55 protein-coding genes, 2 tRNA genes and 1 riboswitch (1 of these 58 running past the window's edge) are annotated in these 57,671 nt (G+C 36.7%); of the genes, 42 read left to right on the top strand and 15 right to left on the bottom strand.

What is annotated here, in order from left to right:
- A protein-coding gene (locus FD31_RS06760) for an RES family NAD+ phosphorylase (protein ID WP_057892007.1) crosses the window boundary here: on the top strand, positions 1 to 199 show its final stretch. The gene continues 929 nt to the left of window position 1, outside the view; the window shows 199 of its 1,128 coding nt (coding positions 930-1,128); the start codon falls outside the window, past its left edge; the stop codon is at positions 197 to 199.
- Between the two features lie 99 nt (positions 200 to 298).
- Here FD31_RS06760 and budA read toward each other — a convergent pair whose 3' ends face one another.
- Together budA and alsS are read right to left on the bottom strand one after the other, a co-directional pair.
- On the bottom strand, positions 299 to 1,009 hold the full coding sequence (budA, locus tag FD31_RS06755) for an acetolactate decarboxylase (protein WP_057892006.1): 711 nt from the start codon (positions 1,007 to 1,009) through the stop codon (positions 299 to 301).
- Positions 1,010 to 1,027: 18 nt separating this feature from the next.
- Positions 1,028 to 2,707, bottom strand: a complete 1,680-nt coding sequence (gene alsS, locus FD31_RS06750) for an acetolactate synthase AlsS (RefSeq protein WP_057892005.1) — start codon at positions 2,705 to 2,707, stop codon at positions 1,028 to 1,030.
- A gap of 108 nt (positions 2,708 to 2,815) precedes the next feature.
- Here alsS and FD31_RS06745 point away from each other — a divergent pair, with 108 nt between their 5' ends.
- Positions 2,816 to 3,247, top strand: a complete 432-nt coding sequence (locus tag FD31_RS06745) for a MarR family winged helix-turn-helix transcriptional regulator (RefSeq protein WP_057892004.1) — start codon at positions 2,816 to 2,818, stop codon at positions 3,245 to 3,247.
- 162 nt (positions 3,248 to 3,409) lie between these two features.
- Here the strand turns inward: FD31_RS06745 and FD31_RS06740 are convergent, their stop codons facing one another.
- Both FD31_RS06740 and FD31_RS14105 read right to left on the bottom strand, forming a co-directional pair.
- Entirely contained in the window at positions 3,410 to 4,030 is a 621-nt protein-coding gene (locus FD31_RS06740) for a metal-dependent transcriptional regulator (RefSeq protein WP_147007312.1), read from the bottom strand.
- Positions 4,031 to 4,139: 109 nt separating this feature from the next.
- A complete protein-coding gene (locus tag FD31_RS14105; RefSeq protein WP_157049150.1) occupies positions 4,140 to 4,301 on the bottom strand; it encodes a hypothetical protein in 162 nt (53 codons plus the stop codon).
- A gap of 416 nt (positions 4,302 to 4,717) precedes the next feature.
- Here FD31_RS14105 and FD31_RS06735 point away from each other — a divergent pair, with 416 nt between their 5' ends.
- The 3 genes from FD31_RS06735 (at position 4,718) to FD31_RS06725 (ending at position 8,086) form a co-directional block, all read left to right on the top strand.
- The gene (locus FD31_RS06735) at positions 4,718 to 5,158 is read left to right on the top strand and encodes a universal stress protein (RefSeq protein ID WP_057892002.1); all 441 of its coding nucleotides are present in this window, start codon (positions 4,718 to 4,720) and stop codon (positions 5,156 to 5,158) included.
- Between the two features lie 22 nt (positions 5,159 to 5,180).
- Positions 5,181 to 6,824: an Nramp family divalent metal transporter gene (locus FD31_RS06730; protein ID WP_057892001.1), complete on the top strand. Its 1,644-nt coding sequence runs from the start codon at positions 5,181 to 5,183 to the stop codon at positions 6,822 to 6,824.
- A 161-nt stretch (positions 6,825 to 6,985) separates the two neighbouring features.
- The gene (locus FD31_RS06725; protein WP_057892000.1) at positions 6,986 to 8,086 is read left to right on the top strand and encodes a hypothetical protein; all 1,101 of its coding nucleotides are present in this window, start codon (positions 6,986 to 6,988) and stop codon (positions 8,084 to 8,086) included.
- Between the two features lie 38 nt (positions 8,087 to 8,124).
- Here the strand turns inward: FD31_RS06725 and FD31_RS06720 are convergent, their stop codons facing one another.
- Complete coding sequence (locus tag FD31_RS06720) at positions 8,125 to 8,535, bottom strand: peptide deformylase (protein ID WP_057891999.1); 411 nt, start codon at positions 8,533 to 8,535, stop codon at positions 8,125 to 8,127.
- A gap of 449 nt (positions 8,536 to 8,984) precedes the next feature.
- Here FD31_RS06720 and FD31_RS06715 point away from each other — a divergent pair, with 449 nt between their 5' ends.
- From FD31_RS06715 to FD31_RS06630, 17 genes are all read left to right on the top strand, one after another.
- Positions 8,985 to 9,794, top strand: a complete 810-nt coding sequence (locus tag FD31_RS06715; RefSeq protein ID WP_057891998.1) for a glycosyltransferase family 8 protein — start codon at positions 8,985 to 8,987, stop codon at positions 9,792 to 9,794.
- Positions 9,795 to 9,868: 74 nt separating this feature from the next.
- Complete coding sequence (locus FD31_RS06710) at positions 9,869 to 10,192, top strand: hypothetical protein (protein ID WP_057892031.1); 324 nt, start codon at positions 9,869 to 9,871, stop codon at positions 10,190 to 10,192.
- Between the two features lie 19 nt (positions 10,193 to 10,211).
- Complete coding sequence (locus FD31_RS06705) at positions 10,212 to 11,033, top strand: SPFH domain-containing protein (RefSeq protein ID WP_057891997.1); 822 nt, start codon at positions 10,212 to 10,214, stop codon at positions 11,031 to 11,033.
- Between the two features lie 123 nt (positions 11,034 to 11,156).
- The gene (locus FD31_RS06700) at positions 11,157 to 11,693 is read left to right on the top strand and encodes a phenolic acid decarboxylase (RefSeq protein WP_057891996.1); all 537 of its coding nucleotides are present in this window, start codon (positions 11,157 to 11,159) and stop codon (positions 11,691 to 11,693) included.
- Between the two features lie 370 nt (positions 11,694 to 12,063).
- The gene (locus tag FD31_RS06695) at positions 12,064 to 12,573 is read left to right on the top strand and encodes a PadR family transcriptional regulator (RefSeq protein ID WP_057891995.1); all 510 of its coding nucleotides are present in this window, start codon (positions 12,064 to 12,066) and stop codon (positions 12,571 to 12,573) included.
- 842 nt (positions 12,574 to 13,415) lie between these two features.
- Positions 13,416 to 14,183, top strand: coding sequence for a YveK family protein (locus tag FD31_RS06690; RefSeq protein ID WP_057891994.1), 768 nt, complete (start codon positions 13,416 to 13,418; stop codon positions 14,181 to 14,183).
- Position 14,184: 1 nt separating this feature from the next.
- The gene (locus tag FD31_RS06685) at positions 14,185 to 14,913 is read left to right on the top strand and encodes a CpsD/CapB family tyrosine-protein kinase (protein WP_235805337.1); all 729 of its coding nucleotides are present in this window, start codon (positions 14,185 to 14,187) and stop codon (positions 14,911 to 14,913) included.
- Between the two features lie 52 nt (positions 14,914 to 14,965).
- On the top strand, positions 14,966 to 15,751 hold the full coding sequence (locus tag FD31_RS06680; protein WP_057891992.1) for a tyrosine-protein phosphatase: 786 nt from the start codon (positions 14,966 to 14,968) through the stop codon (positions 15,749 to 15,751).
- 23 nt (positions 15,752 to 15,774) lie between these two features.
- Positions 15,775 to 16,437: a sugar transferase gene (locus FD31_RS06675; RefSeq protein WP_057891991.1), complete on the top strand. Its 663-nt coding sequence runs from the start codon at positions 15,775 to 15,777 to the stop codon at positions 16,435 to 16,437.
- The gene (locus FD31_RS06670) at positions 16,434 to 17,228 is read left to right on the top strand and encodes a DUF4422 domain-containing protein (protein ID WP_268872420.1); all 795 of its coding nucleotides are present in this window, start codon (positions 16,434 to 16,436) and stop codon (positions 17,226 to 17,228) included. Before FD31_RS06675 ends, FD31_RS06670 begins: the two co-directional genes overlap by 4 nt.
- Before the next feature lie 159 nt (positions 17,229 to 17,387).
- Positions 17,388 to 18,341, top strand: coding sequence for an LCP family protein (locus tag FD31_RS06660; protein ID WP_083483613.1), 954 nt, complete (start codon positions 17,388 to 17,390; stop codon positions 18,339 to 18,341).
- Positions 18,342 to 19,109: 768 nt separating this feature from the next.
- Complete coding sequence (locus FD31_RS06655) at positions 19,110 to 19,976, top strand: diguanylate cyclase domain-containing protein (protein ID WP_057891988.1); 867 nt, start codon at positions 19,110 to 19,112, stop codon at positions 19,974 to 19,976.
- A gap of 156 nt (positions 19,977 to 20,132) precedes the next feature.
- Positions 20,133 to 21,431: a glycosyltransferase family 2 protein gene (locus FD31_RS06650; RefSeq protein ID WP_057891987.1), complete on the top strand. Its 1,299-nt coding sequence runs from the start codon at positions 20,133 to 20,135 to the stop codon at positions 21,429 to 21,431.
- A gap of 15 nt (positions 21,432 to 21,446) precedes the next feature.
- The gene (locus tag FD31_RS06645) at positions 21,447 to 22,610 is read left to right on the top strand and encodes a family 8 glycosyl hydrolase (protein WP_057891986.1); all 1,164 of its coding nucleotides are present in this window, start codon (positions 21,447 to 21,449) and stop codon (positions 22,608 to 22,610) included.
- A 153-nt stretch (positions 22,611 to 22,763) separates the two neighbouring features.
- On the top strand, positions 22,764 to 24,065 hold the full coding sequence (locus FD31_RS06640; protein WP_057891985.1) for a Y-family DNA polymerase: 1,302 nt from the start codon (positions 22,764 to 22,766) through the stop codon (positions 24,063 to 24,065).
- Complete coding sequence (locus FD31_RS06635; RefSeq protein WP_057891984.1) at positions 24,058 to 24,378, top strand: hypothetical protein; 321 nt, start codon at positions 24,058 to 24,060, stop codon at positions 24,376 to 24,378. The genes FD31_RS06640 and FD31_RS06635 overlap by 8 nt, the downstream gene beginning before the upstream one ends.
- Positions 24,371 to 24,748: a hypothetical protein gene (locus tag FD31_RS06630; protein ID WP_057891983.1), complete on the top strand. Its 378-nt coding sequence runs from the start codon at positions 24,371 to 24,373 to the stop codon at positions 24,746 to 24,748. Before FD31_RS06635 ends, FD31_RS06630 begins: the two co-directional genes overlap by 8 nt.
- A 454-nt stretch (positions 24,749 to 25,202) precedes the next feature.
- Here the strand turns inward: FD31_RS06630 and FD31_RS06620 are convergent, their stop codons facing one another.
- On the bottom strand, positions 25,203 to 25,562 hold the full coding sequence (locus FD31_RS06620; RefSeq protein ID WP_057891981.1) for an ArsR/SmtB family transcription factor: 360 nt from the start codon (positions 25,560 to 25,562) through the stop codon (positions 25,203 to 25,205).
- A gap of 131 nt (positions 25,563 to 25,693) precedes the next feature.
- On the opposite strand from FD31_RS06620, the gene FD31_RS06615 reads away from it, so the two are divergent.
- A complete protein-coding gene (locus FD31_RS06615; RefSeq protein ID WP_057891980.1) occupies positions 25,694 to 27,613 on the top strand; it encodes a heavy metal translocating P-type ATPase in 1,920 nt (639 codons plus the stop codon).
- Positions 27,614 to 27,664: 51 nt separating this feature from the next.
- On the opposite strand, the gene FD31_RS06610 is transcribed toward FD31_RS06615, so the two are convergent.
- The gene (locus tag FD31_RS06610; RefSeq protein WP_057891979.1) at positions 27,665 to 28,306 is read right to left on the bottom strand and encodes an SDR family oxidoreductase; all 642 of its coding nucleotides are present in this window, start codon (positions 28,304 to 28,306) and stop codon (positions 27,665 to 27,667) included.
- Positions 28,307 to 28,702: 396 nt separating this feature from the next.
- On the opposite strand from FD31_RS06610, the gene FD31_RS06605 reads away from it, so the two are divergent.
- The gene (locus FD31_RS06605; protein WP_057891978.1) at positions 28,703 to 29,464 is read left to right on the top strand and encodes a flavodoxin family protein; all 762 of its coding nucleotides are present in this window, start codon (positions 28,703 to 28,705) and stop codon (positions 29,462 to 29,464) included.
- Positions 29,465 to 29,695: 231 nt separating this feature from the next.
- Here the strand turns inward: FD31_RS06605 and tpx are convergent, their stop codons facing one another.
- Positions 29,696 to 30,193 (bottom strand): thiol peroxidase, encoded by a 498-nt coding sequence (tpx, locus tag FD31_RS06600; protein ID WP_057891977.1) that lies wholly within the window; start codon positions 30,191 to 30,193, stop codon positions 29,696 to 29,698.
- A gap of 113 nt (positions 30,194 to 30,306) precedes the next feature.
- Here tpx and FD31_RS06595 point away from each other — a divergent pair, with 113 nt between their 5' ends.
- The 8 genes from FD31_RS06595 to FD31_RS06560 all read left to right on the top strand — a co-directional run bounded on the left by FD31_RS06595 (position 30,307) and on the right by FD31_RS06560 (position 39,903).
- The gene (locus tag FD31_RS06595) at positions 30,307 to 30,819 is read left to right on the top strand and encodes a GNAT family N-acetyltransferase (protein ID WP_057891976.1); all 513 of its coding nucleotides are present in this window, start codon (positions 30,307 to 30,309) and stop codon (positions 30,817 to 30,819) included.
- 114 nt (positions 30,820 to 30,933) lie between these two features.
- Complete coding sequence (locus tag FD31_RS06590) at positions 30,934 to 31,401, top strand: LPXTG cell wall anchor domain-containing protein (RefSeq protein ID WP_057891975.1); 468 nt, start codon at positions 30,934 to 30,936, stop codon at positions 31,399 to 31,401.
- A 125-nt stretch (positions 31,402 to 31,526) separates the two neighbouring features.
- Positions 31,527 to 32,378, top strand: a complete 852-nt coding sequence (locus tag FD31_RS06585) for a WxL domain-containing protein (protein WP_057891974.1) — start codon at positions 31,527 to 31,529, stop codon at positions 32,376 to 32,378.
- A 107-nt stretch (positions 32,379 to 32,485) separates the two neighbouring features.
- The gene (locus FD31_RS06580) at positions 32,486 to 33,580 is read left to right on the top strand and encodes a DUF3324 domain-containing protein (RefSeq protein WP_057891973.1); all 1,095 of its coding nucleotides are present in this window, start codon (positions 32,486 to 32,488) and stop codon (positions 33,578 to 33,580) included.
- Between the two features lie 85 nt (positions 33,581 to 33,665).
- Positions 33,666 to 34,646: a WxL protein host-binding domain-containing protein gene (locus tag FD31_RS06575; protein ID WP_057891972.1), complete on the top strand. Its 981-nt coding sequence runs from the start codon at positions 33,666 to 33,668 to the stop codon at positions 34,644 to 34,646.
- A gap of 6 nt (positions 34,647 to 34,652) precedes the next feature.
- The gene (locus tag FD31_RS06570) at positions 34,653 to 35,780 is read left to right on the top strand and encodes a DUF916 domain-containing protein (protein ID WP_057891971.1); all 1,128 of its coding nucleotides are present in this window, start codon (positions 34,653 to 34,655) and stop codon (positions 35,778 to 35,780) included.
- Between the two features lie 141 nt (positions 35,781 to 35,921).
- Positions 35,922 to 37,679 (top strand): SLAP domain-containing protein, encoded by a 1,758-nt coding sequence (locus FD31_RS06565; RefSeq protein ID WP_057891970.1) that lies wholly within the window; start codon positions 35,922 to 35,924, stop codon positions 37,677 to 37,679.
- 169 nt (positions 37,680 to 37,848) lie between these two features.
- The gene (locus FD31_RS06560) at positions 37,849 to 39,903 is read left to right on the top strand and encodes an SLAP domain-containing protein (RefSeq protein ID WP_057891969.1); all 2,055 of its coding nucleotides are present in this window, start codon (positions 37,849 to 37,851) and stop codon (positions 39,901 to 39,903) included.
- Between the two features lie 59 nt (positions 39,904 to 39,962).
- Here FD31_RS06560 and FD31_RS06555 read toward each other — a convergent pair whose 3' ends face one another.
- The 4 genes from FD31_RS06555 to FD31_RS06540 form a co-directional block, all read right to left on the bottom strand.
- Positions 39,963 to 40,610: a TetR/AcrR family transcriptional regulator gene (locus FD31_RS06555; protein WP_057891968.1), complete on the bottom strand. Its 648-nt coding sequence runs from the start codon at positions 40,608 to 40,610 to the stop codon at positions 39,963 to 39,965.
- A gap of 75 nt (positions 40,611 to 40,685) precedes the next feature.
- Positions 40,686 to 40,955: a hypothetical protein gene (locus FD31_RS06550; protein WP_057891967.1), complete on the bottom strand. Its 270-nt coding sequence runs from the start codon at positions 40,953 to 40,955 to the stop codon at positions 40,686 to 40,688.
- Between the two features lie 135 nt (positions 40,956 to 41,090).
- Positions 41,091 to 41,894 carry a hypothetical protein gene (locus FD31_RS06545; RefSeq protein ID WP_057891966.1) on the bottom strand — a complete coding sequence of 268 codons (804 nt, stop codon included), beginning with the start codon at positions 41,892 to 41,894 and terminating at the stop codon, positions 41,091 to 41,093.
- 140 nt (positions 41,895 to 42,034) lie between these two features.
- The gene (locus FD31_RS06540; protein WP_057891965.1) at positions 42,035 to 42,454 is read right to left on the bottom strand and encodes a helix-turn-helix domain-containing protein; all 420 of its coding nucleotides are present in this window, start codon (positions 42,452 to 42,454) and stop codon (positions 42,035 to 42,037) included.
- A 91-nt stretch (positions 42,455 to 42,545) separates the two neighbouring features.
- A riboswitch (Lysine riboswitch) is annotated at positions 42,546 to 42,721 on the top strand.
- 201 nt (positions 42,722 to 42,922) lie between these two features.
- Between FD31_RS06540 and FD31_RS06535 the strand changes: the two genes are divergently transcribed.
- From FD31_RS06535 to FD31_RS06515, 5 genes are all read left to right on the top strand, one after another.
- Positions 42,923 to 44,371: an amino acid permease gene (locus FD31_RS06535; RefSeq protein WP_057891964.1), complete on the top strand. Its 1,449-nt coding sequence runs from the start codon at positions 42,923 to 42,925 to the stop codon at positions 44,369 to 44,371.
- 622 nt (positions 44,372 to 44,993) lie between these two features.
- Complete coding sequence (serS, locus tag FD31_RS06530; RefSeq protein WP_057891963.1) at positions 44,994 to 46,283, top strand: serine--tRNA ligase; 1,290 nt, start codon at positions 44,994 to 44,996, stop codon at positions 46,281 to 46,283.
- A gap of 64 nt (positions 46,284 to 46,347) precedes the next feature.
- Positions 46,348 to 46,420 (top strand) — tRNA-Asn (locus tag FD31_RS06525).
- A 79-nt stretch (positions 46,421 to 46,499) separates the two neighbouring features.
- A tRNA-Thr gene (locus FD31_RS06520) sits at positions 46,500 to 46,572 on the top strand.
- Between the two features lie 321 nt (positions 46,573 to 46,893).
- Complete coding sequence (locus FD31_RS06515; RefSeq protein ID WP_307724949.1) at positions 46,894 to 47,868, top strand: Abi family protein; 975 nt, start codon at positions 46,894 to 46,896, stop codon at positions 47,866 to 47,868.
- Between the two features lie 146 nt (positions 47,869 to 48,014).
- On the opposite strand, the gene FD31_RS06510 is transcribed toward FD31_RS06515, so the two are convergent.
- Both FD31_RS06510 and FD31_RS06505 read right to left on the bottom strand, forming a co-directional pair.
- On the bottom strand, positions 48,015 to 49,004 hold the full coding sequence (locus FD31_RS06510; protein ID WP_057891962.1) for a helix-turn-helix transcriptional regulator: 990 nt from the start codon (positions 49,002 to 49,004) through the stop codon (positions 48,015 to 48,017).
- Between the two features lie 134 nt (positions 49,005 to 49,138).
- Positions 49,139 to 49,681 (bottom strand): TetR/AcrR family transcriptional regulator, encoded by a 543-nt coding sequence (locus FD31_RS06505; RefSeq protein WP_057891961.1) that lies wholly within the window; start codon positions 49,679 to 49,681, stop codon positions 49,139 to 49,141.
- 150 nt (positions 49,682 to 49,831) lie between these two features.
- On the opposite strand from FD31_RS06505, the gene FD31_RS06500 reads away from it, so the two are divergent.
- Positions 49,832 to 50,833 (top strand): NADP-dependent oxidoreductase, encoded by a 1,002-nt coding sequence (locus FD31_RS06500; protein WP_057891960.1) that lies wholly within the window; start codon positions 49,832 to 49,834, stop codon positions 50,831 to 50,833.
- A 20-nt stretch (positions 50,834 to 50,853) separates the two neighbouring features.
- Positions 50,854 to 51,693: an alpha/beta fold hydrolase gene (locus tag FD31_RS06495; protein ID WP_235805336.1), complete on the top strand. Its 840-nt coding sequence runs from the start codon at positions 50,854 to 50,856 to the stop codon at positions 51,691 to 51,693.
- 196 nt (positions 51,694 to 51,889) lie between these two features.
- Here the strand turns inward: FD31_RS06495 and FD31_RS06490 are convergent, their stop codons facing one another.
- Positions 51,890 to 53,713, bottom strand: a complete 1,824-nt coding sequence (locus FD31_RS06490) for an FAD-binding protein (protein WP_057891959.1) — start codon at positions 53,711 to 53,713, stop codon at positions 51,890 to 51,892.
- A gap of 437 nt (positions 53,714 to 54,150) precedes the next feature.
- Between FD31_RS06490 and FD31_RS06485 the strand changes: the two genes are divergently transcribed.
- From FD31_RS06485 to FD31_RS06475, 3 genes are all read left to right on the top strand, one after another.
- Positions 54,151 to 55,080 carry an FAD:protein FMN transferase gene (locus FD31_RS06485; protein ID WP_057891958.1) on the top strand — a complete coding sequence of 310 codons (930 nt, stop codon included), beginning with the start codon at positions 54,151 to 54,153 and terminating at the stop codon, positions 55,078 to 55,080.
- 147 nt (positions 55,081 to 55,227) lie between these two features.
- Positions 55,228 to 55,836 (top strand): NADPH-dependent FMN reductase, encoded by a 609-nt coding sequence (locus FD31_RS06480; RefSeq protein WP_057891957.1) that lies wholly within the window; start codon positions 55,228 to 55,230, stop codon positions 55,834 to 55,836.
- A gap of 10 nt (positions 55,837 to 55,846) precedes the next feature.
- Complete coding sequence (locus tag FD31_RS06475; RefSeq protein WP_057891956.1) at positions 55,847 to 57,091, top strand: NAD(P)H-dependent oxidoreductase; 1,245 nt, start codon at positions 55,847 to 55,849, stop codon at positions 57,089 to 57,091.
- Positions 57,092 to 57,671 lie beyond the last annotated feature (580 nt).

Below are 57,671 nucleotides of genomic sequence, written 5' to 3'. Positions count from 1 at the left end.
CGAATATATCAGTGATTTGATTAAATATATGACAATTAATGGAAAGAGAATAGACGGTATTAAATATATCAGTACCATTGATGATGAAACTTTGGATATCGTATTATTTGATGAAAATAAGGCTCAACAATTAAAAAATGAATTGACTAGTTATCAGGTGAGAAAAATCAATTATACAGACTTAAGAAAAGTTCAGTGAAATGTTGATCAGAGCAATTTAATATTCAAAGTATTTTTTTAATTTCAGTTAGAAACAAAAAAGACGACCTCTCAAACGAGAAATCGTCTTTTCTTATGCCTAACTTTCAGCCTTATGGATATCACTTAAGATATCCCAATCAGAAAAGTCAAAGTTCATATAATCTGGATTATTAACAGGTAAGTGTTGTTCCAAAGTATCGAATTGTTGAATCATAACTGAACCAGTAGCGCCACCGAATCCTAAAACATGACCGCCGAAATCGTGGGCATCGGATAAGAAATGGTGATGGAAACCGCCAACGGCTGCACCGTCAAAAATGGTTGGTGAGTAGTAACTTAAAAGAGTTCCTTCAACTGATTCTTGAACGAAAATGCTTTGGTCTTCAGCTGTCTTACCTAATGTTGCGTAGGGCTTGTGCGACTTCTTAACAGCCCGTGTTTTCATATTAGTGAATGTACCGTGGACTTTAATTGAGAAGAACGTGTTGCTACTAGTCATGGCAAGAATTTTCGTTTCCAATTCTTTAGGAGATAAGGCATCAACGGTGGTCAAATTACGATATTCTCCAAAATGACTATTAGCAAATGGTAATGTGAAATCATCTTTGACAACATTAACTTTGCCATCACTAGCAACTTGGTAGGGAACGCCATCTAAAATAATGAGTTCACCATCGAGGCCTTCGCCAGTACCGATACCAGTGTCGCCATGTTCAAGCAACTCTTTCATCGTAATTGTTCCATCTAAAAGCCCAGGAACAAGTAATGCCAAAGTTCCGTGTTGATAAAGTGTTTTTGTATTTGCCATATTTTAGCCTCTTTCCAATTAGTTCAATACGTCGTCGACAAGTTTTGATGCAAGGTTAATGTTGTCTGAGTAGTCAACAGGGATGTGAACAATGACTGGGCCCTTGGTAGCAAAGGCTTTAGCAAGCATTGGTTCCAAATCTTCAGTTCTCTCAACACGCATACCAGTAGCACCGAAACTTTCAGCGTACTTCACGAAGTCAACTGGTCCTAATTCGACACCTGATTCATGACCATACTTAGCAATTTCTTGGAAACGAACCATGTCATAATAACCGTCATCCCAAATCAATTGCACGATGTTGAGGTGTAAACGAACCGCTGTCTCAAGTTCTTGACCAGAGAAGAGGAAGCCACCATCACCAGCAACGGAAACAATTGGTTGTTCTGGACGTTCCAAAGCGGCCGCAATAGCCCAAGGAAGCGCTACACCAAGTGTTTGCATACCGTTACTGAAGAGTAAGTGTCTTGGCTTATAACTTCTGAAATGACGTGCCATCCAAATATAGAGGGAACCAACGTCGACGGTAACAGTTGTATCGTCGTTAACTTGGTTTTGTAAAGCGTGGATGATTGCTAGGGGATGAATTCCATCTTTATCGGAGTGGTTTTCAGGGATAGCATCTTTTTTAGTGAATTTTTCTTGTTGATCAGCTAGATGCTTGTGCATGTCGTCACCTAAGTCGATGTCGGCAGGTAAATTTTCACTAACTTCGTCCAAAGTTTTAGCAATATCAGCTTGAACGATTAAGTCTGGTTGATAATCGTTGGTAATTTCGGGAGCAATACTATCAAGATTGATGATTTCGCCAGTCCGACCAACGTTCCAGTTACGAGCTTCATATTCAATAGGATCGTAACCGACTGCAATGATCAAATCACTTTCCTTTAAGATAGTGTCACCGATTTGGTTTCTAAAGAGGCCAACACGACCGTAATAGTTCTTTTCAAGGTCACGTGAGATAACACCGGCTCCTTGGAAAGTTTCCACAACTGGAATAGAGAACTTGTGCAAAAATTTATGAATCTTGTGAGTTACTTCGTTTGTTGATGAACGCATACCAGCTAAAATAACTGGCAATTTAGCATGCTCGATTTTTTCGATGATTTTGGCAACTGTTTCTTGATCAGCACCACCTTGTTGAATTGGTGATAGAGCATTGATTGTGTTGCGGCTTACTTTATCGTTCAAAACGTCTTGGGGAATGGAAATAAAAGTTGCCCCAGATTTAGGTGCTATAGCATTTTGGTAAGCGTTTGCAAATGATTCAGACAAGTTGTTAGCGTCTTGAACTTCGACACTATCTTTAGTTGCAGCTGCTAAAAGCTCTTTACTTGAGATGCTTTGATGGGTTAATCTAGCAATATCGTTTCGAGGAACTTGACCACCAAGTGCAATTACGGGGTCACCTTCGGAAGTAGCGGTAATTAAACCAGTAGCTAGATTGGAAACACCAGGTCCAGAAGTTGTAGCAACGATACCAGGTTTACCAGTCAAACGACCAATACCAGCAGCGATAAAAGCCGCATTTTGTTCGTGACGAGTCACGATTAGTTTGGGAGTTTTAGGATTATCATTGTGTTCAAGCGATTCGAAAAGTTGATCAATTTTAGCACCAGGTAGTCCGAAAACGTACTTAACACCTTGATTAATCATTGTTTGAATCAATGCTTGAGCGCCATTTGGTTGTTCTGTCATTGTTTCTAGCCTCTTTTATTATTTTTGTGTCATACTTATTTATAGCTTAAATTAAATCATTCGTGTTGATTTGTCAACACAGAAAACTTTTCATTGGAGTGAAAGCAAATGAAAAATATTGGATACTTAGCACAAGATATTTCTATCTTACATAGACAATATTACAAGGATACACGGGAAGAATTCAACGAAATCAACTTGAATCCGACCGCAGCTTGTATTTTATTAGCCGTTAGTGACTATGAAAATATTAGCCAAAACCAAGTGGCACGTTCATTGGTAATTGACAAGGGATTAGCTACACGAGAAATCAATAAAATGGAAAAATTGCAGTACTTGACCAAGACTGATGGAGCCGGAAAAACTAAAATTTTGAATTTGACTAAGAAAGGTCAGTCCGTAGTTGAGACGGTTCAGACGATTCGTAGTCAATGGTGGGAAGACCGCTTTGCCAAATCAGGTATTACACCAGACAGTCCACTTGTTTCTTCTATAGAAGCAGTTGTTTCGACAATTGTTGGTCCGATTAACGAGAATTAACTGTTTCTGGTTTTCATAATTCATTTGCTTGTAGAAATTTTTTAAAATCATTATTAAACGTAAAATAATAGGCTCCATTCAAAGGGATTTTCCCATTTGAATGGAGCCTATTTATTTTGTAAAAGAGCGTTTGACAATGCGTGATTAATGAATCATGTATCCTCAAACACTTTTTTCTAGAGTTGATGCCGTTACTTTTTCGATGCGAATCATCTTAGTAATATTCTTCGGTAAAATTTGTTTCAAATTGTTGCGTAAATTCAAAACAACCATTGAATGATCATAACCGTTGATATTAGTGATCTTAATTTGGTCAGCTAAGTGAATGTCGATATTATTTAAAACTTTAAAGAGGTAGTTGTCCTCAGTAAAATTAATGATTTTGAAAGTTGTTTCGGAAATATCTTGATTGGCTAACAGTGAACTTTTGGTAAATTCAGGAATAGTACAGTTGATTGGAATGATATTGCCATGTGGGCAAGTTTCAGGATAATCCATATAAATGTTAAGTCGATCAATTAACAATAAATCAGGATGGTCCGATAATTTGGTGGCCTTTTCGTAGATATCGCTCAATGGAATGTCGAGTTTCTCATAAAGCCAAGTTTCAATCAAACGATGCTGTTGAACTAGTGGTATAACAGCGTTTAATCCCTTTTTAGTCAATTTTGTCCCATAATATTTAGTATATTTAACCAAGCCTAACTTTGCTAGATGTTGTGTTCGATCAGAGATAGAGGCTTTGCTGACGCCAGCTTTGACTGCTAGGTCAATGTTATTCACGTTTTGAAAGCTACCACCCAATTCAAAGATAAGTCTTAAAAAATTTAGATCGTTCAAAATTATTCACCACTTTTTTCTATTTAAACTAGTTGCTTCTATATAAGCAAGCTTATTTGGAATGTCCTTTAAAAATTTTGTCGTCGGACAAGAGTACATTGGTAAAGACTCTTGAGTACATTCCGATTAGAACCTCCGATGTAAGCCAGTTAGTAGATAGGTATTCTTGGTCTTTGACATCGTTTATGCGTGTTTCTGGTTGTTTATTCTTCATAAAATCCCCCATAGATAGATGAGCTTGATTGACTTAATTAGTTGTACCTAATAAGAATGCTTGAAACCTATGATAATAGGCACTTATATACCGCATGTATATTTAAACATTAGTAAAATAATATAAATCAATGATAAACCCCGTCATTAACGTTTTTAATATAGCATATTTATTTTAAATAAAATAGTTAAGTAGGGGGTAATTTTTTTATTGTATACCTCATAATATTGCTGATATTCCCTTTATAATGGGCAAGTAAGCGATTTCTGATATTTTTAAAAAATAATTACTATTTTTACATTTTTGTTAGGGCACCTTAAAAAGTGGTTTACATCTAGTTAAAATGCGGTAGAATGAGTTTTGGAAAGACGAGTTGAAGCAACTTGTCTTAAGAAAACATATTGGAGGACAGACCAATGTCGAAGCAAAACAACACTTTTGAACGTGTTTTAGTCGGTGTCGATGATTCAGCCGATGCCCAATTGGCTTTCAGATACGCCATGCACCGTTGTATCAAAGATGGTTCAACATTAATCATTACTTCTATTCTTGAAGATAACGAAATGAATGTTTACCAAGCGTTGACGAAAGACTACGTTCATGGGGAACGTACAGAACTTGAAGATCATTTGAAAGAATATCGTCAAGTTGCACTAGATGCCGGAGTTAAGAAGGTTGAACTTATGGTGGCCGAAGGGGATCCCGGTGAAACAATCGTGAAAGATGTGATTCCAGCATCCGAAGCTGATCTTTTAGTTATCGGTTCACTTTCGAAAAAAGGTATTAGAAAGTATTTTGGTTCACAAGCTGCCTACATGGCAAAGTATTCACCAATTTCAATCATGATTATCCGTTAAAAATTCAAAGGGGGAGATTAATATGGCTGAAAAGCGCAAATTAATCCAATACGCCAATGGTCCTTCACTAGAAGAAATCAATGGTACAGTTTCAGTTCCAAAAGACAAAGGTTTTTTCAAAACACTACTAGCATATTCAGGTCCCGGGGCTTTAGTTGCCGTCGGTTACATGGATCCAGGTAACTGGTCAACATCAATCACCGGTGGTCAAAATTTCCAATACCTACTAATGTCAGTTATTCTTATGTCTAGTTTAATTGCTATGTTGTTACAATATATGGCAGCTAAACTAGGCATAGTGAGTAAGATGGACTTGGCACAAGCCATTCGTGCTAGAACAAGTAAGTCACTAGGTATCGTTTTATGGATTTTAACTGAGTTTGCTATTATGGCGACTGATATTGCCGAAGTTATCGGTGGTGCCATCGCTTTGTATCTATTATTCAATATCCCATTAGTAATCGCCGTATTCATTACTGTTGGTGATGTTCTAGTCTTGCTATTATTAACTAAAATTGGTTTCAGAAAAATTGAAGCTATCGTTGTATGTTTAATTCTTGTTATTTTATTCGTATTTATTTATCAAGTTGCATTGTCAAATCCTAATTGGAACGCCGCTTTTGCTGGATTGATTCCAACAGGTAAAACTTTCGCAACCGGTCCAACAATCGGTGGTCAAACACCACTTACTGGTGCTTTAGGTATCATTGGTGCCACTGTTATGCCTCACAATTTGTACCTTCACTCAGCTATTTCTCAAACAAGAAAAGTTGATCACGCTGATGAAAAATCAGTTGCTCAAAATGTTCGTTTCTCAGCTTGGGATTCAAATATTCAACTAACAGCTGCTTTCTTCGTTAATGCTTTACTACTAGTTATGGGTGTTGCCGTCTTCAAGAGTGGTGCTGTTAAAGATCCATCATTCTTTGGTTTATACCAAGCTTTATCAGATACTTCAACTTTGAGTAACGGCGTTTTGATTGCTGTTGCTAAGTCAGGTATCCTTTCAACATTGTTTGCCGTTGCTTTGTTAGCATCAGGTCAAAATTCAACTATTACTGGTACTTTATCAGGTCAAGTTATCATGGAAGGTTTCGTTCACATGAAGATGCCTCTATGGTTAAGACGTTTAGTTACACGTTTGTTGTCAGTTATCCCTGTTCTTATCTGTGTTATGTTGACAAGTGGTAAGAGTTCAATCGACGAGCACGTGGCTTTAAATGATTTAATGAACAACTCACAAGTCTTCTTAGCTTTCGCACTTCCATTTTCAATGTTGCCACTACTATTAATGACAGATAGTGCTACTGAAATGGGTAACAAATTTAAGAATGCTGCTTGGATCAAAGGATTTGGCTGGTTCTCAGTCATCGCTTTGACAGGCTTGAACCTTTATGGTTTACCCGGTCAAATTCAAGCCTTCTACGGTGACAAAATCACTGCTGGACAAACAACCCAAGCTAACATTATTGCATGGGTATTGATCATCGCCGTTCTAGCATTGCTAGTTTGGACAATGGTTGATATGCACAAGGGTAATGAAAGACTTAAGGTATCATTAGCTGCTGAACACGTTGATTCAACATATGCTCATTTAGCTAAGTTGTCAGCTAATGCCAGTTCTGAAGAAGAATTCGACAAAGAAGCTACTGAAGAAAGAAATTAAAAAAAAAGCGACCATGTGGCCGCTTTTTTTTACGCAAAATATTTCAATTATTGTTTGATAAATAAAACCCACTTATTTGAGAGAAAGTCCTAGGAGGTGAACGTTTTCATGTGGTATATTCCTAAAGTTGTTTTAAAAAATTTATTTATATGAGGAAATATATGAAGAAATTACTATATAGCTCAATTATTCTAGGTGCTGGACTTTTTGCATTTGGAATCCAAGGTAACAATGTATTAACTGTTAAGGCGGCTGATGAAGTTAGCGCTGAGGGTGCTGACAGTGTGTCGTCTGATAAGATTGAAAATCATGAATCAGTTGAAAAGGTTGATTCTCAACTAGTAAAAGAGGCTACAACTGAGGATACAAATGAATCTTCCAAGGAAGAACCTCAAGAAAAGTCTTCACAAGATTCTGTACCGGTTTCAAATGATGAAGAAAATCCAGTAAACCCACAACAAGTGGCAACAAATAGAATCAATAAAACTAAGGACAGAATTCCTTACATTGAAATTAGACCAACTGATGAAGCTATTCAAAAAGCTGTAGAACAGGATCCTACTAAACCATTGGCTAATGTTGATGATCCTGCTTATGAGGGCGATTTACTAGTCCCTTATACTTATTATGGAAATGGCGCTGCTTATGTACTGGATAGTAATGGTCAACCCATTGCTGATTCAAATACTGAAACTGGATATCAAGAAAACAGATTTGAAGATATTTATACTGAAATAGATGGAATTAGAAATACAAGTAGCGATTTTACTGGTATTGTTTATGGTGTTATTGGCGACGAAGAACCCACCAATAAAAAAGAAAAAATGCTTAAAGCCTTGAAACGTGAAGGTGCATTTTTTATGGAATATAGAAATCATGGTTACAGCAATTTAGAAGAACTTGAAATGTATGTAGATGCTTTTAAATCAAAGCTTAAAGAAATTCAATCTTTAAACGATGATGGAACACCAGTAGTAAAAACTCCAGTGATAGAAACAACGCCAATCACAGGAACAACAACTTTTTCACATCATCACAGTTCATCAACAACTCAAAGTAATGCTCAAACCAACGATAAATTGCCACTAGTTGTGGTAGCAATTCGCCAAGCTAAACTTTACAGTGCTGATGGTACAGAAGTTACTGATCGTGGTCTAAGTGATGCAAGTGTTTGGATGGTTGATAAAGTTTCAACTATTAACGGACAAAAGATGTATCGTATTTCTGCTAACGAATGGGTAGCAGAAAGCGATGTTATCTAAATAAAAAGCGACCCTAAAAAGGTCGCCTTTTTTGTACTCTAAATTAAAATACCTTCACAGTGATCGACTTCATGTTGGATAATTTGAGCAATAAAATCTGAAAATTCTTGTGTATGTTCTTGAAAATTACTATCCAAGTATTTCACCGTAATATTTTTATAACGCTTAGTTTGACGTTGACCACTCAAAGATAGGCAACCCTCAGAAGTTGTATATTCTTGAGATTTACTAATAATAGAAGGATTGATCATAGGGACATTCATCATTCCCATTGAGAAAACTATAATCCGCTTGTTGACTCCAATCATGTTGGCAGCCATTCCCACGCAATTTTCCGAGTTAGCTTTTAATGTGTCGAGTAAATCAGTAACCACATTACTGTCAGCTTTCGTAGCCAACTCAGCCTTTTGAGAAAGTGATTTAGTATCGTAATTAATAGGTTGTATCATAATTAAACTCCTGTTTTTATTTATTGATGGATTATGTAAAATGATTAAATTCAATGATTGCGGTTGCATTTATGGCGTTTTACTAATACATTTGTTTGGTAGATATATATATAACGCGTCGTGCTAGTAGTTTATTGTTTGATTTAGTAAATATATAAGAATATGACCTAATTTTCTAGGTGATTATAGTAAAATTATGGCAAATTGTTATTCACTAACAAAGAACTAGCTGGAAAGAGCAAGAATTTAGGTCGCTGTGAAGGTGGCGTTGGCGATTTAGCGCCTACACCACGGGACGAATTTTGAAACTCGCGTTTTGTGCGAGGTTCAAAATCGAGCCGAAAGACCTTGGCTTTCGGCGGTCCCCATAGCGACCTAAATTTCTTGATCTTGGAAGCGGCATTATCAGTATAATTGACTTGAGGAGATTTAACTAGGAGGGCTTATCGATGAACTTACTATTCGCAATTGACGACAATGTAACACAACAATTAATGACAACGCTTTATTCGATCAAACAAAATTCTTCAATTGAAAAGTATTCGGTCTATGTAATTCAAAATCCAAAATTAAAGAAGAATGCTGAGATTAAGAGCTTCTGCCAAAAATTAGGAATGCATTATCATCCAGTAGTTATTGACGACCATGAATTTGACGATGCACCAACAACTGACCGTTATCCTAAGACTATTTATTATCGACTATTAGCTTACAAGTATTTGCCTAAGAATGTTAAACGTATTTTATATTTAGATGTCGATATTCTGGTTATCAATGATTTGAAACATTTGTATACACTCGACTTAAAAAATTATTGGTATGCGGCCGCCAGTCACACATCTTTGGATATGACTGACGATTTTAATAAATTACGCTTAGGTAATTATGAAGCTGAAGGATACTTTAATTCAGGTATCATGTTAATGGATTTGGAAGCAATTCGGGAAAATGTTAAAGCAGATGATATTTTCGGATACATTAAAAAAATGGGTGCAACTTTGTTACTACCAGATCAAGATATTTTAAACGGTTTGTATGGTCAAAATATTATGAAGATTCCTGATGAACTGTACAATTACGATGCTCGAATGAATCCTTTTTATTATGCTAAAAGTAATGGTGAATGGGATATTGATTGGGTGATTGACCACACAGTTATTCTACATTTTTGTGGTCGTGATAAACCTTGGCGTCCGGATTACAAAGAACGTTTTTCCGGTTTATATAAGCATTATCAACGAAAAGCAAAGCTACTTTAGTGGCCTTGCTTTTTTTGACATTTTGCCAATATCAATGTGATATCACTTTGATATAAACGCGATATAATATGGGTATGGCAGATAAGATGATTGCACTAAGACTAGATAAAGATTTATACGACCGGATTTCTGAGGACGCCAGCCGTGAAAATCGCAGTGTTAACAATTATATTGTCACTAAATTGAGTGAGGCAGTACCCACCAATAATCTCGAGCAGCGCCAAATAGTAGGATCTGTCGTTCGAGGGGACAAGATCAATATGGCAAACGACTTGATCGAGGTTAAGGGTATTTACTATCGTTACGACTTATTGGCAAATGATTCGGTTAACGAAACCATAAATTATCAAGTTGTAAAAGCAGCTGGTAATATTTTGACGATTCAAGAATTGAAATAAGAAAAGTAGGCGGATAAATATGTTCGGATTGAAAACAGTTCATCAAAACCATGTAGGTTTGGTAGAAACGTTGGGGAAATATAGTCGGGAAGTTAGTGCTGGATTAAATTTCTATATTCCTTTCTTCCAAAGAATTCAGATTGTTGATTTAGCGATGATTCCTTTATCATTACAAGGATATTCAGTTATTACAAAGGATAATGCGGAAGTTCAAACGAACGTAACATTGAATTATCACATTACCGACGCAAGAAAATTTCAATATGAAAATAGCAACTCAGTTGAGTCAATGATTCAATTAGTCCGTGGTCACTTGCGTGACATTATCGGTAAATTGGATTTGAATGAAGCATTAGGCTCAACTTCCAAAATTAACGCAGATTTAGCCACAGCCATTGGTGATTTAACCGATACGTATGGTATTAAAGTTGATCGTGTCAATATCGATGAGTTGAAGCCATCAGCCTCAATTACTGAATCAATGGAGAAACAAATCAGAGCTGACCGTGAAAAGACAGCCGCCATTGCCAAAGCTAATGGGGATGCTAGAAGTATTGAAATTGAAACCAAGGCTCGAAATGAAGCTACTGTTTCGACTGCTAAAGCTGAAGCGGCTGCAACAATTGCCCGAGCTGATGCCAAAGCTTATGAAATCAAAAAACTAAATGATACGTTAGCTTCAGTTGATAACAAGTATTTCACTGCTCAACAAATCCAAGCCTTCGCTGCTTTAGCTGGTTCCGCAACCAATACTGTGGTGATGGACAAGGATTCCATTGGTAAGTACGCTGATATTCCAGTAACTGCTAAGGTTATGAATCAAATGGTAGATAAAAAATAATAGTTAAGTTCTTCCAGTTATTTTTGGAAGAACTTTTTTTTATTGAAATCTTCTAGTTGACGCTGCGTCGTTATCGACATATACTGATTATTGTCGATAACGACATAAGGAGACAATTAAATTATGACAAAAACATTTAAAACTTTAGACGACTTTTTAGGAACACATTTTATTTATACTTACGATAATGGTTGGGAGTATGAATGGTACGCTAAGAATGACCACACAGTTGACTATCGAATTCATGGTGGTATGGTTGCTGGTCGTTGGGTAACAGATCAAGAAGCTGATATTCTCATGCTAACTGAAGGAATCTACAAGGTTTCTTGGACTGAACCAACTGGAACTGACGTTGCTTTGGACTTCATGCCAAATGAAAACAAGATGCACGGAACAATCTTTTTCCCTAAGTGGGTTGAAGAACATCCTGAAATCACCGTAACTTACCAAAATGAACACATTGATTTAATGGAAGAGTCACGTGAAAAGTATGAAACTTATCCTAAGTTAGTCGTACCTGAAATGGCTAAAATCACTTACATGGGTGATGCTGGTCAAAATAACGAAGATGTCATCAGTGAAGCACCTTATAAAGAGCTACCTGACGACATTCGCGCAGGCAAGTATTTCGATGAAAACTACAAACGTATCAATAAATAAGCATGTTAGAATGGTATACGAAAGTCGTATATCATTTTTTTTGGCCGCCTCCGGGCGCAAACGTTGAAACCTGCTGTGAGGACCGGCTCGAGCCAAAGAGCGGTCTCGACCCTCGATTTTGAACTTCGCACAGACCGCAAATTTCAAAATACGTCCTGTGCTGTAAGAGCTAAAGCTCTAACACCACGGCCACTGCTGGTTTCAACGTTTGCGCCCTCCGGCTAGTGTGTTGGAGGATAGTTTATTGTAACTCACAGCAGGTACATATTTCCGGTTCCTCCGACTAGTTCGCGGTTTATATATGACAGTTAAAATATGGTACCTAAGTAATTAAGTGCTAAACAATAATTTTTTAATCATGGAGAGAATAATGCCCAAAAAACGTATTTTACCTTATGTTTTGTTAGGATTAATCAATAATAAAGGTAGTCTATCAGGTTACCAAATTAGCCAAGAGTTCAAACATGAAGTAGGCGATTTTTGGCATGCCTCACACAGTCAAATTTACCCTGAACTGGCTCGTATGAAAGAAGACGGCTGGTTAATCGATCATGATGAAGATAAATCAACTTTTTATAATGTTACGGAAATGGGCCATCAAGTTTTGCGAGATTGGATGCAGGAACCGTTAACTGATAATGAAGAAATCTTTTCATTGAAATTGTATTTCATAAAAGAACAATCCGATCCATTGTTAGAAGACTTGTTAAAGCAAGAATTAAAAATTAAACAAACAAAATTGGAATATTTACAAGGCAGACTAAAAGAAGTCTTCTCAGATAAGAAAACAATCCAAGAAAACTTCGGCCATTATTTGATTTTGACACGAGCTATCGAACGTGAAAGTAATCATATCCAATGGATTGAAGATAAGTTATAGTTTTTTCTGATAATAAAGAATTAATGTGTGTAATCCAATCAAAGAAGAAAAATAATACACTAGCCGGAGGATGAAAGGAAAATGATGGCAGCAGTGAAGGTGTAGTTAGGACTTTAGTCCTTACTACACGGACGTCTTTTGAGATTCGCGGTTTATGCGAAGCTCAAAAGCGAGCTCCGAGACCTTGGCTCGGGGCGGTCCCACAGCAGCCATCATTTCCCTTTCATCTGGAGGCGGAAAACAAATTAAAACAAAAAGACAAAGTTTCTCATTAAATTGAGACTTTGTCTTTTTTTGTGCCCAATCTAATTGCTCACAAGTGGACAGAGTGTCTTGTCCCCATTAAATAAGCTAATTAGAGTATTTGGTATACATTTTTCGTAAATCATAATCAATTAATTAATAACCGGATTTCTGATTTTTCGGCAAAAATTTCCAATCATAATCAAACAATTCTCAAATTTAATTCTCAGAAAAAAATAATTTTTAGCAATTTTTCATATAAAACGCTATGTCAAACCTGTATAGACAACAATCGGGGATGCCTTTAAAATTGTTCCAGCATGAGGATACATGTTAAAAGGCATGTTTCTAGTTTTACTATTTTAAGCCAATAAATCTGACTTAATAAAGAAGCTAGTCGGAAGAGCGGAGAAACATTAACAGGCAGTGAAAGTGGCGTTAGCACTTTAGTACTTACACCACCGGGCGAGTTTGGAGACTTGCTTGCAAGGCTTCGAACCGAGATTCGAGACCTTGGCTCGAATCCGGTCCGCACAGCCATTTAATGTTTCTCCGCTCTGGAGACGGAACATGTAAATAGAGTATTAGTGGAGGATTAAGTGGAATCAGAACAAACCATTAGTATGATTCAAATTCTAGTCATACTGCGTAAACACATTAAAGCCATTTTGGGGTCGACGATTATTGTAACTTTAATCGCTGCCGGCATGACTTTCTTTGTGATGACGCCTAAATATAGCGCAACAACTGAAATCCTGGTTAACCGTAAGTTATCTGCCGATATGCAGGGGGCACAATTTCAACAGGTCCAGGCTGATATTCAAATGATAAGTACCTACAAGGACATCATTATCAGTCCAACGGTTTTAAAAGATGTTAATCGTGAAGTCAAAACAGCGGCCGGATATCCCGGCTCCATGTCGAATTTGAAAAAATCAATAACTATTAGCAACTCTCAAAATTCGCAAGTTTTTTCCGTAACAGCAAAGACAACTAATCCGAAGACGGCAGCCAAAATTGCCGATTTAACGGCGAAAGTTTTTAAACGGAAAATTGTCAAAATTATGAGTATCAATAATGTGTCCATCGTGTCAGATGCGGTGATCAATGACAATCCGGTTAGTCCGAAAAAGGTCTTGAACATTACAATTGGTGTACTTCTAGGACTGCTATTAGGGATTGGCTTAGCCTTTATTCTTGAATTGACCGACCGCACAGTTAGTTCTGAAAGTTTCTTAGTTGATGAACTTGGCTTAACTAGTTTAGGTGTCGTCAGTGAAATTGATCAAAAAGATATCGAACGTACCGTACAACGTAAGAAGTTCCATGTACGGATGCCTGAGAAACAAACAAAGAGGAGGGTCTAACGTGGCGTTTAAGTTATTGAAAAAGAAAACTAAAAAATTGGACGATTACAGTTTGACGCATGGCGTTGGTTTAGTTACCTATGATGACCCGAGTAGTGTTATTTCGGAACAATTCAACACTATCAGAACAAATATCCAATTTTCATCTGTTGATAAGGAACTAAATTCGATTTTGTTCACATCCTCAGCACCTTCAGAAGGTAAGTCAACTGTAAGCAATAATGTGGCCGTGAGTTGGGCTAAACAAGATAAAAAAGTAGTTTTGATCGATGCCGATTTACGTCGCCCAACTATTCACAAAACATTCAACGTTTCTAACAAGGCAGGGTTATCTAATTACTTATTAGGAACAGCTAGTTTGGAGAGTGTAATTCAATCGACTATGGTCGATAACCTCTTCGTAATTACTAGCGGACCGACAGCTCCCAATCCATCGGAATTATTAGGCAGTAAAAAAATCACAGAACTTTTTCAAGATTTAACAGCTCAATTTGATTTCATGATTTTGGATGCACCACCAGTTAATTCAGTGACTGATGCTCAAGTTTTAGCGACCAAAGTAGACGGCGTGATTCTCGTTGTTCCGCAAGGATACGCTGATAAAACTGGTGTTATCCATGCTAAAAAAGCTTTACAAACCGTACACAGCAACATCCTAGGAGCCATCATGAACCGAACGGCTAAAGATAAAATGAAAGGCTATTACGGTAGTCAATACGGCGGTTATTAAGTCGTAATGGGTTCAGCGAGACGGTTAAATATCCCAAAGGAGCTAACGGAATATGACACTTTTAGATTTACACTGCCATCTTTTGCCCAACTCTGATGATGGAACGGAAGATATTTTGACGGCATTAAGTTTGGCGAAAGTTGCCGTCGAACAAGGCATTAGCCACTTACTTGTAACACCGCATCATTTTGATGGAAAGTATTTGAACCATAAACGTGACGTGATTCAAAAGGCAGCGCAGTTGCAAGATGAACTCAATAAAATGCAGTTGCCGTTACAAGTGTTTCCTAGTCAAGAAGTTCATTTGCATGGTGAATTGTTAGAAAAAATTGTAGCTGACGACATTCTCTTTATGGATGAGACTGAACGTTATCTCTTACTAGAATTACCACACGACAGTATTCCACAATACACGCATAAAATTATTTTTGAATTGACGGCTCGTGGTATTCGACCAGTAATTGCCCACCCAGAGCGGAATCGTGCTATCCAACAAGATCCTGAAAAATTGTATGAATTGTTGGAATTAGGGTGTTTGACGCAACTGACATGTGGCAGTTACTTAGGAGTTTTTGGGACAACTGTCCAGTCGTTAACTGAAAAAATCATTCAGGCGAATCAAGGGTTTATCATGGCCTCGGATGCTCATAACTTCGACGGTCGGAAGTTTTTATTGAAGGAAGCTTTCGAACGTTTGCGAATTGAAGAAGGTGAAGCAATCGTTTCGCGAATGCAACAAAATGCCAAAGATATTCTCAATGGCGCAGATATTGACGAGGTTGAAATTAGCCACATTTCCTCATTACCCAAAGCCAAACGTAAAATTGGGCCGTTTTAACACAACTTTTTAGGAGAGAAGCTATGGAATATTTTGACGGTGATGAGAAAAAGATTGTTATCCAAAAACCATCTTTGATTTATCCAATCATAAAAAGAACTTTTGATATTGTTATGTCGCTTTTAGCACTGTTGTGCTTGAGTCCAGTCTTTTTAGGTGTTTGGATGATGAACACAATTTGTAGATCCAATCGCGGACCGTTATTTTATCGGCAAACTCGAGTTGGATTGAATGGCAAAAAATTTGGAATGTACAAGTTCCGATCCATGGTTGTGAACGCGGAAGAAAAGCTTTATCAGGATAAGAAATTGTACGCCAAATATGTTGCTAATAATTACAAGTTAAAACCTGAAGATGATCCACGTGTGACCTGTATTGGTCGAGTTTTGCGCAAATCTTCCATTGATGAGATTCCACAGTTTATCAATATTTTGAAAGGTCATATGAGCTTGGTTGGTCCTAGACCAGTCATCGAAGCGGAATTAAAAGAGTATGACCAAGATAAACTTTTGTCTGTTAAACCTGGTGCCATGGGCTTGTGGCAAGCTTCGGGCCGAAGTCATATCGGTTATCCAGAACGTGCCCAAATAGAAATGCGTTATATCGATCAGGCCTGTATGTTATTTGATATCAAGATTATTATCGGTAATTTCATCAGTGTCTTTAAAGGAAAGGGAGCCTATTGAGAAAGGTAAAAATTTTAGTTGCAACCCATAAGCAAGCTGAGATGCCTAAGAATCGGGGGCTATATTTACCCGTACTTGTGAATGCCAAACGTAACTTTCAAGTAGGGATTGATTACCAACGGGATGACCGTGGGGAAAACATTTCCTACAAAAATGCTAATTACAACGAACTAACGGCCATTTATTGGGCTTGGAAAAATTTGTCTGACGTTGATGCAATTGGTTTAGTTCATTATCAACGCTTTTTCTTCAAACCAGGTTGTCGTAAAACAATCGATAACGTGATTGGCCAACAAGATGTGGATTTACTGTTGAAAAATCACGACGTTATTTTGCCAGAGAAACGAAATTACTTTATTGAGTCGAATTACTCGCACTACGTTCATGCACATCATGAAGAACCACTGTTGAAAACTCGTCAGATTTTAGCTGAACGATACCCTGAGTATCTCGAAGCATATGACGTGACTATGCAAAGTAACAAAGCCCATATGTTCAATATGTTTGTTATGAAAAAGCCTCAGTTTGATGCTTACGCCACTTGGTTGTTCGATGTTTTAGCACGTTTGGAACCCAGAATTGATGTAGGGACTTATTCGGTTCAAGAAGCCCGAGTTTACGGTTATATTGCGGAATTGTTGATGGATGTTTGGATCGAAACTAATAACGTCAACTATGCCGAAATCAAGTGGGGCGTAACCGGAAGAAAACAGACTGTTAGTAAAGTTTATGATTTCTTGCTACGAAAGTTTTTCCAAACGAATGCTAATCTCAGAAAAATCCATTTTTAATAGAGCTGACGGTGCGGCGGTTTATTTCTTGAATGAACTCCTGACAGTCAATTGGTTAGCTTTAGTCATTGAAATCACACTTGGAATTGGTGTTTATCTACTATTGTTAATAGTTTTCAAAGTTGAATTAATAAATAAGTTAAGGAAAAAAGTTGTGCTATGCAGAATAAAAATAAACGACACGTTTTTAGAAATACCTTGATCATCTGCATCTTATTGTTGATTGGCGGAGGAACGGCTTACGGAATAATGCGTTATCGAGGTGTGAAAAGGGCGATTGATAATTCTTATCATGAATCTGGAGTGAAAAAACAGCGTAATGTCAAGGAACAGTTACAAAACAAACGTCCCATTTCTATTTTGTTGATGGGAACTGATACGGGTGCTTTGGGACGTGATTATAAAGGCCGGACTGACAGTTTGATGGTCGTAACGTTGAATCCTAATTCAGAAATGACGACAATGACTAGTATTCCTCGCGATACAGCAGTCAATATTCCGGGTCACGGGTTGGGAAAAATCAATTCGGCGTATGCCTTAGGTCAAACCAAAACAGCCATTATAACGGTTGAAAAACTTTTGAATATTCCGATTGATTTTTATGCATTGATCAATATGGGGGGAATGGAAAAAGTTATCGATCAAGCTGGTGGTGTTGAAGTGATACCGACCTTTAGTTTCGACTATGAAGGCTATGATTTCCAAGCAGGTCAAAAAACACAAATGGACGGGAAAAAGGCGCTTGCTTATTCTCGAATGCGTTATGATGACCCTAAGGGTGATTATGGTCGGCAAGCGCGTCAACGAGATGTTTTAACAGCGTTATTTCAAAAAAGTAGTTCAATTTCAATGTTGTTGAATCAGGGCTTCATTGAATCGTTATCAGGTCAAACACAGACAGATATGACGTTTGCGGATTTGAAAGATATTGCACAGGACTATCGAATCGCACGCAAAGAAACATCACAGACACATTTACAAGGACACGGTGAATCAATCGACAACCAGAGCATGGAAGTGGTTGATCAAACAGAATTGCAACGCGTAACTGACTTTATCCGAGGTAATTTAAATTTGGATAATGCTAAGACGGGGAACATTGAATATCGCTAGAAAAAGGGATGTGAAATTCAATAAACGGATTCCACATTTTTTTATTTAGGAAGGATGCCGTCTCCGGGTGCGAGAAAATTCCACATGCTATGAGGACCGGTTCGAGCCAAGGTCTCGAACCTCGCTTTGAAGCCTCGCAAGAACAGCGAGTCTCCAAAGACGTCCGTGGTGTAAGGGCAGGAAACCACTGCNGTCTCGAACCTCGCTTTGAAGCCTCGCAAGAACAGCGAGTCTCCAAAGACGTCCGTGGTGTAAGGGCAGGAAACCACTGCCCTAACGCCACCTTCACAGCATGTAGAATTTTCTTGCACCCTCCGACTAGAGTCTTTCTTCAATATAAAAATGTTCTAGGGTGACTTAATCTTTTGAAAAATATTTCGAATAATTTAATAATAAATCTAGACAAACGCTTACATTTGCATAAACTTGGAACTATAGATTATGAATTTGGAAATTTGGTTTAAGTTATTAAAAAATTTGAACATGATTAACGGCTATATATTCAGGAAATAATAATAACCAATATTAGGTTAGATTTTTGAATAACGCCCGAAACAGTTAATTAACTAGCCTCCGAGAGCAAGAATTTAGGCAGCAGTGCAGGTGGCGTTGGCGCTTTAGCGCCTACACCACGGGACGAGTTTTGAGATTCGCGTTTTTTGCGAAGCTCAAAATCGAGGTTCGAGACCTTGGCTCGAACCGGTCCCCACAGCAGCCTAAATTTCTTGCTCTCGGAGGCGGCAATTACATAAACAATGAGGTAAATAAATGAAAATAAAATCGATTGATAATGTTATTTTTATCGGTATGGTTTTAATCCTGATTTATCAATATACGCTGTTATACCTAAGCGTTATTAGTGGCTCATGGCTCAACTTTTTAATCATATCGGTAGTGTTCATCTTAGGATTATTTCTTGGACGGACGACGTATTTAATTTTGAATAGTGTCATCTCATTTGTCAGTATGTGTGCTGGTGGATTCATGCTGTTTCTGCCATACACACGGGCAATGTACTTTTGGTCAGCAATTGCTTTATTGACAATTACACCGCTGACGACTTATTGGATGTACTTGTTGTATCACCAGTTGTTAAAATTAAAGGCTTTGTCTCAAGAACTTGAACAGCTTCAAGAGAAGAAACCTGATTTGGAAGTTGTTACTGGTGCGATGAATGAACGTGCTTTGAATATTGCGGTCGCTCGGGAATTGAAGTTGGTTTACTATCACGAAGAAGATTATCGTTTTACTTTGACAATGGTTAAAATTGACTTTTTGGAAAGTATTATTAATTTCTTGGGCAATCAAAAGTTCAATAGTTTGTTACGAACGACGGCTGAACATTTGATGGGGATGCTGTTTACAGTTGATACGCTTTATTATATTGGGGCGGGACGATTTGTAATCTTGTCACCAATGCTGGGAGTTGATAATGCTCCGATTATGAAACAAAAAATTAAAAGTCATATTGATGATATCGCCGAAGAATTTGGTTTGGCTCGGAATGCCTTAGTATTGCGCATGGGTCAAATTACTTATTCATCACAAGATAAAGTTAAGAATCGAAACGTTGAAGATACTTTGCTCCAATTGGAACGGAGTGCTGAGACTGATATCGTCAAAGAGTACTTATAGGAAGTGATCAAATGGCATTAGGAAGTTTTGCATGGCTCTTTCCAGTTAGTTTCATTGTGACGATATTTTTTGGCATTGTCGTTTTAGTACTGTCAGTCTGTTGGTGGATAATTTTCAAACGGACGATCCGTTGCTTTAATACGGAGGATAAACATCATGATTGATTGGATATATGTGATTGCAATTATCACGATTTGGTTGTCGATTGTGATGACGATTGTGACCATCAGTGGCGGTGTGATTTTCATTTTTAAACATATGTACCATACCGACATTGATAATTTGCCACCGTTGAAACGTTATCCCAAAGTAACGTTGGTTGTTCCGGCTCACAATGAAGAGCTAGTTATTCAAGACACTGTCCGTGCAATTTTGAATTTACGATATCCGCTTGACCGAATGGAACTGCTCGTTTATGCGGATAATTGTAATGATCAGACGGCTGAACGGGTACGTGATTTGATGAAATTGTCAGAATTTTCTAAAAATGATTTTCGAGTAATCGAACGAACTGGGACTGGTGGAAAAGCTGGTGTTTTAAACGACGCGTTAAAAGTTTCTAAAGGTGAGTATTTGGCAGTTTATGATGCTGATGCGGCTCCGGAACAAAATGCGTTGTATTTCTTAGTTCAAAAAGTTTTGGAAAATCCTGACCGTTATGCTGCATCGTTTGGTCGAAATAAAACCAGAAATTATCAACAAAATTTTTTGTCACGGTGTATTAATTTGGAAATCGTTAATACGCAACGAATTCAACACACTGGTTTGTGGCAATTGTTTAAAATTGGCCGGATTCCAGGGACAAACTTTATCATTAACAAGAAAATCGTCCAGTCGATTGGTGGCTGGAATAATGGTGCGTTGACTGAAGATACAGCAATTTCCTTTAGTTTGATGCATGCTGGCAAATTGATTGCTTTGGCTCACCGGGCGGAAGCTTTTCAACAAGAACCAGAGACATTGTTCGCATACTATAATCAACGGAAACGGTGGGCGCGTGGAAATTACGAAGTTATTTTAGATAATATGAAACATTTATTTGATAAAACATCGTGGCGCATCAAGTTGGAAGTTGCCTATTATCTCTGTACTTTCTTCTGGTTCAATGCGGCGATTATTATTTCTAACGTGATTTTCTTGATTAATTTGGCACTCGGTGTGGCACACGTTTTTGTACCACAAGTTGATCAATTAGTTTCGTTAGGCGGACCATTGTCAGTTATCTTTTTGATTAATTGGTTCCTTATGTTCTTCTTGTACTTGCTCCAAATGAACATTGCTTTGGCGAGTGATTATGGTCAGGCAACAGTGAAAAACTTTTTCTACACATTAATTTCGTATTTTACGTACGCACAATTATTCGTTGTCGTTTCAATTGTTGCGATTTATGATATGTTGAAAGATAAAATTACCGGTAAACATACTACGAAATGGTATAAAACACAGCGTTTTTGATAGGAGGCTAGCAGAATGAAACGTCATAAGTATCAATGGTTAATGAGTGGATTAATTCTTTTAGTAGCCTTAGCGATTGGAATTGCTGTTTACAGTACTCATTTTTCTAAGAGTACGCCTGGCGTCAGTTCTACGATTGTTGAAGGACGCTATCAGGAGTGGAAAAGTGCCTATTTAAGAGGTAACAAGCAACAGAAATTTGTGAAGACGAATAATGGTAAAAAGGATCAAACTTTATCAGAGGCACAGGGTTATGGGATGTTGATTACCGTTATGGCCGCTAAACAAGGCTTTGGCAGTCATAAAACATTCGATCAATTGACACGTTATTATGTTCGTCACCAAATTAGCGATAAAAATTCGTTGATGGCTTGGCGTCAAAACCAAAAAGACATTGCGATGGTCAGTAATAAAACTGAGCGAACAAGTGCGACGGACGGCGATTTAGATATTGCCTACGCTTTGATTTTGGCTGACGAAAAGTGGGGTAGTAAAGGCGAGTTGAATTATAGACGCTTGGCAAAAAAATTATTGTCGACGATTCAAAAACAGGAGATCAACCAAACTACTTATTTGCCGAAAGTAGGTAATTGGGCGACTGCACCGAAGTCTGAAAATGTTGTCCGGACTTCTGATTTAATGACGGCTTATTTTAGAAAGTTTGCTAAATATACTCAAGATGTGCGGTGGACTAAAGTAGCTGAAAACAGTCAGACGACCTTACGAAAATTGAGTGCGCAACATAAGTCTGGTTTGATGGCAGATTTCGTAATTGTTAGCGGCAATAATTTACGAACGAGTAACGTTCAGGCCAAACAAGTGGCTTCTAAATACGATAATAAGTATGGATTCAATGCCTGTCGGATTCCTTGGCGAGTTGCTTATGATTATCAAGTCGGACACAGTCAGGTTAGCAAAAAAATCGTGAACAAGATGTGTGCGTTCTTTGTCAGTCAGAAGAAAGTGACTGCCGTTTATACATTGAGTGGTAAGCCAGTGGAAAAATATTCCAATAAAGCTTTTACAACGCCAGTGGCATATGCGGCTGAAGTTGTGCTGAATCAAACTTTGAAAAATCGTTATACAAAGGATTTAACTGCGAAGATGACAACGAAGGACTATTATCCTGATACGATTCAGATGGTGACATTGTTGACGAGTGGCAGTATTGGTAAGTAAACTAGACAATTTAGAACTTTGATAAACAAAGTTCTATTTTTTATTGACAAAATAGAACATATGTTCGTATAATGGATTTGTTGGAAGTCAGCAATAAACATGGTGAAACTGGAGTATATTTGTTTGCATTTAATGTTAAAGGAGGATAAAACGATGGATTATAGTAAAGAACCACATGGTGTTTTCTTTCTGATTGATAATAAATCGTTTTATGCCAGTGTTGAGGCAACGATGCGTGGGCTTAATCCTTTAAAAGAATTGCTAGTTGTCATGAGCGAGGCTGACAATACTAATGGCGGCTTGGTATTGGCCACTTCACCAATGGCTAAGAAGATTTTTCATCTTCAAGCTAATGTTTCCAGACAACGTAACTTGCCTCAAGATCCACGCTTGATTGTTGTACCACCACGAATGAATTTATATATTAAACGAAATCTACAAATTAACAATATTTTCCGAGAGTTTGCGGCGGAATGTGATGTCTGGCCATATTCAATTGATGAATCAATCATTGATATGACTAAATCGTGGCGCTTGTTTGGTGATAGTCCGCGGGCAGTAGCACGACTGATTCAAAAGACAGTCCGCCATCGTTTGGGATTGTATACAACGGTAGGTATCGGCGATAATCCCGTACAGGCTAAAATTGCGCTAGATATTTATGCAAAACATGATCCCGAATTGCTAGGCGAAATTCACTATGAGACTGTTCCTGAGAAAATTTGGACGATTGCGAATATGACCGATGTTTGGAGCATTGCTAAACGAACTGAGAAACGGCTGAATCGCCTAGGCATTCACAATATGCGTGAGTTAGCGTTGACCAATCCATTTTATTTGAAACAGGAATTAGGATTAATCGGTGAACAAATTTTTGCGATTGCATGGGGGATTGATCGAACACGGTTGGCGGATAATATAGCGCCCAAGTCGCACAGTATCGGTAATTCACAAGTTTTGCCACGTGATTATTTTGATAAGAATGAAATTGAAACAGTTATTAAAGAAATGGGGCAACAAGTTGCTTCACGATTGCGACATCATCATAAACAAACTAGTTGCTTATATTTAAGCGTGACATATGCTTATGCAGCCCGAGTTGAAGGGGAACGTGGTGGTTTCAGCGTTGCTGGCAATCTGAATTACACTGACAATGATCAAGAAATTTCTGAGTTATTGACGTACTTATTTGAAAGTCAGTGGCAGGGCCAACCAGTTCGTAATTTAGCTGTCTACTCTTCAAAGTTAATTAGCAAGACTGCTCAACAATTGGACTTTTTCACGCCAGTCAAACAACAGTGTCAAGAAGAAGACAAGTTAGCAATCATTGACGAAATTAGATCGAGATATGGGTTCCAATCGTTGGTGTATGCAAATAGTTTGTTAAAAGGTGGAACGGCCATTCATCGGGCGACATTAGTCGGTGGTCACAATGGTGGTAATGCCTATGAATAGTGATTTTCGCATCATTATTCAGCGAATTGAAAAGTATTTTACCCGTCGCCGGGATACTGAATATTATTTGCAAGTAGTCAATGATCAATATGACGAAACATATAACTTCTTTATCAACATTCGTCCACGCAACCAACGGATGCATTCGATTCCCTTACACACAGTTGAAAATTATCGGTTGTCATATTTGGAAAAATTAATTAATAAAATTATGGAACAATATCAATTTTCAATCACGTATGATGGATTTGTAGGCCTACGCTGGCCGATGAACCAAGAATTAATTCAGAAAAGACGGCATAAAGATGAATAGTAAATATGAATATGATTCCGCAACTGTCCAATCGTTTTTCGATAACTATTATCACGATCGTGGCAAAATGAAGTGGCAAGGATTTTACTTATCCGACCATACAGCTGCTTTGAATCAACAAATGAAAAAAATCCAACATACTAATAAATTACGACAAGAACAATCAAATGCTGAAATAACAAAGTTTTTGATGCAATCATTCACATATAACCAAATAGTTAAAGTACAATTAAATATTTGCGACACAAACAATGAAGTTGAAGCTGATTTAACAGGAGAAGTCAGTGGTTATGATGACGACTTGTTTTATCTTGACTCGGGTAAGAAGTTTCATCTGGGGGATGTTCGTAATGTAGAAGTCGTTGCCTAAGTCGTTTTCGCTCTTCAGATGGTGTGTTTGTTGGGGTTAGTGTGATATAAATAATAAATTGAATTACTTGAAATATAAATTAGAATAGAATTCAAAAACAGGGTAGCTAAATTTCGTTAGCTACCCTGTTTCTTTGCATTTGATTTTGAACTTTGGGGAAAAGGATTGTTGCTTTAAGTAATATCTCTGATATGTAGATAAACATCAGAAAATCCATAAGCCGGAGGGAGAGAGAAAAAAGTATAGGCAGCAGTGAAGGTGGCGTTAGCACTTTAGTGCTTACACCACGGGACGAGTTTTGAGACTTGCGGTTTTTGCAAGGCTCAAAATCGAGACGAAAGACCTTGGCTTTCGTCGGTCCCCACAGCAGCCTATACTTTTTTCTCTCTCCCGGAGGTGCCCCCAAAGCTACCATTATTTGACACAAAAAAAGCCGCCCCAAAAAATCAGCAGCCTAAAAGTCATTTTCATCTTCAATAATATGTTCTTGTGTTTGTTTAAAAATGGTAATAATGTGTTGATCGCTCAAACGATAGTGGATGTTACGTCCACGTCTCGCGTTAGAAACAAGATTGAGTTGTTTGAGAATACTCAATTGATGTGAAATTGAAGATTGGCTCATATCAAGGGTATCCGCAATTTCACCAACACTTAATGGTGTTTCTGCTAAGGCAAGTATTATTTTTACACGTGTCATGTCACCGAAGGCCTTAAAAATATTGACCATAGAATCTAGGTCTTCGTCGCTGGGAAGATTTTGTTTTAAATTATGTAAAGCATTTTGATGCTCTACTTCAAAATTTTGTTCTGGCATAATTTGTCCTCTTATTAAATAAGGTTAGATTGGGTTGAAATTCGTTAAGACCTATTATATTATAATTAATATATGAATGATTGCTCATATATTCAGATGAGCATGTAAACCTTTTCAAGGAGGATGTTTCGATGAAATCTTACGATGTCCAAACTGATTATAAAGTTAAGAAAAAACAAAGGCGTCTTAAAAACGAATTAAGCAAAGAAACCAAGTTAACTATTATTCGGTTATTAGTTTCTTTCATTCTACTACTTATCGGTTCAAGTTCGCTCTTACCAGAACCCGTTAATGTTGGCTTTTTCGTGGTGGCGTACTTGGTGATTGGTGCCAGAATCGTTTATACAGCAGTGAAAAATATTTTTCATGGTGAAATTTTTGATGAGAATTTCCTTATGAGTATTGCCACGATTGGGGCAATTATTTTGGGTGAGTATCCTGAAGCAATTGCCGTTATGTTGTTTTACGAATTAGGAAATGTCTTTGAAGATGTTGCTGTTAACCGTTCGAAAAAATCTATTTCAGCTCTGTTGGAAGTTAAACCAGCTTTCGCAACTTTGAAGTTAGATGGTAAAACCAAGACGGTTGATCCAAGTGAAGTGCAGATTGGTCAAATTATTTTAGTTAAACCAGGCGAGAAGATTCCACTTGATGGGACAGTTGTCTTAGGTCAATCATCAGTTGATACTTCGGCGTTAACTGGTGAATCAATGCCGCAAAATATTAAGGTGGGCGACCAAGCTTTAAGTGGTTCGATCAACCAAAACGGTACACTTCAAATTAAAGTAAGCAAGGCATATAGTGATTCAACTGTTGCTAAGATTTTAGACTTAGTACAAAATGCTAGCAGTAAAAAAGCTGATACCGAAAAGTTCATTACCAAGTTTGCCAAGATTTACACACCGATCGTTGTTGGCTTAGCCGCTGCTTTAGCAATTGTGCCACCATTAGTAGCCAATGGTGCATGGGACGTTTGGGTTTATCGAGCTTTGATTTTCCTAGTAATTTCTTGTCCATGTGCCTTAGTTATTTCAGTGCCATTGAGTTTCTTTGGTGGGATTGGAGCCGCCTCAAAACAAGGTATTTTAGTTAAGGGTAGTAACTACTTGGAAGCTTTGAACAACGTTGATACAGTAGCCTTTGATAAAACTGGTACCTTAACTAAAGGTCAATTCTCAGTAATTCAAGTTACGCCAGCAAATGGGGTAACAAAGGATGAATTGTTGCAGATGGCCGCTAGTGTTGAGAAGAATTCAACCCATCCGATTGCTGTTTCAATTTTGGATGCTTATACTGGTAAAATTTTGCCCGTTGAAAATGCGACGGAACAAGCTGGACATGGCTTGAGTGCTGAAGTTAACGGTCAAGAAGTAATCGTTGGTAATGCTAAAGCAATGACTCGTGCTGGTGTTGAATTTACTGAAGCAAATGCAGTCGGCACAATCGTTTATATTGCAGTTGCAGGCAAGTTCTGGGGTGACTTGGTAATTGCTGATGAACCGAAAAAAGATGCTCAAGAAGCTATTAGATTGCTAAATAACCGTGGTATTCATAAGACTGTCATGTTGACAGGGGATAATGAAAAAGTTGGTTCAGCGATTGCTGATAAGTTAAAAATGTCAGCCGTTTATACGAACTTATTGCCAGAAAATAAAGTCGAAATCGTTGATGATTTATTGCACGATTCACACAGTGTTAACAAAAAAGTGGCCTTCGTTGGTGACGGAATTAACGATACGCCAGTTCTTGCCACTGCCGATATTGGTTTTGCCATGGGTGGCTTAGGATCAGACGCTGCCGTTGAAGCAGCCGATATCGTTATTATGGGTGATGAACCTTCCAAAGTTGCCAGAGCCATGAAGATTGCCAAAAGAACTCGTCAAATCGTGATTCAAAATATTTCCTTTGCCTTGATTATTAAGATTCTCTTCTTAAGTTTAGGTGCGCTAGGAATGGTCAATATGTGGCAAGCTGTTTTCGCCGATGTTGGAGTGACAATTATTGCTGTTTTGAACGCGATTCGTTTACAAATTATTAATTTTGATAATTAAAAAGCTGAAAATCCGTTATTGGATTTCCAGCTTTTTTTGGTTAAGGCAAGTCTATCTAAAAACATCTTCAGTAGCTTGGTCGCCACTAGCAAAGGTATATTCTTTCCCAATCGTTGTTGGTGTTTGAATAATTTCAGCTAGCGCACGTGCTACGTCAACACGAGGAATACTGCCAGTTTCGTTGGTACCAAGCAATTGAACTTTGCCAGTACCATCTTCATCTGTCAGCATACCAGGGTGGATGATCGTGTAGTCAAGATTAGTCCCGCGCAAATGATCGTCAGCGTAATGTTTAGCAATCATGTATGGCTTAATACCTGATGCGTCCCACTTGCTACGGTTATCACTAAAGATTGAACTAACCATAATATAACGTTTGATGCCAATTGCCTCGGCAACCATCATTGTTTTAATCGCACCGTCAAGATCAATTTCAAGTGTTCGATCGTATCCAGCGCCACCAGCACCGGCAGAAAAGACGATGACATCGGCACCAGAAGCTTCGATTGAATCTTTAATACTGTCGAGCGATGCGGTTAAATCAATAAATTGAGTTTCAATGTTGTTATCGTTGTAGGCCTTGATCTGTTCTTGACTGCGCAATCCAGCAACAAAATCAATGTTTCTTGATTGTAACTCTCCGATTAGTAGATGACCGACCTTACCGTGAGCACCAATAATAAGAACTTTCATAAAATTTCAGACCTCCTTAGTTAATCATACTGTAGCAACAATTTTTTAATAAAGCTAGTGTTTTGAATATAATATTCTTGTATATTATGATTATGTGAAGGCCGCCTCCGGGTGCATGCGATAAGGTCTGCTGTGGGACCGTCTGGAGCCAAGGTCTCCAGACTCGATTTTGAGCTTCGCAAAGTACGCGAATCTCAAAATACGTCCTGTGCTGTAAGAACGGGAAAAACACCCGTCCTAACACCACTGTCACTGCTGACCTTATCGCATGCACCCGGAGGCTAATTTAACTGTTATAGTTGGGTTAGTTTGTGGATTGATTCGTATTATGGAAAGAAACAATAATAAACTGGCTCTTTATTGCAGTAATTGAATGCTTTTTAGGGGGTTATGCGTATGAAGATCTTAGGGATACTTGGTTCGCATCAGGAACATGGGTTAAATGCTCAGTTGCTGGCTGAAGTTTTGGACAATGTTGATTCAGGTGTTGAAACTGAAACTGTTTATTTAGAAAATTACGATATTACACCGCATAAGTATCATGAAAAAAATTTAGTTTTGGATGAATTAGCTGAAAAGATGCTGGAAAGTGATGTTTGGGTCATTGCGGCGCCAACTTATTTTCGGGAATTGTCAGGGGTTATGAAGAACTTTTTTGACTGTATGCGTCCAAAGCTAGTTTATTTTAAGGAAAATGGCGATACGATTCCCGGGCAATTTAAGGATAAGCATTATCTCAGTCTGACCTCATGTTACGTTTCGCCGTTGGAAAACTTTGTTACAGGTGTGACAGATGAATCTTTGAAGACGATTGATCGGGTCATGTCAGCTGGTGGTGTCATAAAAATTGGCGAAATTGTTTTGCCAGGCACATTTGGCATGAAAACTATTCCATATAATAAGAAGAAACTGTGTAAAAAGTATGCAAAGAAGATTTCAGTTCGGAAGAGAAAGGATGACTCAACTGTGAAAAGATATATTCAATTATTCTTTATGATAGCCGTGATGGCATTAATTACGATGGGAATTCAAGTACCATTGAAGACTTGGATTGGAACTGGTTTCTGGTTGAACTATGTCAGCTTTACGATTATCTTCTTTGTTCTGTTAGCATGTATCTTGCATTTTGTGACATTTGTCAAACATCGTCGAAGATAGAAAAAGGGACTTTCGTTCATAACTGAAACTGAGATTTAAATTTTTACTTATGAATTTATTGATTCGTTTTATAAATCGAATCAATATTTCATGACCTTTAAATTACAAACTGAAATTTAATTGAGAAATTATATATCTACTCAAAGGTAAAATATGTTTTAATAACCGCAAGTAACAGTGAAGTAATCGAAAAAGGCAGCCAAATTAATGACTGCCTTTTGCTTTCAAAACTTATTTGATTAATTCATTTAATTGACCAAGGACACGATCATAGCTTGGTTCATCTGATTGAACAGGGACGATTTCGGAATAGATAATCTCACCGTTCGTATCAACGACCCAAACGGAACGAGCCAAGATATTACGGTCTCTGATCCAAATCTTCGACTTCTTACCAAAGTCATGGTCGATGTCAGATAACATTTGCATGTTCTTAACACCTTCAGCTGCACACCATTGTGCTTGTTCTTCTGGTGTATTAGTTGAAATAGTTACGAAGTTGATTTCAGAATGACCATCGACTTCTTGATTGAAATGCTTTGTTTGAATACTGCAGACACGAGTGTTGATATCAGGTACGACACTGATTAACAAAGGCTTATCAAGCATGCTGCTTAGTTTAACCTCATTGTTATCCTTATTAAGTACTGCAAAGTCAGGGAATTGTTCGCCAACAGTCAACGGATCGCCATAAGTTGTAATTGTGTCACCTTTAAAATCTAAATCCATACAAAATCACCCTTTCATAATTGAACTAAACTCAGTATAGATTTATTATAGAGTACCGCAAAATAAAAACCCAGAAATTAGATTGAAAAATAAGTTATTATGAGGAATCCAAAATGAACTTGATAGGAAAAAAGATAAAAATACGCAATTTTGATGAAAATGATTTAGGACAATTTTTGGAATTGGTACAGGACAAAAATAACCATAAATTAGCTGGACTAGAATACACAAACGATATAGAATTTGGTCGTGATCTCCTTGATATGTATCGGAGAAGGGACGGATCCTACACCGTTGCTTTGCAAGACAATAACAAGATGATAGGAATAATTGAGTTGAACAAACGAGGTGAATCAACTGAATTGTTGCTGACACGGGAGATTGGCTTTGTAATAGATAAGAAGTTTCGCAATCAAGGCTATGCTAAAGAAGCTGTTCAATTGATGTTAGAGTACGGGTTTAACGATTTACAACTAACAGAAGTTTGGGCGTCAACTGAAAAAGATAATCTTGCACCACAGAAACTGTTGGAAAGATTAGAGTTCAAGTATATCTATGAAGCTGATCAAACGCTTCCATACACGGGACAGCACAATCTAGTCAAATACTACTTACTGAAGAAGTGATTCATTTCTTGTAAGAATTTCTTAATTATTTCGGATTAGTTAGGGGGTAGACAGATGGTATTATACAAAGCGTAAGGAGAAAACAGACAAGACTTTTGATGAGAGGTTTTTTATATGAAGAGAAAAATGAGAACTAGAAAAAGTCTCACAGTCAAAAAGCGAGTAGTCGGTTTCTTCGCAATTGCCGTTATATTGTTGGGTGTGATTGGAGGATTTGGCTTTACACATGTAATTGCCGAATCTAACAGTACGACTGGAGGTGGCGCTGATAGGTCAGCACCGGTTGCGGTTGTCGCCTCTAAGGCCACTGATAATTCAGGCCTTGATGGTGGCGGCGGTGCAAATGGATCAGTAGTACTTGATAGTGACAATACTGGTACAAGTACTGGTACTGAAGCTAAGAAGGTAAATACTAATTTTCAACCTTCAGTAGAAATTAACAACATGTCGACATATCCACAAACGGGTGATGCACATGACACCGGATTGATCATAACAGGCTTTACGATTTTGATTGGTCTATTCGCTTTTTACGGTTACAAGCTACGGAAAAGCTTGAAGTTCTTACAAGTTTCAAAGTGATTCAATTCTGATAAATAACTTTTACAAATATTGAGATGTACAGCTTGTAAAATTTGTTATTATCTAATTGTAATCAAGAAAGACAAAAACAAAAAAATAATTTTCTATATCAGGGAGGATATATCATGAAATTATCAAGAAATGTTTTAGTAGGATCACTAGCAGTATCAGGAATGGTTTTAGGAGCAATTGCCCCAGCAATGACAGCACAAGCTGCAACATCAACTGGTGTTATTGGATCAGACGGAACAGTTACACATACAGATACACCACAAAATATTGGTGACTTAAACAATCCAGAAAATGGTCAATTAGCTATTGCTATGGATAAAACTGAAGGCGACGGTTCTGGTGTTGCAACAGCTACTTCAAATGCAGCCGTTAAAGTTGTAACTGGTGTCTTAGTACTTGATCAAGTTCCTGACTTTAACTTTGGTACAGCCGTATCAGGTCAACAAAAAGATTTAGTTGATAACACAAGACCAGCAGACGCTAAGAGTGTTGATGGTAATGCAGATGGTAACTTATCAGTTCTTGAATCACGTGATGTAACAAAAACAAATGGATTTACATTGACAGCACAATTAGGTCAATTTACTGATGCAAATGGTAATCCTGTTTCAGGCGATGGTGCATTTACTTTGAACCTATTATCACAACCTGTTTCTAACGGAAAAGAAACAATTACAGATGATTCAGGTAATCAATTGACTACTCAAGCTGCTGCATTGAAATCATCTACAACAACTCCTAGTTCAGTCGGCGCTGCTGCAGATGTTATGACTATTGACAACAAGAGTACTGCATATAAGGCAGGTCAATACCTTGCTAAATTTAATTCAGCAAGCACATCAGCTGATAAAAAAGCCGGTGCTAACTTAGTAATTCCTAATATTTCAGACCACTCAGCAGCTGTTAAGTCATTGAATGCCCCTATTACATGGACATTAAAGACAAATGCTGTTCAAGGTGCATAGAATTTAATTAATGTTAATAGTACTAAGAAAACCACTACTCGTGTAGTGGTTTTTATTTTATAATGTATTTGTATAAATATATAATTGGTTTTTGGAGGATTAAATTCATGAGATGGAAAAGAAATAAATTAATATTATTATTTGCTTTTTTGTTTGCAACGATATCGGCGATATCTATAAGTTCTATTAATGTTAAAGCTGTTTCTGGTGAATATGCGTTAAAACCTATGGGTGGAAATGATATTGTTAGTATAGATACAGGGAGTTATCTAGTTACAGGTACCCCAGGTCAAGAGACTTCATTGCAATTAATGATTATGAATAAATCAAACGACACAAGAAAATTTATGTATATGGTAAATACTGCATATACTAATGGTAATGGGCAGTTGTCTTATGATAAATCAAAAGTAACTGATCCCTCATTAAAAATTCAGACAGCTTCGACAGTATCACCAAGGAAGCAAGAAATTACTATACCTGGTAAGACAAATGCTACGATAGCGTTTAAATTAACTGTTCCCAAGGAAAGCTTTAAGGGAACTATTATGGGTGGTGTAACTGTATATCCATACAAAGAAAAAGCTAAAGGTACGGTTAGCTCAAATGGTACTTTGATAAAAAATAAATTTAGTTATTCTATTCCTATTCAAATTCGTCAAAAAGATGCAGAAGATGAAGTTGCCAAGTATTCTATTAGAACTGTAAAACCAGGTACAGTTACAGTTTCAAATGGTGCTAAACCAGGTGTATTGGCTAATATTCATAATTCTGGTAACTCATATACAGGAAATTTGGATGCTAAGGCAATTGTGACAAAAAAGGATGATAAGAGTTTTAAAGTAACTAATACAACTTCTAATCAAGAAATTGCACCTACATCGAACTATGATTATCAAATATCATGGGGGAAGAAGAGTCTTCAGGCTGGTGATTATCATCTAAAAATGGTTTATAAAGCTCCAGGTGGTTTGAAATCATGGACTTTAAATAAAGATTTTACAATTACAAATAATGATGCAGCTAAATATAATAAATTAGCTGGTATTAAACCAAATTATCTATGGTTATATATCTTGCTAGCTATTCTTGCTCTAGCTATTATTCTAGGATTAGGTGTTTATCTTGGTAAGAGAAATAATAACAAGAATAATAATATGAATAATAACGGTAGTAATACAACTAGAAGACGTCGTCGTTAATAAATAATTAAATTGGGCTGTTCCAAGACTTGGAACAGCTTTTTTAGTATTATAGATGTTAGAAGTTAACGTTCAGAGGATAATTATGAGAAAAAAAATTGTATATATTATATCAATGTTGGTCTTTACATTTATTGGATTTATCATGATTCCTCAAACTGCTAAGGCTGACATTGATGGAATTACAGTTACACCATTGATTGGTGATTCAGATATAACTGATCGATTTCAAATAATAGGGAAACCAAATTCCACTCGTACTTTAAGAATTTCATTTGCTAATTTTGGCATTAGAAATGTCCGATTGAGAATTGTACCAACCAATGCGACAACTTCAATGGATGGCAAAATTGTATACACTGATAATGTGAAGTCTGGTCAATATGGATTAAAGTATGCTTTTTCTGATATGACCAAAGCTAAGACAGTTGTGGTTGAGACTAATAAAACTAAAGATGTTTCTTTTAAAGTTAAATTACCAGCTGGTGAGATTGATAATTTGATTTTGGGCGGTTTTAATATTTATGATATTAGTAAAAGCGTCGGAGGTAACGCAGATATTCCAGTTTGGATAACTGGGTCAAACAAACCAGTTGGGGGAATTATAACCCTTCATAACTTAGGACTGGATGTTATTCAAAAACAACCTCACATCATTGTTAATCTTCAAAATAAAGAACCCGGTATTATGAAAAATGTAATTGTCCACATGACTGTCAAACGTAAGAGTTGGTTAGATAGATTCAATCTTGGTGACAAAAAAATGACGGCTGATTTAACATATCCAAAAGTTGCACCCAACTCAAGGATTCCAGTAGACTTTGATCAAAATACCACACCCATCAAAGCCGGAACCTACGTAGTAAAAGGTGCAGCCCGCAGTGGCAAAGCAACATGGACGTTCCACAAGACTTACACCATCACACAAGACCAAGCCAACAACATCAACAAACGTTGTAAAGGCTTGATCTACAACAAGACCACGACCTATATCTTGATTGTTTGTGTTTTAGTATCAATTATTTTCCTAATTTTCTGGGCCATTTGGTATTCAGGTAGGAGTTAAAAATTTATGAAGAAACGAATAATTGTATTTTTTTCAACATTATTACTATTGATTACGACGCTTTTGCCATTCACAACAACGGTTAAAGCTGCACCTGACAAGTCCTATGCGATTCAAGCGATTTTGCCAGATAATCAAATTAACAAAGATGAGTCTTATTTTGACTTGAAAGTTGAGCCTAACAAAGAACAAACTTTGAAAGTTTTGATTGCTAACACTGGTAGTAAGCCTATTACAGTCACTGCTGAAGTTAACAATGCCTATACCGCTGACTCTGGTGTTATTGGTTATGATAAATACAACACTAAGTTGTACAAGTCGAAATTGCCTTCTTTAACATCATTAGTTGAGGGTAAGCGTAAAAAGGTTGTTAAACTCGACAATGGTGAGAATAAGACAGTTGAGTTTAAAGTTAAATCACCTAGTTCTGAATATGCTGGGATTATTTTAGGTGGTGTCACAACGACTGCTTCAGTCAGTCCAACAAAATCTAAGAATATCAACATTAAGAACCAAGTTCGTTATGTTAAAGGAGTCGTTCTTCGTTCAAAAGACGATGGTGTGATGCCTGACATGCACTTAACTTCAGCTGCTCCCAAAGCTGTGGCCGGATCAACCGGAATTGCTTACAAGTTAGACAACACAGCACCTGTAAACGTCAATAAAGTGGCTTTAAAGGCTGAAATAACCAACGGTAGTAAAACTACCAACTATTCAGCAGAAAACCTTCAGTTCGCTCCTAATTCGCAATTTGACTACTTTATTCCGATTAAGAAGTTAGATGCAGGAACATATAAAGCTCATATTTCGTTGAAGAATGAAAATGGCTTTGCTAAAGAATTTAATTACACAATTACGGTTAAACAAAGACAAGTCGATAACGTTAATGATGCGGCTAAACCTAAACCACAAACACATAATAAACAGTGGATCGGAATTATTATTGGAATCATTGTTTTAATTGCGGTGGCTGCATGGATGTATCTCTATTACTCACAACGTAATAAAGGAAATGGACCTAAAGGTGGCCGTGGTAAGATGAACTTTAGATTACCTAAGAAACCTAATACACCAAATAAGACAACTAGATCTGGTAATGATGATGGTACTAGATCGTCACGTCATAAGAAATAAAAAGAAAGCTATTTCTCAATTGCGAGAATAGCTTTTTTATTGTAAAAAAATTCCTATATCTTGAGAATAATTTTATATATAAATTATACGAATTATTTAATTTTATAGTGCTAAAATTAATCTTATCAGGGGAGTTTAAAGATGAAATTTCAACAGTTAAAGAAAAACTCAAATATGAATTTAAAGAAGAGAATGTACATTAATGGCAGAAATTGGGCCATAAAATCTACTGTGAGCTTAGCAGGAGTATTAGCTTTATTGGGTGTATCTCAAAGTATCGTGGTGAAGGCTGATGTAAACAATGATAATAATAATCCTCAGGCTGATACTGGGGTTACTACACAGGCCGGTATTAAAGAACAATTGTACGACAATTCAGAGCCTGAGTTACAAGATAAAACAAATCTAAATCCAGCACCAGAAACAAAACAGGTACAGACTGCTGATCAACCGAGTGTTGATCAAGATTCAAATGATGCAAGTGAACAATCTTCTGGAACGGTTGCGAACGTTCAATGGAATTTCAAAAATAAATCATTATATGTTTCAGCTGGTGATTTGAATGAAATAAGTTCTGATAGTAATCCTTGGGGTACTTCTAATGATTATTTAAAGCAAAATGCTACTTCAATTACTATTGGAGATGATGGCACTGGAAAAACAGGTAAAGTGGTTGCAGGGAAAAGTGCTACTGGTTTGTTCGAAGGGTTTAAAAATGTTACTGCAATTAATGGGTTGTCTAACCTAGATGTAAGTAATACCGATGACTTAAGCAATCTTTTTAGTGATTGTACTAATCTGACAAGTTTAGACTTATCGGCAATGGATATCAAAAAAACGGCTAGTATTGATAATATGCTAGGAAATGATACAAATATCGACACTTTGGTATTATCTCCAAGTACTAAACTTACTAATTCAGGTTTAAATGTAGGCCAACATAATGAAACAAATGGATATATGTGGAGTGTCAAAGGATTAACACCCAAAAATACAAGTGATTTAATTGCACTTTACAATGGAGCCAGTACAATTACCGATACTACAACGTGGCATAATTATGCTCCATTTACAATTAGTGTTATTGGTGAAGATACAAATGGAAAGGTACTGGGATCAACTAATTTTTACTCACCAATTGATTCTGAAGGAAAGTTAAAACCTGATTCATCAGAATTTTATAAAGGACTTACTAACATAAATTCAAATGGCAAAGTTATTTTAGATGAATCTGGAAATCAGCTTGTTAGTAGGCTCTATTCATCTCGGATAACTCCCGATATTTGGGATGCTGAAAAAGACAGTCAAGGGAGACTATTTCTTACCTTGAAATACTTTGGAGCAACTAGTGATGTTAATAAGTTTTTTTCAAGATTTACTTCAAATGCAATGACTACTGAAGACTTATCAGGACTAACGTATACTTATTATCTCGTATATCCTGCAAAGGAAAATGCTAATTCTTCCTCAGGGAGTTCATCAACCAACCGTGAAATTGAAGGCATAGAAGAACGAGTTTCCACGTATGCAGAAAAACCAGAAGTTCAATTATACGATGACAATGGAAGTATTCTGACAGACCGCAAATTATCTCCAAATAGTGATTGGTATACAGATGAATCAATGCAATTAAATAAAGATAAATACTATCGAGTTGCTACAAATCAATGGGCTAAAGCCAACGATGTATATCTTTATTATCCAAGTGCCTCAAAAGTTCGGGTTAATGCTGGTACAACCGCCACATTAGTAACTGATGAGGGTGAGACAGTAACTGACAGAGCTTTACAACCGTTGAGCAATTGGTATACAGACAAATATATTTATATCAATGATGTGAAGTATTACCGCGTAGCAACAAATGAATTTGTAAGTGCAAATCAAGTTGCAGAATATTAATTAAAATGAGTTTAATCTAGAATTTAAAATTCTGATTGAACTCATTTTTTTATAAAAAAAATCATATAAAATAATTGATTTGTGGATTTACACATTCGTAATATGGTGGTTATATTATTTATATAAAATAAATAATGAAACTTTCGAATACCTGAGGGGGTAGAGGACAATGAGATTTCAGCAGTTGAAGCATGGTTCAAATATTGTTTTAAGAAAGAAAATGTATAAGAGCGGTAAAAATTGGGTAACTAAGTCGACTTTAGGGCTTGTAGGGGGATTAGCTTTATTTGGTGTTTCCCAATTGACGGTTGTAAAAGCTGATGTGACACCAAGTCAAGCAACCTCTGAAACACAATCAGTAAATCAATCTGATACTACAGTAGCTACTGAAATTTCAGTTCCAACAGAAGGAGTAACGTCTGAAGTTAAAAATCGAGCTGTTTCTGAAGTAACTGAGTCCACTACTCCAACGCCAGCAACTGAATCAGCTGGAATAAATGAAGTAGACGGAAGTAATTCGTTGCCAACTGTATCGAAAGACCAAGCATCAAATGGACAAGCAACAAATTCCGATGTTGATGAACCTAATTCAGAAGAAATGTCTGGGACTTGGGGGAGCGTTAACTGGGAAGTTAAAGACGACACTGCCGGTCGAACATTATATTTGAACGGTGGTACTTTAGACAACACTAGTTACGATGGTACAACAGATAACAATCCGTGGAGTGAGAGTTTAAGAAGTACGATAAAGAGAATTTCATTTGGAAATTATTCTACGGAAAAAGTGGTAGCAGGGACTAGTACTTCAGGATTATTTAGAAATTTTACTAGTTTGGAAACGATTTTCAACGAAGAAAATTTCGATACCACTAATACTACTGATATGAGTTATATGTTTGCGGGGGATAGTAGTCTTAAAAATGTAAACACTAGTCCATGGATGTGGACCAATATGACTAATTTTTCCCATATGTTCTATCAAGATACATCACTCGAGGCAGTATCTTTCCCACCCAATACAGGTATGAGTCAAGCTGATAAATCGAAAATGGATTATACTTCCATGTTTGAAGGTGACTCCAAAATAAAATTACTTCAAATAGCATTGTTAGATATGTCTGAAACCGATAAAAATAAAGATTTTTTGAAAGGCGTCACGGATTTACAATATCTGGTGTTATCAAATAGAAGCAAATTAACAAACTCCGGCCTTGGTGTGGGGATGCGTGATAACCGAGATATGTCTGCCGGTAGTACTGGATGGATATCATCATCGTCACCCTCTGAATATAAAAATACTGCTGATTTAGTGGCTATATATGATGGAATCTCTGATGATGTTACTGCAACGGCGTGGACAAATTATAAGCCATATATTATTAAAATATATGCAGAAGATATGAATGGAAATTCTTTTGGTGATCCGATTGAAATTAATTTGCCAAAAGGAGATCTTGAAACAAAAGAGATTGATTTTTCAAATCAGTTTAGTAAATTAGATGGCTACGGAAAATTTATTTCTGGTGATGAAAGTACAGGCAAAGGTAGTTATGCTTTTGAGTATAATCCTGAACAAATTACCGATCCCTCAAAGGATAATAGCCAGCCATATTATATAGCAAATGATAATGATGATACCGGATTTACGTATATAACTTCGATGATTGGAAGCATTCTTGATATTGAAGATGATCATTTGGATGAAAGTTTACTCGAAGGAACTGGATCTGGATTTGACTTCCACCTTGTGTACGATAAAAAGCCATCTGAAAACAATTCAAATTCCGGATCGGGTTCCGGTTCTACTTCAACTCGCGAAGTGGAAGGAGTTGAAGAAACTCTAAATACATATAAAGATGCCCCAGAGGTTCAATTATATGATGATAATGGTGAGACTATCGCTGACCGAAAATTAGCTCCAAATAGTGATTGGTATACCGATAGCCTAATGACTCTGAATGGTATTAAATACTACCGCGTTGCTACAAATCAATGGGTCAAGGAAAACGATGTTTATCTTTATTACAACCATGCCATCAATATTCAAGTTAATAATGGCACAATCGCAAACTTAGTAACTTCAAGTGGTAAAGCAGTTACGGATCGAGCTCTTCAAGCAAACAGTGATTGGTATACTGATCGGTATACATACATTAATAATGTGAAATATTACCGTGTAGCAACAAATGAATTTGTTTGTGTCAATGACGTTCAAGAATATTAAAAAAAACACTGAAAAAATCAAATTTGCGATTTTTCAGTGTTTTTATATTGGCGAAATATCTATTTGTCAGGGGTTAAGCCCTTAACAATGAAATCCGTCACATGTTCTATTTCCAAAGTTTCGTTCCACTTATTAGGGTCAACGATAATATAATGTTGAATCAAGTAGCCTAAAATATTTGCGGCGAGAAATCTGAAAATCTCGAGATTGTCCCAATCAATCAGTAGATTTTTTGCTTTTAAGAAATCTAGCACCTCGTTGAACTGTTTAAAAGATTTTTTAGGGATGCTCTCAATCAAGCGGTCATGAATCTTTTGATCGTAGATAAACTCATTTAAAAAAATCTTCATTGTTTTATGGTTGTACTTAAATAAGTTGATACGTTCACTAATCATAGTTGTTAAGAAAAATTTCAAATTGAGACTGCCATCTTGATAAGCAGTACGAGAAAACTGATTAAAATCCTGGGGTAGAATCTTATGAGTCAATGGAGTTAAGATGGCCATCAACAATTCTTCTTTATTCTTAAACTTACGAAAAATGCTGCCTTCGGAAACACCCGCATGTTCAGAAATTTCTTTAGTCGAGGTATTGGCATAGCCACGTTCAGAAAACAGGTCAATGGCCGATTGGAAAATCAATTTTTGTTTCGGTGTTAATTTTTCGATAACTTCGGTTTCACGGTAAATATCAAATTGATCTTCCATATGCAATACCTCTTTTATATTAATAGTTCCATTCTATCCTAAACGGAACGCAAGAGGTAGACTTCAAAAATTTCTTTAAGCATGTTTGATGTTATTGTTGTTTCTGTAACCATAGTAGAATTGAACGATGGCTAAGACGATGTTGACGTAGTTCAAGATATTGAACCATGTGTCGATCCCACTGACCTTAGCAACACCAAAGTAAACCCAGAATCCCACGATAACGGCAACGACGTTAATCCAAGCAAAAGTCTTTTGGAGGTTTTGATTATCTGTTACGAACCACATCCAAATAACATTAACTACGAACCAAATTGCTAAAATCCAAAACATTGTTGTAAACATAATATCCTCTCCTTTGTATGATAGTGAGTACTCACTATCAATTTACAAATACGATTATAGTTCTCTATTTTAAAAATGCAACAAAAAAAGTGCTTTAAAATCAAAATTGATTTCAAAACACTTTCATATCAAGTTTTATAAAGCTTTTTTCTTTTTACTATTTTCAATTTTATCCTTCATTTTGCGGACGTAAACTTGATTTAATTGGATTAATAACCAGATATAATCAGGTCTTTGTGAGGAAATATCCCATGAAATAACTTTAAGGTTACTTGGATATTTCTTCTTTTCGATATCTAATGGAAGAACATCTAATGAAGTAATTAAAACATCAACATCTTCAAAGACTTCATTGGGAACGATTTCAACAAACTTCAAGGTACTGATATTTCTCAAGACAACTTCGGCTGCTTGGTTACCAGGATCAATCAAAACCTTAACCTTAATAATATCTTCAGCTCTAATAGTTGAAATATAACTAGGTAAGACTTGGAAAAGATTCCGTGAAATCAATTCGGCAGCGTTATAAATCCCTGGAAATTCATTTTGATCAACATTGGAGAAGAACGTGTAAATATCTTTATAAAGATCAGTATAAGTATCCTCATTATTGCTGTCATACATTGTATCCAAATGCATCAGGGAGTAAGGCGCCATGATGTAATAGAAGACAATATCACGCGTTACATAAGTCATGATATGTTTCAAAGTTCTTTGATTATGGTAGACCGTCATATCGTCGTTATAATGCTCTTTCAAGAAATCTATAAAGTGATAAACGAGCGCATAAAACTTAGGATTAATTCTTGCGTCAGCGTTAATTGGTTCCTCGAATGCTTTGTCACTTGGTTGAAAGGCTGTCTTTCTAAACAAGTTGACTAGCTTGTTTTCGTTATCCAAAGCAGTGATGGGCACGATTGGATAATCCTCATGTGTCAAAATATCTTCACCTAAAGTTTGGTCACCGAAAACATCACTGTAATAAGGTAGTTCCTCAATATAATTACGTTTGATTAAACGAATTCTAGAAATTGCTAGGAAATATTTGAACTGGAAGTGGACGATTGGATTGTTGAATGTTAATTGAGACCAAAGTTTTTTAAGAAAGCCCGGAACTTCGACATCCGCCGATTGAGTGTAGATTTACTAGTGAAATGTTCATTACTGAAGTTTTCAAATGAAGGATTGGAACTAGTTAATCCGTAATTGAAGGCTTGGAAAACAACTGAGTTTTTAACCAAAAATAGTCGGTAAGTATCGATGGCAATTTTGGTAAAGTCAATCGATTCAATTTTTGTATCGGATGGGTCGATGTCAGGAGCGACTTCGGCTAGATCTTCCAGCAGTGCTTGAAAAATATTGTAAGTTTTTTGATATGTGAATTGCAGTCTGCTACTAATATTACTTAAGTTTACTTCACGAGGAGGTAATGATTTTATAACTGTAAGCATTCGGTATTTCTCAACGTCTTGCTTAACTAAGAAAATTTGCTCCAACATGTGTCTTCCCCCGGAAACGTCAAATTAAAATAAATTAATAATATACGAAACACTACTTGCTACTATCTTAACATTTATTTATAATGTTTTGTAATCAGATAGAGGTGCAATCTTTATTATTAGTATTTTGGAGTGCGGATAGGGTACTTTGAAAAAATATGAAAGGAAAGTTTGCCGAAATCAGTTATCCCTACTGGTAACTTGATTGGGCCATTGCTTAATAGGCAGTGGACTGTCGTTTTATAAAAAATGGAGAACAGCGTAAACTTCCGACGATTTACCTAGTTTCCCAAAGGCCGCACTTTTTAGTGTGCACTTTGGGAAGCTTTGTAAACCTAAAAAAGTTTACCGTTTAAAGTTTTTTGAATGAACGTTGAGCTATTGATTAATGGGATAATTATAATCCTTATTGTCGGTAGTTCCTCTGATAATAAGGATTTTTTTTATATCCAAAAAGGGGAATTAGAGATGGAAAATAATGATGTGAATAGGTCGTTGAAGACGCGCCACTTGTCGATGATCGCACTTGGTGGGTCGATTGGAACGGGCTTGTTTGTTGCAAGTGGTTCTTCGATTTCAACAGCTGGACCAGGAGGGGCCTTGATAGCTTATGTGGCTATCGGTATTATGGTTTACTTCTTGATGACCAGTTTAGGAGAAATGGCAACATTTATGCCAGTTTCTGGGTCTTTTGCAACATATGCAACAAAATTTATTGATCCTGCATTTGGTTTTGCGTTAGGTTGGAACTATTGGTTCAATTGGGCCATTACCCTAGCGGTTGATTTATCCACAATTTCTTTAGTTGTGAAGTATTGGTTCCCAAGTTGGACGTCATGGAAAATTAGTTTGACGTTCATGGTTGTTTTATTAGTAATTAATTTTATTTCTGTTGGTTCATTTGGTGAAACTGAATATTGGTTGTCATCAATTAAAGTAACCGCCGTAATTATTTTCTTGATTTGCGGTATTTTAACTATTATGGGTATTTTAGGTGGCCATGGTTCTGTTGGCTTTTCAAACTATACTTATAAACAAGCACCTTTCGTTGGTGGGATACCTGCCATCCTAAGTGTCTTCGTTGTTGCTGGGTTCTCGTTCCAGGGAACTGAGTTGATCGGTATTACAGCCGGTGAATCAGCAACACCTGAAAAGAGTATTCCTAAGGCTATCAAACAAGTTTTCTGGAGAATTCTTTTATTCTATATTTTATCTATCGCCGTTATTGGTGCTTTGATTCCTTATACAAGTCCTAACTTGCTAGGCTCAGGCGCTGGTGATATTGCTATTAGTCCATTTACGATTGTCTTTAAGAAAGTCGGAATTCCTTTAGCTGCGGGAATTATGAACGCTGTTATTTTAACTTCCGTTATTTCAGCTGCTAACTCAGGACTTTACGCTGCTAGTCGAATGCTTTGGTCAATGAGTAAAAATGGCATGGCACCAAATGCTTTCCAAAAAACTAATGGTCGTGGTGTGCCAGTCTTTTCACTATTGCTAACAGCTTTAGTTGGTGGGATTGCCTTGTTCACAAGTTTGTATGGTGATTCGTTCTATGAATTGTTAGTTGCTGCATCTGGGTTAACTGGTTTTATTGCATGGTTAGGAATTGCTTTTTCACATTATCGTTTCAGAAAAGCCTATCTATATAAAGGTTACAGCCTTGATGATTTGAAATATAAAGCTAAGTGGTTCCCATTTGGTCCGTTGCTAGCGATTGTCTTAGGAATTATTATTATTCTTGGTCAAGATGTTCGTTCAATGGTTAACTTCAACGTTGGTCGTCTCTTGATCAGTTACAGTGGTTTAATTATTTTGTTCGTCTGCTGGATCTATTACAAGATTAGATATAAGACAAAATTTATTAAACTTGAAGATATTGACGTTAAGGAAACCAAAAATGGTGGTCACTACTAGTTGATATTTGTTAACAATTAAATTATGATAAACAAAGAATATTTAAGCTAAAAGAGTGCCTACTCACAAAACCTTTCAGAGAGACGATGGTCGGTGGAAATCGTTACGGTTTTTATTCCAGCATTCTGGTAACGGGTAATGCCGTTCGGGTTGATCCGATAAAATCTGAAAGTGCAGTGTATTTTGTTATACGCTGAAACTGGGTGGTACCGCGAATGGTCGATTCGTCCCTTTATTGGGATGATTCGGCCATTTTTTTATTGCAGAGAGCGAAGACAGGGCGGTCAGCTCCCGAGCATTTTCGTAGTCTGGTAAATTGCACGTTGGTTTTGCGGGCGATTTACCAGACTATGAAAAGCGGAAGGAGTTGCCCTGTCGTAGCTCGTTTTAGAGCCACTGCCTATATAATTGGGCTTTTGAAAACAATTGACTATATACGCACTAGGTTAACAGTTGTTTATATCTGCGGTGGCTTTAAAACGAGCTGCGGACGACAGATTCCTGAGTTTTGCTACGATTCCCAAGTTATGCACAAGAGCGGTGCATAACTCGTGAAGCTAGGCAAAGCTCAGAAATCTAAGCGTCGTCCTTCGCTCTCTAAATTTGAGGAGGAAAAATATCTATGTTAGACATGAAACTAATCAGAAAAGACCCTGATTACATCAAGAACAAACTTGCTTCACGTGGTGTTACAAGTGACGAAATCGATGAATTACTTTCATACGATGAAAAACGTCGTGAATTGCTTGTTCAAACTGAAACTTTGAAAGAAAAACGTAACAAGGTTTCTCAAGGTATTGCTACTAAGAAACGTAATAAAGAAGACGCTTCTGATGAAATCGCTGCTATGAAACAAGTTGGTGCCGATATTAAAAAAATCGATACTGAACTTGAAGAGGCAGAAGGTAAGATGAACTATATTCTTGTTCGTTTACCTAATATTCCTGATGATTCTGTTCCTGTTGGTCCTGACGACAGTACTAACGTTGAAATTAGAAAAGTCGGTGCTATTCCTAAGGAAGGCTTCAAACCTCGTCACCACTGGGATATCGGTGAAGAACTAGGTATCTTAGACTTTGAACAAGCTACTAAGGTTGCTGGTTCACGTTTTGTTTATTACATTGGTATGGGTGCTCGTCTTGAACGTGCTGTTTACAACTTTATGTTGGATCAACACCAAAAGGAAGGCTATACAGAAGTTATCCCTCCATACTTGGTTAACAACACTGCTATGTTTGGTACAAGTCAATTCCCTAAGTTTACTGAAGATGTTTATACCGTTACAGTTGACGAAAACCCATTGACTTTGATTCCTACAGCCGAAGTTCCTTTGACAAACTATTTTGCTGACAAGATTTTGGATGAAAAAGACTTGCCTAAGTATGTTACAGCTCTAACACCATGTTTCCGTTCAGAAGCTGGTTCAGCTGGTCGTGATACTCGTGGTTTGATTCGTATGCACCAATTTAACAAGGTTGAAATGGTTAAAGTTTCAAAGCCTGAAGAATCATACAACGAACTAGAAAAATTAACTGCTAATGCAGAAAATATTTTGAAGCAATTGGGACTTCCATATCACGTTATCGTGCTATCAAGTGGGGATGCTAGTTTCAGTTCAGCTAAAACATATGATCTTGAAGTTTGGATGCCTGCTCAAGACAAGTATCGTGAAGTTTCAAGTTGTTCTAACTGTCTTGATTTCCAAGCTCGTCGTGCACACATCAGATACCGTGACGAAAATGGTAAGACAAAATTGGCTCACACCTTGAATGGTTCAGGTCTTGCAGCTGGTCGTACAGTCGCTGCAATCCTTGAAAATTACCAAAACGAAGATGGTTCTGTAACTATACCAGATGTTTTAGTTCCTTACATGGGTGGCGTAACAAAAATTACTAAAGAAAATGCCAAATAGTTATTGACCTTGAGTCTATAAATTGATAAGATTTAATAGTTCTGTTAAAGAGCTGTTAAATTATTCCGGTTTAGCTCAGTTGGTAGAGCACCTGACTGTTAATCAGGTTGTCGTCAGTTCGAGTCTGACAACCGGAGTTATAAATACTTAGGATTTACCTAGGTGTCGAATAGATTACATCTAGTTCATTGAATTAGATGTGATCTATTTTTTTAAGCCGTGTTAGCTCAGTTGGTAGAGCATCGGTATCGTAAACCGGCGGTCACAGGTTCGACTCCTGCACACGGCATTCTTGATAACGAATAATATGATACAAACTCCCAAGAGAAACGCTTAGCGTTTCTCTTTTTTTTTACGAACGTTAACGGATTGCTATATGTACTAAATTTGTGATTGTATTCGGTTAAAATTTGTAAGAATCTATGCTTTTAATATGAATATAGAATATAATAATACTTAAGAAAGAACGTACGTTCTTAATTGGAGATGGAATTATAATTATTGACATATGATTGATTCAAAGTATAATGAAGGCATAGATGAGTGATAGTATCCCTACGGGGACTATTGCGGAAGAGTCCCTTCATTATTAATTAATGGAGGGATTTTTTTGTACAATCGAAAAGAATTTAAAATGATTGAAGACCAAATAAAAATTTTAGAAAGTAGGGGAATGATTATACCTGATCATGCTAAATGTGGTCAGTATTTGTTAACGAATAATTATTACAATATCATTAATGGCTACAGCACGTATTTTCAAATGGATAATTCAACTAATGAAGATGAATACATAGAGGGAACCTATTTTGATGAAGTATGCCATCTTTATGCATTTGACAATGAGGTTAAACAAACAATGTTTAAAGCAATTTTAAATGTAGAACATCATCTAAAGTCTATTTTTGCATATAGATTTGCTGAGGCTAACCCAGATAAACGTTATTCGTATTTAGACATTAATTGTTATTCTGATTCGGAAACCTTAAATGTAGGGTACATTATATCTAGACTATCCAGAATAATAAATCAACAAAAGAAGTATTCTGATAGTTCTATAAATCACTATGTAAGACATTATAATGATGTTCCTATATGGGTAATTATTGATTATTTAGATTTCGGAGAATTATCTACAATGATTAAATGTGTTCCAGAAAGTTTACAAAATAAAATTGCAAAAGATCTAGTTAGTTTTATTAAAGATAATTTACCTGAGTTTAATGATTCATTTACCGCAAGTATAATGATTTCGTTTATTAATAATATACGTGAGACTAGAAATATTTGTGCCCATAATAACAGACTGTTAGATTTTAAATGTCGTGCTGATTCAATGTATTTTCCTTCATTGCATGAGAAGTATGGAATAAGCTCAGATAGTTTTAGGAAAAGAACTTTTTCAACATTTATAAGTATGCAATGTTTTCTAAGTCATACTGAATTTGCTGTATTAAATAATACTTTGAGAAAGAGATTCAAGCATCTTTCGAATCAACTTAATTCCATTGAAATCAATGATGTTTCATGTTTATTAGGATTTCCAGATAATTGGCAGAAGCAAGTAACTATTCCACAACCCTAAATTAATAATTATTAAAAATAGATTGTAATTAAGTAGTGAAATAGTAACAAATAAGATGTATTTCCTGCTAAAATTTTATCAATCAGTTTAATTATTTTATTATTTTTGAAAGACAAAAAGAAGTGGCTGATAACAGTCACTTCTTTTTAGTGGATTTGATAACTATTCAATGTCTCTTGCAATTCGTCTTTAACAGCAGTAATCAACGATTGGGGAGCTTTTACGGTAACTTTATTACCTTGTCCATGAACCCACATTTTTGCTCCATTGAAGAACATTTGACCGTAAATAATCACTCCACCATCAGCTGTTTTAATAATCTCACCTTCAGCGTCTTTTTTGACCTTGGAATTAGGCAATTGATCAAGTGCAGCGGGATAGTAGCCACGATAAATAAATTCATAGGAAATAATATTACCACTATTTAATAAATATGACTTGTTACGAATGGATGCTTCGTCAGTTCGTTTATCATCGGGAATTTCGAGTTGTTTACGAGGCATAACTTTAATTTTTTCGAATCGATCGAGACGATATACGTAAGTAATACCATTGCCTTTTTCATCATCAGAATTTTCGCGATAAATAATGACGTAGAAATAATAGTTGGCAAAATATAGACTGATGGGAACACCAACATTTTCCTTGTAAGAATGTCCCTTGGGATTGCTGTCGTGATAATTAAATTTGATAGGACGATGTTGTTTAATGGCCTGATTTAACTTCTGGATGCGGTCAATTAGATTGTTGTCATGGTTGACTGGCAGATAACTGCCACCTTTTAGTGCTGATAACATATCGGTCATGTCCTTTTGATTTTTCGTCGCAACGAGGGAAGTTAGGCTTTGACCAATAGCAGCCATTTCTGCTTTTCCAAAAGCTCGTGTGCCCAGTAAAACTTTCATAATGGCGAAAGCTTGCTCGAATGGTAAAACATCACCTTGTAACAAGTAGTAATCGTCGGTTTTGAGATCATGACGAAAAGAATCTTTGGGAACTACCCGATGAATTATCGTCATATCACGTTTTATTGTGCGTTTAGATTTTTTATATTCATTGGCGGCTTCATCTAAATTAATATGAGTGCCGTTTAACATTTTGTAAAATATTTGTGCAACACGTGCTGGACTATCCATCTGATCACTGCCTTTCGATTTATGACACAAGTTTAGCATTAGTGTGCGACATAATATGGCATAAATGGGAGACGGTTAAAATAATAGTTTAAATATTTAACAATCATAGATGGTTTCTAAAAACGCTTCAGTTTTTAGAGGCCTTTTTTTATTAGATTCCAAAGCATTTCGAAACGTTCATCATATTTCTCGTCATTCCAAGTTTCCTTAAAGTTGGGCAATGTGAAAATTGAAAAGGCAGCTAAAATTATTTCGGCTTTTTCATAGTCATCAGCAGGGTAATCCATAATTTCATTTATTTGTTGATAAGCACCAATAAGCACTTTATGCAAAGCGGCCGGATTATTGTCGATGTATTCAGTGTTCAGATTAAACATTTGTGGATTCGTATTGAAAGTCTTTTTCTTAGCATTGACAAAGTCCCATAACCACTCATGAAGCTGTTCCTCGGATGATGTGCCGTTTGAAACGTGAATTTGTTTGATGATTTCACGATTGAACCAAGTTGTAGCTACTGCTACCCAAAGGGCTTGTTTATTACGGAAATGTTTGTATAAAGCAGCATGTGAGAGTCCTAATTCAGCCGCAATTTGATCTAACGTAACGTCAGAGTTGCCAGTCTGCATAATTAATTTTTCAGCCGTTGTAATGATTTTATCTCTAGTTTTTTGAGCCATATTTGAAAGTAATCCCTTTTTATATAATTTAATTTATTTTAACACAAAATCATCATAAGTAACTTTATTTGACTTTTGTAACCTTAAAAGCTAATATGGTTACAAAATAAAGATAAAGTTACTTATTGAGATTAAGAGGAGACTTTCTAAATGCAAGCAGCTCAATTAATGAAATATGATAAAAATTTTAAATTGATCGTCAAAGATATTCCTGTTCCTGTACCAAATGACAATGAAGTATTGGTTAAAGTTAAAGCTGCAGCTGTCAATCCTTTGGACACACTGATTGGAACTGGTTTTGTTAAATTGATGGCAAATTACAACTTACCTTTAACAATGGGCAATGAATTATCAGGAGTAATTGAGTCTGTTGGTAGGAATGTAAAGAATTTTAAAATTGGCGATGCGGTATATTCCCGACTACCACTAACAAAAATTGGCGCATTTGCTGAATATGTTGCGATTGATTATCGAGATATTTATTTTATACCCAAGAATTTAGATTTTGACCACAGTGCAGCCGTTCCTTTGACTGGTTTAACGGCTTTGCAAGGCTTGACTGAAGAGCTACAAGTGCAATCAGGCAAAAGTATCATGATACCTGGTGGATCTGGTTCATTTGGACAAATGGCCATTCCGATTGCTAAAGAGCTTGGATTGAAAGTTATGGTCAGTGGGAATGCTCGTTCGAAACAATCAGCTTTAGATATGGGTGTTGACCAATATTTTGATTATCGTAAAGAAAATTATTGGGAACATTTAAGCGATATTGATTATGTTATTGATACCATCGGAAAAAAAGAATTAGATCATGAATTAAAAATTATGAAGCCGAACGGAAGGATCCTTTCACTAATAATGGGTCCTAACCGTAAATTTGCCCAAGACCACAATTTCTCTTTCTTAAAAACAACTTTATTTACAATTGCTGGGCTAAATCTGGATAGTAAAGCCAAAAAAGCTGGCGTTGATTATCGATTTATTTTTGTTCGAAGTGATGGGAAACAATTGCAAAAAATTACTCAAATTGTTGAAGCTAATCAAATTGAACCAGCTATTGATCCAACTGAATTTAAACTATCAGATATTAATGAAGCAATAAATTACGCACAAACTGGTCACCCTAAAGGAAAAGTTCTTATTAAATTTTAACTACTAATGGAGAATACTCAATGACAGAAATGCATTATATTAAAGCAGAAAACAAACGAATTTTAGCTTCTAACAGTGTGGAATATGTGTATCGGGAATTAGGCGAAAAGAATGGTGTGCCAATTATCGCTTTGAATCATTTATCAGCTAATTTGGATAATTGGGATCCGGTTATTATTGATGGCTTGGCGAAGGATCACTGGATCATTACTTTTGATTATCAGGGTGTTGGTGGTTCAACAGGGAATGTCCCAGATACTATTCAAGGGATGGCTGAAGATACGGTTAATTTTATTAATGCCTTAGGTTTTTCGCGGGTGAACATATTAGGCTTTTCAATGGGTGGCATGGTTGCACAAGAATTAATGGAACAAAAGCCAGCTCTTGTGGAAAAGGCAATTTTAGCTGGAACAGGTCCACGAGGTGGTCAAGGAATTTCCGACATAATTAAGATATCTGATTTTGAATTGTTAAGAGCAATTGCAAACTTTAAAGATGTAAAAACTTATTTGTTTTTCACCAGAACATCTAATGGTAAAAATAGTGCGAGTGCCTTCATTTCACGCTTGAAGATTCGTAAAGATAATCGTGATAAAACGATAAATTGGTTTGCATATCGCAAACAATTACATGCGATTAAACGTTGGGGTGAAGATTCGAAGGCTGATTTATCAAAAATTAAACAACCAATTCTAGTAGTCAATGGAGACCACGATATCATGGTTCCAACTACACCTAATACTTATGATTTGCATGAAAGATTAACCAATAGTGAGTTAATTATTTACAAAGATTCTGGTCACGGAAGTATTGCTCAAAATAATGTTGCATTTGTTAAAAGTGCTAATCTTTTTTATTAAAATTTTGTCAGCGTCAACATTTCTTGCACCCAGAGGCTAGTATATTAGTTATCTTTAGTGTTACATAGCTAAGGTCTCAATCGTTTGAAATCTAATTATAATAAAATCAAAAATAGGAGTAGATAAATTTCCATGAAATTTATCTACTCCTATTTTTTAATCGGTTTTATAACTAAATTTATTCACTAGTATTTTTTTATTTGATTTGAGCTAATGCATTTGAAACAGCTTCCTTAATGGCTTTACTTGAGGCTGAGGCACCAGAAACAGTATCGACATCGACAGAGTTTTTAGCGACGATTTCTTGAGGTAATTCTTTGACTGCCTTTAGTCCATAATCGTCTGATTCACTTTGTTTAAGTATTTCGATATTTTGAATATTATCTTTATCAGGTGCAGTGACACGGACAACAATTTCGTTACCCATACCAGCCGTTGATTTGCCGATATATTGGTTGGCTTTAGTTTCAAAATGTTCTTCTGCAATATCTGAGCCTAAACCTTCTTCATGAACGCTGGCTGATGTTTGAGTATCAACAGTGGAATCAGGTTTAATTTCGGATTTGACACTAGCGGCATTTTCACCAGCAATTTTACCAAAAATCAAATTTTCAGCGAGGTTGCTACCACCGTTATATTGACGTCCCATTAGACTGCCTAGTTCACCGGCTGCGTAAAGGTGAGGGATGACGTTATTGTCGTTATCAACAACTTCAGCTTGAGAATTGTGAACGGGTCCACCTTGGGTATTTAAGAGTCCTTGAACCATGGCTAAAGCATAATATGGTCCGTCGTCAAAGGCTGTTAACGTATCGGCTGCACGGTTGAATGCATAGTCACGTTTAACTTCAGCAAAATGATTGAAATCTTTGATTGTATTACGTAGTTTATTAACGTCGACATCCATTACTTGAGCTAAACTTTCCAGATTGTCAGCTTTAACAACCGAGTCCAAGAATTCAGGATAAGGAGCGTTTTTATCGTTAGCTAGTTCGTCATATTTCTTTTGGTCAAAGACAACATATGGATGGCGTTGTGCTTGGAGAATCCGCCAGTTACCATGATCTTGAATGTGACCATGACGGTGGATTTCATTTTCGTCGAAGTAACGTGTGCCATCATCACCGACAACAATTAAGCTGCCTTGGTGGAAAGCAGGCCAATCAAATGGTAAGAATTGTGAACGTTGACCCTTAGCAGGCTTTGGTGTTAGTCCGTGGAAAATACCATAGGCTTCATAGTTACTCATATTGTATAGTTGTGCACCGACTTCGCTAGCCATTTTGATACCAATACCTTGGTTATATAAGGAACCGATAGGATTCAAACTTGTTTCGCCAAGATAGTTTTCGACCATTTTTGGATTATTTTCAAAACCACCGGTAGCCATGATCACACCATTGTTTGCACGAACGTTCAGTAATTTATCGTTACGCTTGATTTGAACTCCAATAATTGCCTTAGTAGCAGGATTTTGAATCAAGTGTTCAGCTGGTGTTTGATAAAGGACGTCGATTTTATCGGCTCGTTTGAGAACTTGTTGACGCAAGTTTTTCCACAGAGCAGAATCGGCCACACCTTCATGCATTGCAACTAAGTCGTGAGTTGCTTGACCACGAAATTCGGGATATTCATGCGCCATAAAGTGTAAAGCTTTGGAAACTGGTGAATCAGGATGTTGTGCCATGATGAATGGTTTTACACCGAGATACTTTTCCAAATAGTTAGGAATGTTGTATAGTCCTTGAACGTAAGTCTCCATCAAATCTTTATCATATGACAAAGGAAAAGCTAGATCTTGATAATATTTACGCAAATCGTCGAGATTACTGCCGGAAGAAATAACTTGGCCAGCATAACGAGTATTGCCGCCTTCATGACCTTCAGGAGCTGAATCTGTGATTAAAACTTTGGCACCGTTGTCTGCCGCAAATCGAGCTGCAGTTGCACCAGCACCACCGAAACCTAGAACAATAACATCATAAGTTGCGTTCCATTGTAAATTTGAATCCTCAAACATTTTCGTTCACTCCATTTCCTTTAAGAGTTAACGAGGTGGGCCGTCTCCGGAACGGATAAATATTTTACTGGCTGTGCGGACCGGCCTGAGCCAAGGTCTCAGACCTCGGTTTTGAACTTCGCAAGGTTCGCGAATTTCAAAACACGCCCGGTGGTGTAAGAGCTAAAGCTCTAACGCCACTTTCACTGCCAGTAAATATTTATCCGTTCCTCCGACTAAGTTATTCTTTGATTTGATTAGCCTATATTTTTGGTTCCTGAAAGAGGCGGATATCAAAAAAATAATAATTAACCAGCACATCTCGTTAATGTTAGGATTAATATAACGCTATTTATAAATATTGTGAACAAGTTCATTTTGTCGAAATCGACATAAAAGACTATGATAGAAACATTCAGACAAATTAAATATTTTTTGAAATAAGTTGAGGAATTGATATGAGCTTAATTAATAAAAGTTATTATGCTTTGGGAACGGCTATTAATTTATCGGTGGCAGCTCCCGCTAGTGAGGCCGATTTAGATGCAGGTTATGCATTGATTCAACATTTTGAAGATAAATTGACAGTTAATCGTAATGAATCAGAAGTGATGTCAATTAATCACAATGCTGGTATCAAGGCGATAGCTGTCCCGGAAGATACATATGGTTTGATTAAACGAGCTGTTTTGGTTAGTCGTCAGCATTTAGGATTTAATGTTGCCATCGGTCCGTTAGTTAAGCTGTGGAAAATTGGATTCAAAGGTGCTAACAAACCTAGTGATACTGATATTGAGCAACGTTTGAAATTAATTGATCCCGAACGAATCCAATTGGATGATGAAAAACAAACTGTTTTTTTGGAAGAAAAAGGGATGGAGATTGATTTAGGCGGTATTGCTAAAGGCTATATTGCTGACGAAATCAAACAGCTTTGGCTCAAACGTGGTGTCGAAACCGGAATTATTGATCTTGGAGGCAATGTTTTATTAGTTGGACCAAGTCAACATGCTGATAAACAATGGAATGTTGGTGTACAAAATCCGCTTAAACCAAGGTCGGTGTCTTTAGGAGCAATTCATACAACTGCTAAATCGATTGGTACTTCTGGAATTTATGAACGTAGATTAGTAATTGATGGTCATGAATATCATCATATGTTTGATTCAAAAACTGGCTATCCAATCAAAAACAATCTTGAGAGTGTCACTGTTGTTAGTGACAAATCCATTGACGGTGAGGTCTGGTCGACAATTGGCTTTTATCAAGGAATCGAAAAAGGCAAGGCTTTGATTGAAGCACAGCCAGGAATTGAAGCAGTGTTTGTAACTAAGGATTTAGAGGCGATTGTTACTAGTGGTTTAAAAGATAAATTTAGTTTGATGTAACGCAATTTGTTGCTCTTGGAAGCGTAATATTTAGAAACAGATATAATTATTTTATATAGAAAACGATTACATTAATATATTGCTTTATTTAGTGAAACATTTTACAATTATCGTAACAACACAAATATAAATGGGATGATTAATGATATGAAAAAATTTATCGCTATTGTTGGATCAAATTCAAATAAATCAACTAATCGCGAATTGTTGAAATACATGCAACGACGTTTTCAAGATCAAGCCGAGATTGAACTAGTTGAGATCAAAGGTTTGCCTATTTTTAAAAAGAGTCTCGATCAATTTGTTCCTAAGCAAGCTTTAGAGATTGCTAAGAAAATTGAAAATTCTGATGGAGTAATTATTGCGACACCCGAATATGACCATTCAATTCCTGCTGCTTTATCAAGTACCTTAGCTTGGTTGTCGTATGGAATTCATCCTTTTGTTGACAAGCCAGTGATGATCACAGGTGCATCTTACGGATCACTTGGTTCATCACGAGCTCAGTCACAGTTGCGACAAATCCTAGATTCACCTGAACTCAAGGCTCTGATTATGCCTAGTTCAGAGTTTCTCTTAGGGCATTCGTTACAAGCTTTTGACGATAATGGGAATTTAACTAATGCGGCTGAAACTAAACAATTAGATGGTTTATTTAAAGACTTTTTACAATTTGTTGAAATCTCAGAACAGTTGAATCACGCTCATGCTATTAACAAGCAAAAAGCTGAACAATTTTCATGGGATAAAGGTTAGGGGGGATAGTATGAAATTAGTTGGTATTGCAGGTTCGATTGCTGATCAATCGTATAATCGAACACTTTTAAATTTCATTGCAAAACACTTTGCTGACATGGTTGATGTGGAAGTATTAAATATTAACGATGTGCCAATGTTTTGCCAAGATGATGATCAAACTGACAGTCCAGTGATTCAGGATTTATGTCAAAAAATTCAAGCCGCTGATGGAGTAATTATTGCGACACCTGAGCATAATCACACGGTACCGGCTGCTTTAAAGAACGTGATTGAATGGCTTTCTTACGAAGTTCATCCATTTGACGCTAAGCCAGTAATGATTGTTGGGGCTTCTTATCATACTCAAGGTTCGTCACGGGCCCAGCTTCATTTGCGACAGATTTTAGAAGCTCCAGGAGTTAATGCAATTGTTTTGCCAGGCAATGAATTTCTTTTAGGCGATGTTAAGAGTGCCTTTTATGATAATGGCGATTTAAAGGATCAAGGAACGATTGATTTTCTACAGTCAACGATTCAAAAATTTATTAAATTTGCTGAGGTGATTAATATGATTGGACAAACAAATGGTTACGAAGATGAAGATTTAAGCGCAAAAAAAGGCACTGACACAACGATTGAGGGTGTAGATATGAATGCTGACAACTGGTTAGATAAGGCTTCTGAAAAAGTTAATGCGGCCGAGGGTAATGATTATGTCAAACTTGATAGTGGTTTATTGACAGTTAACCAATTGAACTATTTCTTGAAGACAATTCCGATTGAATTAACATACGTTGATGAAAATAATCAATTTATTTATTACAACCGTTTCCTACCAACCGAAGACATGTTAGCTAAACGGACACCTGCACAAGTTGGCGATAGTTTAGATACAGTTCATCCTGAAATTAGTCATGTTATCAATCATGTTAAACAAGTAATTAATACTTTAAGAAGTGGCAAGACTGATCTTGTTTCAATGGCCGTGCCTGGTAGTGACGAGAAACATCATGTTATGCACTATTACAAGGCAATGCACGATGAAGAAGGCAACTATAAAGGTGTTAACGAATGGGCCGTTGATATTAAGCCAATCGTTGACCAATATTTAAAAGCCACGGGTCAAAAGTTAGTTAAAGATCCTGATGCTAAATTAGATGCTAATTCCGGTGCCTCAGAAAAGCCAACAGTTGACGCAACATCGGGTGCATCTGAAGAGCCTGCTAAGCCTGAAGTAAAAATTGATGCAAATAGTGGTGCTTCTGAACATTAGAAGAGTGTGACAAAATATATTCAGATTTCGAGCATTAAAACAAACAGGCTAGTAATCCAAAAAATAGATTACTAGCCTGTTTTGTCTATTCATTCGAATAAATATTGAGAAAATGAGAAAAAAAAACAGCCTGTCTGAGGGGGACGTGGCTGTTTTTTTACTACAATATGTGTAGCGGCATTACCAGTAGTGTCGGGGATAAGATATGAATGCTTGTGGGTTTCCATGTTTGTCAAATAGAGAGGGATTTATTAATTAGTAAAAGCATTCAAAGTAAATTATTGTAATGGGATACGCATTTGAGGGTGGGAAACGAAATTGATTGAGGGGGGCAATCTCGTTTCGGAATGCGATTAAAACTTCTGGCAACGATATGAGGATGTATCGCAACCTTCATTAAGAGTTAAAAAGGAAGGAATGGCATTTTCATATCTGTACCCCTTTCACAAGTAATAATATAGCATATATGTTTAAACATGTAGTTTCATAATTGAAAAAATATTCTTTATAAAAATGACACGCTTTTTTGGGGGCCGCCGGAGGTGGCAAGAAATATCAGGCTGCTGTGGGGACCGACGAA

Source organism: Companilactobacillus nantensis DSM 16982 (assembly GCF_001435815.1).
Classification (GTDB): Bacteria; Bacillota; Bacilli; order Lactobacillales; family Lactobacillaceae; genus Companilactobacillus; species Companilactobacillus nantensis.
Note: the sequence above shows the minus strand (reverse complement) of the source record. Positions and strands in the feature narration are given on the sequence as shown.

What these genes read in the sequence shown, in the direction of transcription:
- FD31_RS06705 (WP_057891997.1), top strand. Translation starts at nt 10,212, where the DNA reads ATGTTCGGATTGAAAACAGTTCATCAAAACCATGTAGGTTTGGTAGAA.
- FD31_RS06630 (WP_057891983.1), top strand. Translation starts at nt 24,371, where the DNA reads ATGAATAGTAAATATGAATATGATTCCGCAACTGTCCAATCGTTTTTC.
- FD31_RS06540 (WP_057891965.1), bottom strand. Translation starts at nt 42,454, where the DNA reads ATGTTGGAGCAAATTTTCTTAGTTAAGCAAGACGTTGAGAAATACCGA.
- FD31_RS06655 (WP_057891988.1), top strand. Translation starts at nt 19,110, where the DNA reads ATGAAAATAAAATCGATTGATAATGTTATTTTTATCGGTATGGTTTTA.
- serS (WP_057891963.1), top strand. Translation starts at nt 44,994, where the DNA reads ATGTTAGACATGAAACTAATCAGAAAAGACCCTGATTACATCAAGAAC.
- FD31_RS06680 (WP_057891992.1), top strand. Translation starts at nt 14,966, where the DNA reads ATGACACTTTTAGATTTACACTGCCATCTTTTGCCCAACTCTGATGAT.
- FD31_RS06675 (WP_057891991.1), top strand. Translation starts at nt 15,775, where the DNA reads ATGGAATATTTTGACGGTGATGAGAAAAAGATTGTTATCCAAAAACCA.
- FD31_RS06635 (WP_057891984.1), top strand. Translation starts at nt 24,058, where the DNA reads ATGAATAGTGATTTTCGCATCATTATTCAGCGAATTGAAAAGTATTTT.
- FD31_RS06730 (WP_057892001.1), top strand. Translation starts at nt 5,181, where the DNA reads ATGGCTGAAAAGCGCAAATTAATCCAATACGCCAATGGTCCTTCACTA.
- FD31_RS14105 (WP_157049150.1), bottom strand. Translation starts at nt 4,301, where the DNA reads ATGAAGAATAAACAACCAGAAACACGCATAAACGATGTCAAAGACCAA.
- FD31_RS06475 (WP_057891956.1), top strand. Translation starts at nt 55,847, where the DNA reads ATGAAATTAGTTGGTATTGCAGGTTCGATTGCTGATCAATCGTATAAT.
- FD31_RS06550 (WP_057891967.1), bottom strand. Translation starts at nt 40,955, where the DNA reads ATGTTTACAACAATGTTTTGGATTTTAGCAATTTGGTTCGTAGTTAAT.
- FD31_RS06695 (WP_057891995.1), top strand. Translation starts at nt 12,064, where the DNA reads ATGCCCAAAAAACGTATTTTACCTTATGTTTTGTTAGGATTAATCAAT.
- FD31_RS06485 (WP_057891958.1), top strand. Translation starts at nt 54,151, where the DNA reads ATGAGCTTAATTAATAAAAGTTATTATGCTTTGGGAACGGCTATTAAT.
- FD31_RS06490 (WP_057891959.1), bottom strand. Translation starts at nt 53,713, where the DNA reads ATGTTTGAGGATTCAAATTTACAATGGAACGCAACTTATGATGTTATT.
- tpx (WP_057891977.1), bottom strand. Translation starts at nt 30,193, where the DNA reads ATGGATTTAGATTTTAAAGGTGACACAATTACAACTTATGGCGATCCG.
- FD31_RS06505 (WP_057891961.1), bottom strand. Translation starts at nt 49,681, where the DNA reads ATGGCTCAAAAAACTAGAGATAAAATCATTACAACGGCTGAAAAATTA.
- FD31_RS06700 (WP_057891996.1), top strand. Translation starts at nt 11,157, where the DNA reads ATGACAAAAACATTTAAAACTTTAGACGACTTTTTAGGAACACATTTT.
- FD31_RS06745 (WP_057892004.1), top strand. Translation starts at nt 2,816, where the DNA reads ATGAAAAATATTGGATACTTAGCACAAGATATTTCTATCTTACATAGA.
- FD31_RS06590 (WP_057891975.1), top strand. Translation starts at nt 30,934, where the DNA reads ATGAAGAGAAAAATGAGAACTAGAAAAAGTCTCACAGTCAAAAAGCGA.
- FD31_RS06580 (WP_057891973.1), top strand. Translation starts at nt 32,486, where the DNA reads ATGAGATGGAAAAGAAATAAATTAATATTATTATTTGCTTTTTTGTTT.
- FD31_RS06535 (WP_057891964.1), top strand. Translation starts at nt 42,923, where the DNA reads ATGGAAAATAATGATGTGAATAGGTCGTTGAAGACGCGCCACTTGTCG.
- FD31_RS06510 (WP_057891962.1), bottom strand. Translation starts at nt 49,004, where the DNA reads ATGGATAGTCCAGCACGTGTTGCACAAATATTTTACAAAATGTTAAAC.
- FD31_RS06645 (WP_057891986.1), top strand. Translation starts at nt 21,447, where the DNA reads ATGAAACGTCATAAGTATCAATGGTTAATGAGTGGATTAATTCTTTTA.
- FD31_RS06555 (WP_057891968.1), bottom strand. Translation starts at nt 40,610, where the DNA reads ATGGAAGATCAATTTGATATTTACCGTGAAACCGAAGTTATCGAAAAA.
- FD31_RS06725 (WP_057892000.1), top strand. Translation starts at nt 6,986, where the DNA reads ATGAAGAAATTACTATATAGCTCAATTATTCTAGGTGCTGGACTTTTT.
- FD31_RS06640 (WP_057891985.1), top strand. Translation starts at nt 22,764, where the DNA reads ATGGATTATAGTAAAGAACCACATGGTGTTTTCTTTCTGATTGATAAT.
- FD31_RS06735 (WP_057892002.1), top strand. Translation starts at nt 4,718, where the DNA reads ATGTCGAAGCAAAACAACACTTTTGAACGTGTTTTAGTCGGTGTCGAT.
- FD31_RS06500 (WP_057891960.1), top strand. Translation starts at nt 49,832, where the DNA reads ATGCAAGCAGCTCAATTAATGAAATATGATAAAAATTTTAAATTGATC.
- FD31_RS06585 (WP_057891974.1), top strand. Translation starts at nt 31,527, where the DNA reads ATGAAATTATCAAGAAATGTTTTAGTAGGATCACTAGCAGTATCAGGA.
- FD31_RS06610 (WP_057891979.1), bottom strand. Translation starts at nt 28,306, where the DNA reads ATGAAAGTTCTTATTATTGGTGCTCACGGTAAGGTCGGTCATCTACTA.
- FD31_RS06660 (WP_083483613.1), top strand. Translation starts at nt 17,388, where the DNA reads ATGCAGAATAAAAATAAACGACACGTTTTTAGAAATACCTTGATCATC.
- budA (WP_057892006.1), bottom strand. Translation starts at nt 1,009, where the DNA reads ATGGCAAATACAAAAACACTTTATCAACACGGAACTTTGGCATTACTT.
- FD31_RS06565 (WP_057891970.1), top strand. Translation starts at nt 35,922, where the DNA reads ATGAAATTTCAACAGTTAAAGAAAAACTCAAATATGAATTTAAAGAAG.
- FD31_RS06570 (WP_057891971.1), top strand. Translation starts at nt 34,653, where the DNA reads ATGAAGAAACGAATAATTGTATTTTTTTCAACATTATTACTATTGATT.
- FD31_RS06560 (WP_057891969.1), top strand. Translation starts at nt 37,849, where the DNA reads ATGAGATTTCAGCAGTTGAAGCATGGTTCAAATATTGTTTTAAGAAAG.
- FD31_RS06650 (WP_057891987.1), top strand. Translation starts at nt 20,133, where the DNA reads ATGATTGATTGGATATATGTGATTGCAATTATCACGATTTGGTTGTCG.
- FD31_RS06575 (WP_057891972.1), top strand. Translation starts at nt 33,666, where the DNA reads ATGAGAAAAAAAATTGTATATATTATATCAATGTTGGTCTTTACATTT.
- FD31_RS06595 (WP_057891976.1), top strand. Translation starts at nt 30,307, where the DNA reads ATGAACTTGATAGGAAAAAAGATAAAAATACGCAATTTTGATGAAAAT.
- alsS (WP_057892005.1), bottom strand. Translation starts at nt 2,707, where the DNA reads ATGACAGAACAACCAAATGGCGCTCAAGCATTGATTCAAACAATGATT.
- FD31_RS06715 (WP_057891998.1), top strand. Translation starts at nt 8,985, where the DNA reads ATGAACTTACTATTCGCAATTGACGACAATGTAACACAACAATTAATG.
- FD31_RS06620 (WP_057891981.1), bottom strand. Translation starts at nt 25,562, where the DNA reads ATGCCAGAACAAAATTTTGAAGTAGAGCATCAAAATGCTTTACATAAT.
- FD31_RS06720 (WP_057891999.1), bottom strand. Translation starts at nt 8,535, where the DNA reads ATGATACAACCTATTAATTACGATACTAAATCACTTTCTCAAAAGGCT.
- FD31_RS06710 (WP_057892031.1), top strand. Translation starts at nt 9,869, where the DNA reads ATGGCAGATAAGATGATTGCACTAAGACTAGATAAAGATTTATACGAC.
- FD31_RS06605 (WP_057891978.1), top strand. Translation starts at nt 28,703, where the DNA reads ATGAAGATCTTAGGGATACTTGGTTCGCATCAGGAACATGGGTTAAAT.
- FD31_RS06495 (WP_235805336.1), top strand. Translation starts at nt 50,854, where the DNA reads ATGACAGAAATGCATTATATTAAAGCAGAAAACAAACGAATTTTAGCT.
- FD31_RS06480 (WP_057891957.1), top strand. Translation starts at nt 55,228, where the DNA reads ATGAAAAAATTTATCGCTATTGTTGGATCAAATTCAAATAAATCAACT.
- FD31_RS06615 (WP_057891980.1), top strand. Translation starts at nt 25,694, where the DNA reads ATGAAATCTTACGATGTCCAAACTGATTATAAAGTTAAGAAAAAACAA.